At 64.5% G+C, this 57,671-nt stretch carries 49 protein-coding genes and 2 pseudogenes; 35 read left to right on the forward strand and 16 right to left on the reverse strand.

From position 1 onward, the window contains the following. Positions 1-320: 320 nt before the first annotated feature. Positions 321-1,382 carry a UDP-glucuronic acid decarboxylase family protein gene (locus CK222_RS08625; RefSeq protein WP_095800323.1) on the forward strand — a complete coding sequence of 354 codons (1,062 nt, stop codon included), beginning with the start codon at positions 321-323 and terminating at the stop codon, positions 1,380-1,382. After that, positions 1,382-2,515 (forward strand): UDP-glucose 4-epimerase GalE, encoded by a 1,134-nt coding sequence (gene galE, locus CK222_RS08630; RefSeq protein WP_095800324.1) that lies wholly within the window; start codon positions 1,382-1,384, stop codon positions 2,513-2,515. Before CK222_RS08625 ends, galE begins: the two co-directional genes overlap by 1 nt. A gap of 192 nt (positions 2,516-2,707) precedes the next feature. Here galE and CK222_RS08635 read toward each other — a convergent pair whose 3' ends face one another. Continuing rightward, positions 2,708-3,199: a DUF995 domain-containing protein gene (locus CK222_RS08635; protein WP_245432980.1), complete on the reverse strand. Its 492-nt coding sequence runs from the start codon at positions 3,197-3,199 to the stop codon at positions 2,708-2,710. Between the two features lie 489 nt (positions 3,200-3,688). Here CK222_RS08635 and CK222_RS08640 point away from each other — a divergent pair, with 489 nt between their 5' ends. The 3 genes from CK222_RS08640 to CK222_RS08650 are packed head-to-tail and all read left to right on the forward strand — an operon-like array spanning position 3,689 to position 6,703. Continuing rightward, the gene (locus CK222_RS08640; protein ID WP_095800064.1) at positions 3,689-4,606 is read left to right on the forward strand and encodes a lysylphosphatidylglycerol synthase domain-containing protein; all 918 of its coding nucleotides are present in this window, start codon (positions 3,689-3,691) and stop codon (positions 4,604-4,606) included. Positions 4,607-4,611: 5 nt separating this feature from the next. After that, the gene (locus CK222_RS08645) at positions 4,612-5,688 is read left to right on the forward strand and encodes a glycosyltransferase family 2 protein (RefSeq protein WP_095800065.1); all 1,077 of its coding nucleotides are present in this window, start codon (positions 4,612-4,614) and stop codon (positions 5,686-5,688) included. Between the two features lie 31 nt (positions 5,689-5,719). Then, complete coding sequence (locus CK222_RS08650; RefSeq protein WP_095800066.1) at positions 5,720-6,703, forward strand: NAD-dependent epimerase/dehydratase family protein; 984 nt, start codon at positions 5,720-5,722, stop codon at positions 6,701-6,703. A 188-nt stretch (positions 6,704-6,891) separates the two neighbouring features. Here CK222_RS08650 and CK222_RS08655 read toward each other — a convergent pair whose 3' ends face one another. Next, a complete protein-coding gene (locus tag CK222_RS08655; protein WP_127335067.1) occupies positions 6,892-7,632 on the reverse strand; it encodes a sulfotransferase domain-containing protein in 741 nt (246 codons plus the stop codon). Between the two features lie 138 nt (positions 7,633-7,770). Beyond that, positions 7,771-8,286 (reverse strand): hypothetical protein, encoded by a 516-nt coding sequence (locus tag CK222_RS08660; protein WP_245307730.1) that lies wholly within the window; start codon positions 8,284-8,286, stop codon positions 7,771-7,773. Positions 8,287-8,517: 231 nt separating this feature from the next. On the opposite strand from CK222_RS08660, the gene CK222_RS08665 reads away from it, so the two are divergent. After that, the gene (locus CK222_RS08665; protein ID WP_095800067.1) at positions 8,518-11,193 is read left to right on the forward strand and encodes a DUF6212 domain-containing protein; all 2,676 of its coding nucleotides are present in this window, start codon (positions 8,518-8,520) and stop codon (positions 11,191-11,193) included. 225 nt (positions 11,194-11,418) lie between these two features. Beyond that, positions 11,419-11,709 carry a hypothetical protein gene (locus CK222_RS08670; protein ID WP_141247041.1) on the forward strand — a complete coding sequence of 97 codons (291 nt, stop codon included), beginning with the start codon at positions 11,419-11,421 and terminating at the stop codon, positions 11,707-11,709. Between the two features lie 34 nt (positions 11,710-11,743). Here CK222_RS08670 and CK222_RS08675 read toward each other — a convergent pair whose 3' ends face one another. Next, a complete protein-coding gene (locus tag CK222_RS08675) occupies positions 11,744-12,697 on the reverse strand; it encodes a glycosyltransferase family 2 protein (RefSeq protein WP_176477597.1) in 954 nt (317 codons plus the stop codon). 257 nt (positions 12,698-12,954) lie between these two features. On the opposite strand from CK222_RS08675, the gene CK222_RS08680 reads away from it, so the two are divergent. Then, the gene (locus CK222_RS08680) at positions 12,955-16,194 is read left to right on the forward strand and encodes a DUF6212 domain-containing protein (RefSeq protein ID WP_095800070.1); all 3,240 of its coding nucleotides are present in this window, start codon (positions 12,955-12,957) and stop codon (positions 16,192-16,194) included. An 85-nt stretch (positions 16,195-16,279) separates the two neighbouring features. Continuing rightward, complete coding sequence (locus CK222_RS08685; protein WP_141247043.1) at positions 16,280-17,077, forward strand: OmpA family protein; 798 nt, start codon at positions 16,280-16,282, stop codon at positions 17,075-17,077. Positions 17,078-17,270: 193 nt separating this feature from the next. Here the strand turns inward: CK222_RS08685 and CK222_RS08690 are convergent, their stop codons facing one another. Then, positions 17,271-17,720, reverse strand: a complete 450-nt coding sequence (locus CK222_RS08690; RefSeq protein WP_095800072.1) for a DNA polymerase III subunit chi — start codon at positions 17,718-17,720, stop codon at positions 17,271-17,273. Positions 17,721-17,727: 7 nt separating this feature from the next. Then, on the reverse strand, positions 17,728-19,254 hold the full coding sequence (locus CK222_RS08695) for a leucyl aminopeptidase (RefSeq protein WP_095800073.1): 1,527 nt from the start codon (positions 19,252-19,254) through the stop codon (positions 17,728-17,730). A gap of 349 nt (positions 19,255-19,603) precedes the next feature. On the opposite strand from CK222_RS08695, the gene lptF reads away from it, so the two are divergent. The 6 genes from lptF to rsmA all read left to right on the forward strand — a co-directional run bounded on the left by lptF (position 19,604) and on the right by rsmA (position 27,405). Continuing rightward, entirely contained in the window at positions 19,604-20,803 is a 1,200-nt protein-coding gene (gene lptF, locus CK222_RS08700; protein ID WP_095800074.1) for an LPS export ABC transporter permease LptF, read from the forward strand. 2 nt (positions 20,804-20,805) lie between these two features. Then, positions 20,806-21,888, forward strand: coding sequence for an LPS export ABC transporter permease LptG (lptG, locus tag CK222_RS08705; protein WP_095800075.1), 1,083 nt, complete (start codon positions 20,806-20,808; stop codon positions 21,886-21,888). Further along, on the forward strand, positions 21,888-24,302 hold the full coding sequence (locus tag CK222_RS08710; RefSeq protein ID WP_176477598.1) for an LPS-assembly protein LptD: 2,415 nt from the start codon (positions 21,888-21,890) through the stop codon (positions 24,300-24,302). Before lptG ends, CK222_RS08710 begins: the two co-directional genes overlap by 1 nt. 206 nt (positions 24,303-24,508) lie before the next feature. After that, complete coding sequence (locus CK222_RS08715) at positions 24,509-25,435, forward strand: peptidylprolyl isomerase (protein WP_066995711.1); 927 nt, start codon at positions 24,509-24,511, stop codon at positions 25,433-25,435. 78 nt (positions 25,436-25,513) lie between these two features. Then, the gene (pdxA, locus tag CK222_RS08720; RefSeq protein WP_095800076.1) at positions 25,514-26,548 is read left to right on the forward strand and encodes a 4-hydroxythreonine-4-phosphate dehydrogenase PdxA; all 1,035 of its coding nucleotides are present in this window, start codon (positions 25,514-25,516) and stop codon (positions 26,546-26,548) included. Then, positions 26,545-27,405 carry a 16S rRNA (adenine(1518)-N(6)/adenine(1519)-N(6))-dimethyltransferase RsmA gene (gene rsmA / locus CK222_RS08725; protein WP_095800077.1) on the forward strand — a complete coding sequence of 287 codons (861 nt, stop codon included), beginning with the start codon at positions 26,545-26,547 and terminating at the stop codon, positions 27,403-27,405. The genes pdxA and rsmA overlap by 4 nt, the downstream gene beginning before the upstream one ends. Before the next feature lie 48 nt (positions 27,406-27,453). Here rsmA and gmk read toward each other — a convergent pair whose 3' ends face one another. From gmk to fabD, 8 genes and pseudogenes are all read right to left on the reverse strand, one after another. Continuing rightward, positions 27,454-28,128 carry a guanylate kinase gene (gmk, locus tag CK222_RS08730; RefSeq protein ID WP_066995702.1) on the reverse strand — a complete coding sequence of 225 codons (675 nt, stop codon included), beginning with the start codon at positions 28,126-28,128 and terminating at the stop codon, positions 27,454-27,456. Between the two features lie 5 nt (positions 28,129-28,133). Beyond that, entirely contained in the window at positions 28,134-29,024 is an 891-nt protein-coding gene (locus CK222_RS08735; RefSeq protein ID WP_095800078.1) for a YicC/YloC family endoribonuclease, read from the reverse strand. A 155-nt stretch (positions 29,025-29,179) separates the two neighbouring features. Beyond that, positions 29,180-30,409 (reverse strand): endolytic transglycosylase MltG, encoded by a 1,230-nt coding sequence (gene mltG, locus CK222_RS08740; protein ID WP_095800079.1) that lies wholly within the window; start codon positions 30,407-30,409, stop codon positions 29,180-29,182. A gap of 103 nt (positions 30,410-30,512) precedes the next feature. Continuing rightward, positions 30,513-31,775, reverse strand: a complete 1,263-nt coding sequence (fabF, locus tag CK222_RS08745; RefSeq protein ID WP_095779177.1) for a beta-ketoacyl-ACP synthase II — start codon at positions 31,773-31,775, stop codon at positions 30,513-30,515. A 34-nt stretch (positions 31,776-31,809) separates the two neighbouring features. Beyond that, entirely contained in the window at positions 31,810-32,046 is a 237-nt protein-coding gene (locus CK222_RS08750; RefSeq protein WP_006203723.1) for an acyl carrier protein, read from the reverse strand. Between the two features lie 314 nt (positions 32,047-32,360). Then, positions 32,361-33,098, reverse strand: a complete 738-nt coding sequence (gene fabG / locus CK222_RS08755; RefSeq protein ID WP_095800080.1) for a 3-oxoacyl-[acyl-carrier-protein] reductase — start codon at positions 33,096-33,098, stop codon at positions 32,361-32,363. A gap of 77 nt (positions 33,099-33,175) precedes the next feature. Next, positions 33,176-33,373, reverse strand: a pseudogene (locus CK222_RS33520) (ribbon-helix-helix protein, CopG family); the annotation flags it as partial. 28 nt (positions 33,374-33,401) lie between these two features. Continuing rightward, positions 33,402-34,343 carry an ACP S-malonyltransferase gene (gene fabD / locus CK222_RS08765; RefSeq protein ID WP_095800081.1) on the reverse strand — a complete coding sequence of 314 codons (942 nt, stop codon included), beginning with the start codon at positions 34,341-34,343 and terminating at the stop codon, positions 33,402-33,404. A gap of 257 nt (positions 34,344-34,600) precedes the next feature. Between fabD and CK222_RS08770 the strand changes: the two genes are divergently transcribed. From CK222_RS08770 to CK222_RS08840, 14 genes are all read left to right on the forward strand, one after another. Continuing rightward, positions 34,601-36,547 carry an LTA synthase family protein gene (locus tag CK222_RS08770; RefSeq protein WP_095800082.1) on the forward strand — a complete coding sequence of 649 codons (1,947 nt, stop codon included), beginning with the start codon at positions 34,601-34,603 and terminating at the stop codon, positions 36,545-36,547. A 358-nt stretch (positions 36,548-36,905) separates the two neighbouring features. Further along, positions 36,906-37,400 (forward strand): 30S ribosomal protein S6, encoded by a 495-nt coding sequence (gene rpsF / locus CK222_RS08775; protein ID WP_066995640.1) that lies wholly within the window; start codon positions 36,906-36,908, stop codon positions 37,398-37,400. Then, positions 37,400-37,648, forward strand: coding sequence for a 30S ribosomal protein S18 (gene rpsR / locus CK222_RS08780; RefSeq protein WP_006203718.1), 249 nt, complete (start codon positions 37,400-37,402; stop codon positions 37,646-37,648). Before rpsF ends, rpsR begins: the two co-directional genes overlap by 1 nt. Positions 37,649-37,855: 207 nt before the next feature. After that, positions 37,856-38,440 carry a 50S ribosomal protein L9 gene (rplI, locus tag CK222_RS08785; protein ID WP_095779181.1) on the forward strand — a complete coding sequence of 195 codons (585 nt, stop codon included), beginning with the start codon at positions 37,856-37,858 and terminating at the stop codon, positions 38,438-38,440. A gap of 230 nt (positions 38,441-38,670) precedes the next feature. Continuing rightward, complete coding sequence (locus CK222_RS08790; protein WP_067330259.1) at positions 38,671-39,954, forward strand: cyclopropane-fatty-acyl-phospholipid synthase family protein; 1,284 nt, start codon at positions 38,671-38,673, stop codon at positions 39,952-39,954. A gap of 71 nt (positions 39,955-40,025) precedes the next feature. Then, positions 40,026-40,349, forward strand: coding sequence for a YnfA family protein (locus CK222_RS08795; RefSeq protein WP_067330256.1), 324 nt, complete (start codon positions 40,026-40,028; stop codon positions 40,347-40,349). 1 nt (position 40,350) lies between these two features. Next, a complete protein-coding gene (locus CK222_RS08800; RefSeq protein WP_095800083.1) occupies positions 40,351-41,316 on the forward strand; it encodes a small ribosomal subunit Rsm22 family protein in 966 nt (321 codons plus the stop codon). A 269-nt stretch (positions 41,317-41,585) separates the two neighbouring features. Continuing rightward, on the forward strand, positions 41,586-43,076 hold the full coding sequence (locus CK222_RS08805; protein ID WP_067330253.1) for a replicative DNA helicase: 1,491 nt from the start codon (positions 41,586-41,588) through the stop codon (positions 43,074-43,076). A 231-nt stretch (positions 43,077-43,307) separates the two neighbouring features. Then, on the forward strand, positions 43,308-44,726 hold the full coding sequence (gene radA / locus CK222_RS08815; RefSeq protein WP_067001377.1) for a DNA repair protein RadA: 1,419 nt from the start codon (positions 43,308-43,310) through the stop codon (positions 44,724-44,726). Positions 44,727-44,753: 27 nt separating this feature from the next. Further along, positions 44,754-45,434, forward strand: a complete 681-nt coding sequence (locus tag CK222_RS08820) for a CvpA family protein (protein WP_095800084.1) — start codon at positions 44,754-44,756, stop codon at positions 45,432-45,434. A 129-nt stretch (positions 45,435-45,563) separates the two neighbouring features. Further along, positions 45,564-47,045: an amidophosphoribosyltransferase gene (gene purF / locus CK222_RS08825; protein ID WP_095800085.1), complete on the forward strand. Its 1,482-nt coding sequence runs from the start codon at positions 45,564-45,566 to the stop codon at positions 47,043-47,045. Between the two features lie 27 nt (positions 47,046-47,072). Next, positions 47,073-47,816 (forward strand): SDR family NAD(P)-dependent oxidoreductase, encoded by a 744-nt coding sequence (locus CK222_RS08830; protein ID WP_067001369.1) that lies wholly within the window; start codon positions 47,073-47,075, stop codon positions 47,814-47,816. 76 nt (positions 47,817-47,892) lie between these two features. Continuing rightward, positions 47,893-48,534, forward strand: coding sequence for a hypothetical protein (locus CK222_RS08835; RefSeq protein WP_067330239.1), 642 nt, complete (start codon positions 47,893-47,895; stop codon positions 48,532-48,534). A 130-nt stretch (positions 48,535-48,664) separates the two neighbouring features. After that, positions 48,665-48,889, forward strand: coding sequence for a hypothetical protein (locus CK222_RS08840; RefSeq protein WP_067001363.1), 225 nt, complete (start codon positions 48,665-48,667; stop codon positions 48,887-48,889). A gap of 88 nt (positions 48,890-48,977) precedes the next feature. Here CK222_RS08840 and CK222_RS32855 read toward each other — a convergent pair. Then, a pseudogene (locus tag CK222_RS32855) lies at positions 48,978-49,076 on the reverse strand (OsmC family peroxiredoxin); the annotation flags it as partial. Positions 49,077-49,315: 239 nt separating this feature from the next. On the opposite strand from CK222_RS32855, the gene CK222_RS08845 reads away from it, so the two are divergent. The 4 genes from CK222_RS08845 to CK222_RS08860 all read left to right on the forward strand — a co-directional run bounded on the left by CK222_RS08845 (position 49,316) and on the right by CK222_RS08860 (position 53,407). Further along, complete coding sequence (locus CK222_RS08845; protein ID WP_095800086.1) at positions 49,316-49,792, forward strand: VOC family protein; 477 nt, start codon at positions 49,316-49,318, stop codon at positions 49,790-49,792. A gap of 119 nt (positions 49,793-49,911) precedes the next feature. After that, positions 49,912-51,414: a peptidase S10 gene (locus CK222_RS08850; RefSeq protein WP_095800087.1), complete on the forward strand. Its 1,503-nt coding sequence runs from the start codon at positions 49,912-49,914 to the stop codon at positions 51,412-51,414. Between the two features lie 141 nt (positions 51,415-51,555). Next, positions 51,556-52,452 (forward strand): DMT family transporter, encoded by an 897-nt coding sequence (locus CK222_RS08855; protein WP_095800088.1) that lies wholly within the window; start codon positions 51,556-51,558, stop codon positions 52,450-52,452. A 55-nt stretch (positions 52,453-52,507) separates the two neighbouring features. Beyond that, complete coding sequence (locus CK222_RS08860) at positions 52,508-53,407, forward strand: DMT family transporter (protein ID WP_082954141.1); 900 nt, start codon at positions 52,508-52,510, stop codon at positions 53,405-53,407. 148 nt (positions 53,408-53,555) lie between these two features. Here the strand turns inward: CK222_RS08860 and CK222_RS08865 are convergent, their stop codons facing one another. Then, a complete protein-coding gene (locus CK222_RS08865) occupies positions 53,556-54,410 on the reverse strand; it encodes a LysR substrate-binding domain-containing protein (protein WP_095800089.1) in 855 nt (284 codons plus the stop codon). Between the two features lie 112 nt (positions 54,411-54,522). Between CK222_RS08865 and CK222_RS08870 the strand changes: the two genes are divergently transcribed. Continuing rightward, the gene (locus CK222_RS08870; RefSeq protein ID WP_067321223.1) at positions 54,523-54,930 is read left to right on the forward strand and encodes a 4-oxalocrotonate tautomerase family protein; all 408 of its coding nucleotides are present in this window, start codon (positions 54,523-54,525) and stop codon (positions 54,928-54,930) included. Between the two features lie 304 nt (positions 54,931-55,234). Then, on the forward strand, positions 55,235-57,457 hold the full coding sequence (locus tag CK222_RS08875; RefSeq protein WP_067321220.1) for an AMP-binding protein: 2,223 nt from the start codon (positions 55,235-55,237) through the stop codon (positions 57,455-57,457). Positions 57,458-57,671: the final 214 nt, after the last annotated feature.

The raw sequence follows: 57,671 nt of genomic DNA on the forward strand, positions 1-57,671 counted from the left end.
CAAAAGAGTAACGTTAACGAATCCCTAAATTAGTTGACTATGCGGCGCACAGGTATATCTTTCTATACGTTGGGTGTGCAATTTGGGCGAGCAGTCCGCGGTGGTGGCAACCATGTTCGTGGATCGCGACTTAGGGGCAAAGGGACGCTGAGCGGCAGCACATAAAGCCGTACGGCAACGACCCCGCTTACTCAGACAAAACACACGTTTCTGGCGAGTCCGCGCATGCGGAGGGATCGCCATGATTTCACCTGGTCGGGCAACGCTGTTGCCCCGGCCCGGAACGATGATGCGTGGGTGTGTGCGAGTATGAGGTCGCCATGGGTAGGGTCATCAAGGTTCTGAAGCTGGACACCAAGCCGGGACGGAGGCGTGCCGATCAAGGACGCGCGCTGGTCGCCGGCGGAGCAGGATTTCTGGGTTCTCATCTGTGCCAAAGGCTGCTTGCCGATGGATATGAAGTCATCGCGCTGGACAATTTCCACACGGGCAAGCGCTACAATCTGTCAGCGATAGCGCGTGACGCGACTTTCACCTGCATCAGGCACGACATCGTCGAGGAACTGCCGACGGACCTGGCTGTCGACGAGATCTACAATCTCGCCTGCCCGGCTTCTCCGCCGCATTATCAGGCCGATCCGATCCACACCTTCAAGACCAGCGTGCTCGGCTCGATCAACCTTCTGGAGCTCGCGCGGCGACACAACGCCAAGATCTTCCAAGCCTCGACTTCGGAGGTCTATGGCGATCCGCTGGTGCATCCGCAGCCCGAAGGTTACTTCGGCAATGTCAACACGCACGGTCCGCGCTCCTGCTACGACGAGGGCAAGCGCTCGGCCGAGACGCTGTTCTTCGATTACTCACGGACATACGGCATCGATGTCCGCGTCGCGCGCATCTTCAACACCTATGGCCCTCGCATGCGGCCCGACGACGGCCGCGTGGTGTCGAACTTCATCGTCCAGGCGCTGCGCGGCGACGACATCACCGTCTACGGCAGCGGCGCGCAGACGCGCTCCTTCTGCTTCGTCGACGACCTGATCGAAGGCTTCGTGCGCCTGATGAACGCCGCCGTGGCCCCCCAGCACCCGGTCAATCTCGGCAACCCCGTCGAGTTCACCGTCATGGAATTGGCCGAGCTGGTCATCGACTATACGAATTCACGCTCGCGCATCGTGCACCGGCCGCTGCCGGTCGACGACCCCAGGCAGCGCAAGCCCGATATCTCGTTTGCCAGGCAGCATCTCGGCTGGGAGCCGCAGGTTGCGCTGAGCGAAGGCCTCGCCCACACCACTGCCTATTTCGACGCCGTCCTGGGCGGACGCCGGTTCATCGCCCCGCGCAGGGTCCAGGCATCAACCGCCAGGGAGGCAACGGCATGATGACCCGCCGCCCCGTTCTGGTGACGGGTGGCGCCGGCTTCATCGGCAGCCATGCCTGCAAGCTGCTGTCGGCGGCGGGCTACTTGCCGGTGGTCTACGACAATTTGAGCCGCGGCAACGAGAAAGCCGTCGCCTGGGGGCCGCTGGTCGTCGGCGACATCCGCGACCGCGAAGCGTTGCGGCGGGCGATCGAGACTCACAGACCACAGGCGATCATCCATTTCGCCGCCCTTGCCTATGTCGGCGAGTCGGTCAGCGCGCCGGCGGATTACTATGCGACCAATGTCGGCGGCACCATTGCCGTACTGGACGCCGCGCGGGCAAGCGGCATCGACAAGGTGATCTTTTCCTCGAGCTGCGCGACCTATGGCGTGCCGGAAGCATTGCCGGTGAGCGAGGCCTCGCCGCAGAAGCCGATCAGCCCCTATGGCCGCAGCAAGCTGATGGGCGAAGAAATCATCAGGGACTATGCCGCTGCCTATGGAACGAGATACGCGATCCTTCGCTACTTCAACGCCTGCGGCGCCGATCCCGAAGGCGAGCTTGGCGAGTGGCATACACCCGAAACCCACCTCATTCCGAGGGTGCTGATGGCGGCGTCCGGCATGATCGAGGCGATCGAGGTCTTCGGCGCCGATTACGAGACGGCGGACGGCACATGCGTGCGCGACTACATCCACGTCAGCGACCTCGCCCGCGCGCATCTCATGGCATTGATGCATCTCGAGGCCGGCGGCGACAGCCTGTCCGTCAATCTCGGCACCGGCCGAGGCATCTCGATAAAGGAGATCCTCGAGGCCGTCGGCCGCGTCACCGGCCGGACGGTCCCGGTCGCCTATAAACCGCGCCGGCCCGGCGACCCGGCCGGGCTGTTCGCCGATCCCAGCCTTGCACAAGAGCAGTTGGGCTTTGTGGCGGAATTTTCCGATCTCGACACCATCGTCAGGACGGCAGCGCCCTTCTTCGGGCTCCGACCGGCCCTGAAGCCGAAGGCTTTCAAAGCGTCCGCCGACGTCTCGCGCGCGAAGCGCGCGCCGCGCGGCATGAACGCCGCGGAAAAACGCCAGCCTGCACGGCTGGCAGTCGTCCCTGTGAGTACTGTGTCGGGGCGTGGGCTCGCTGAGCTGGGTTGAGGGCTTGTCTCAGCGAGCCTCTTAGATTTGATCCGCCGGGACAATTCCGAGCGGAAACTGCTAGAGCAATTCCAGGACGTGTGCAGCGGTTTTCCGTCCGGAAATTGCGTGAGCAAAGAGATAGAGCGGGTCGGCGTTTCCGTGAAACGGCCAGCCGCTCTAGGCATTTTTCTGGACGTGCGCCAGCAGCGACTAACTCTTGGGATCGACCAACTTGCGGGCCTTTTCAAAATCGACGCTCCTGGTATCGCCCGCCTGAATTTTCTTGAACTCGTCGGCCGAATTGTCCGAAGCGTGCCTGAAGCTGTACCACCGGCCATCCGGATCCCTCCGTTGCTGGACGGTCCCGTTCAGGACGCGATGGCTGAAACAGGTGCGGATGGGCTGTGCCGCATAGGCCGTGGACCGCCAGACGAGCTCCATGCACATCTTGCCATCATTGCTGAGATGCCATGTGCCTTCGGCGAAGGACGTTGAACCAGGCTTTGACGTCCAGGCACGCATGCGCCTGTCCTGGGCGAAATAGGCGGCTCCGTCCTCCCAGTTCCAGGTGCGGTCGGCATAGAACAACTGCAACTCAAATGCCGTCGGCGTGGTGCCTGCTTGTGCCGCTGCCGGAGACCCAGCGCCGGCTGCGTGAGCAACGCCGGACAGCGCCACTACACCGCAGAAGAGCAGAAGCATCAGGTCCGTGCGCCGCGCAGAACGACGGCACCTCACGCTCCGCGCTGGTCTGGACGGCAATATTTTTCGAACTGCAGGAATGATGAGCGATAACATTTCGACGACGCCTTTCGATCTGGCGTCACTACCCAGATTGGGTATTCGATCCCAATGCGCAGCTACCGCCCCCACGTGATATTAACTGCCGCTCGAGGAATGGTGTCAACCTTCCCGTCGCAGCGAGCCAGGATCGCCCGCGAACAGTGATTGCGGCCGCGCCAAAGCTTGTGGATGGGCAAGCCGCTGGTTTATAGGATCGGCCGCTTATGATGGAGCAGAAACGTTGAACGGGCCGGCGACCACGGAAGGACTCGGAATCTTGGCGCCTCGCCAGGCCATTGGAAGCCGGCAAGGGAGCCGGCGGCCTGGAGCCGTCCCCGGCCGTGCGCCCGATTTCGAAATCGAAGCAATTACCCGGAGTGCGGCGGTCGGCGCCATTCGGAGAACTGGTTGAAAAAAGCATTCTCGATAATCGTCACCCTGGCGCTGCTGGCCTGGCTTGCGGCAGACTCGCGCTGGAAGATGGTGGGCGACGCCTTCGCCAGCATCACGCCCGGCGCCTTCGCTGCGGTGACGCTGGCGCTGTTCGTCACTTATGTGCTGCGCGCGCTGCGGGTCTGCGACGAGTTCCGCGACGACGTGAACGGCCGCTTCGGCGCCTGCCTGCGCGTCATCCTGATTCACAACGCCATGATCAACGTGGTGCCGTTCCGCGGCGGCGAGACCGCCTTCCCGCTGCTGTTGCGGCAGGTGTTCGGCATCTCGATCGTGCGCGCCGGCGCTTCGCTCCTGTGGTTCAGGCTGCAGGACGCCTTCGTCGTCGGTGTGCTCGCCTGCCTGGTGTGGCCCGGTCTTCACCCGGCCCTCAGGGCTGCGGCCATCGCGGCGCTGATTGCCGCCGCCTGGTATCTGCCGCGCTGGGCGCGCGCGCCGCATGACTGGGCCGGGCGCGGCAGCATCGTGTCGAAGCTCGGCAAGCTGCGCGATATCTTCACCGAGGCCACGGGGCGCTCTCGCTACGGCTGGTGGTGGACGGTCGCCAACTGGACGCTGAAGCTTGCCGTGCAGGGATGGCTGCTCGCCATGCTGCTCGGCACCTCCTTCCAGACTGCCTTTCCCGGCGCCGTCGGCGCCGAGGCCGCCGCCATCCTGCCGGTGCAGGGCGTCGCCGGTTTCGGTACCTATGAGGCGGGCGCGGCAGCGGCGCTGCTTTATTCCGGCATCGCCATGAAGGACGGGCTGCAGGCGGCGCTGGCGCTGCATCTGTTCATCCTCTGCTCGGCCGTTGCCACCGGTGCGATCGCCTGGCTGTTTCCCTCGAAATCGACGCTGCCGGAGACGCCGGCTACGGGACCCGCAAGGAAATGACCGCCATGGACATGCTTCCCATTCCTCAGTCGGGGCTGCCTGCCGGTGCCGTCATGCCCGAGCACCAGCTTTCCATCGTCATCCCGATGTATAACGAGGCCGACAACGTCGAGCCGCTGATCGTGCGTATCCACCAGGCGATGGAGAACTACAGCCAGCCCTGGGAAGTGGTGCTGGTGGACGACGGCAGCACCGACGCCACGCCGAATGAAATTCGCCGCCTGGCGGCCGAATACGGTGCGCATGTGCACGCTGTGGAGCTGGTGCGCAACTTCAAGCAGACGGCGGCCATGCAGGCCGGCCTCGACGCTGCCCGCGGCGATGTCATAGCGACGCTCGACGGCGACCTGCAGAACGATCCGTTCGACATACCGCGCATGGTCTATCGACTGCTGACCGAGGACCTCGACCTCGTCGCCGGCTGGCGCAAGAACCGTCAGGAGGGTTTCTGGATGCGCCGGCTGCCGTCACGCATCGCCAACTCGCTGATCGCGCGCGTCACCGGTGTTCGGCTGAAGGACTATGGCTGCAGCCTCAAAGTGTTCCGCGGCAGCGTCATCCGCAGCGTCAGGCTCTATGGCGAAATGCACCGCTTCATCCCGGCCTGGCTGGCGACGGTGACGACGCCGCGCCGCATCGCCCAGGAGGTGGTGACGCATCACGCCCGCATCCACGGCCAGTCGAAATACGGCATCTCGCGCACCTTCCGCGTGGTGCTCGACCTGGTCTTCATGTTCTTCTTCATGCGCTACCGCACCAGGCCCGGCCATTTCTTCGGCGGCATCGGCATCGTGTTCGGCGTGCTCGGCTCGCTGATCCTTGCCTACCTGTTCAGCTTGAAGGTGTTTTTCGGACAGGACATTGGAACGCGCCCGATGCTGTTCACCGGCTTCTTCCTGGTCATCGCCGGCCTGCAGATGGTAACGTCGGGCGTGCTCGCCGAGATGCTGTCGCGCGTCTATCTCGAGGCCAATGTTTCGCTCGCCTATGTGGCGCGCCCGCAGCCCGCGCCTGGCGAAGGCGATGGCTGGCGTTGGCCGAACCCGCCGGCGCAAGCCAAGAAAGCCCCGAGACGGAAATGATCCCGCCCCTACCCTCATCCGAGGTCCGCGCATGACCATCCTTGTGACCGGAGCCGCCGGCTTCATCGGCAGCCATGTCTGCGAGCGCCTGCTCGCCCGCGGCGACGCCGTTGTCGGCGTCGACAGCATGAACGCCTACTACGACCCGGCATTGAAGGCGGCACGGCTCGCCAGGCTTTCCGGCCGGCACGGATTTTCGTTCCAGCAACTCGACATAGCCGAGTCGGGCGCGCTGGCGGCGAACCTCAAGGGAACGCTGCTTAGCGGCATCGTGCATCTCGGCGCCCAGGCGGGCGTGCGCTATTCGCTCGAAAATCCGCGCGCCTATATCCACGCCAACATCGCCGGCCACCTGGAGGTGCTGGAGCTCTGCCGTGCATCGCCCGAGATCAAGCATCTGGTCTATGCCTCGTCGAGCTCGGTCTATGGCGGCAACACCAAGGTGCCGTTCGTGGAAAGCGACCGCGTCGACAATCCGGTGTCGATCTACGCGGCGACCAAGAAGGCGGACGAGCTGATCAGCTCGACCTATTCGCATCTCTTTGGGCTGCCGCAGACGGGCCTGCGCTTCTTCACCGTCTATGGCCCCTGGGGACGACCGGACATGGCGGCCTGGATCTTCACCGAGGCGATGCTCTCCGGCAAGCCGATCCGCGTCTTCAACCATGGCGAGATGTGGCGCGATTTCACCTATGTCGACGACGTTGTCGAGGGCGTGATTGCGGTTCTCGACAAGCCGCCGGCGGCCGGCCGCGAGCGCCACCGCATCTACAACATCGGCAACAGCCAGCCGGTGCATCTCGGCCGCTTCATCGAGACGCTGGAAGGGCTGCTCGGCGTGAAGGCCATCCGTGAGGATCTGCCCATGCAGCCCGGCGATGTCGAGAAGACCTTTGCCGACACCAGCGCGCTCGAGCGCGACATCGGCTTCAAGCCGAAAGTGCCGATCGAGGAAGGACTGGCGAAATTCGTCGACTGGTACCGGCGGGAATGGCGGCCGGAGGGCAAGCTGTAAAGCGAAGCGCTGCCGCCGATGCCCTGCCCTGATGTCGAAGCGAGGCTGACCCTGGTAGTCGGTGCAGGCCGCGTCGATCTCCAGGCTTGTGGCCGTGCAGGCCCCGCGTCGTTCGCGGCGGCAGCGACCAGCTCGCTTATGCGCCGCAGCAGTCATAGCGCATTCATGGGCTGGCCCATCTTCCGACGTCAGCCGAACGCGTACAGATCGTCCGTCGAGACTGCCCTGAAATAGGTCACGAATTCCCAGTAATTCTCGATGCGGTCGACGAAAGGCCGCTGCGGCGGCTTCAGGATCTCGGTCTCGAAGTGGTCCAGTCGCTGGGAACCGCCGAGATAGGCAATGATTGCATTGCCAACCAGTGGATCGCCGATGTCGCTATAGTGGATCGGGAAATACGGCTGTCGGGTCTCGAACAGCACCGATCTGATCTTTGCGCGAAACAGATTCAGCTCGCGCAGAAACGCGTTGAAACGTTCTATGTCGAAATGCACCTTCTTTCTGGGGCTGTCGGCTGCGAACCGGTCGGTGGCATGGACTGTCCATACTCCGGATGCTTCCGCTTCGAGCAACGAGACGAAGGACGCGATCGGATTCCTGACAAGCCAGAGCTTCTTGACGCTTTCATCTTCCAGCACGGGGAGTATGGCCGCGCGCGTCTGGTCGGGAAATATATGAAAACCGATGAAGCGAGCCGACTGATCGTCGAAGATGCGCGCGATGAACTGCTCCGGCTCGACATCTCGCAAATCGACCCGATCGCGCGGCAGATCGATTTTCTCGTGATAGTCATGGCGCAAGCCGACGAAGCTCGGATTGAAGATTTCGCCGTGCAGCACCATTCCGTCATACTGGTTGAGATGGCGATTGAGCGCTTGAGAACCGGTTCGTGGCGAAGCGATCAGCACGAACTTCTGACAAGACTGCATTCACGCCACACCCGTTGGAGTTTGCCCGAACATACACAAACGACCGCTCCGTTCAAATGTGAGCGGCCGCTTGAAACGGCAACGGCAGGCGCCCTGAAGCACCCGCCGTCGTCGGTGTCCCAGCACTTGCTGCGGGGTTCAACCGCCGCGCAGGCGCGTTGGGCTGAGGCTCGCAATGGTCGAACGCTGTTCGGCGGGACAAGTCGGCAGGAACCGGCTCGCATCCGCATAGGTCATGGTGGTGACGGAGTTCTTCAGGCCGCCGCGCTTGGCGATCCAGCCGCGAACCCAGCCAGGGTAGTTCTTCATCATGAAGTCGGCCGCGACCTGGTTGCCGCGCACCCCGGCGCCATACGGCAGGTGGAAGCCGAACGATGCGTTGCGCGTGACGCAGACCTTGCTCTTGGGCATCGCCAGGTAAAGCGTGCAGGCCGAATCGCACGCACCGTTGAAGCGCACGAAACCGCCGCTGCGGCGCATCTTCAGCATGCGGATGGCATAGTCGATTACATAGCCGCCGCGGTCGCCGCTGATCGTCTTGACGTAGCCCTTGCCGAGATTCATGCGCGGACGCAGCAATTGGTCTGCCGAGCTCGTCGAGATCATCGCGCCCGTCAAGGCGAGCGCAGCGAGAAACTTCAATATCGTTTTCATTCGCGCCTCCTGCTATGCCGTGAACGGTTAGCCGGGACGCGTAAAGATTGGTTATGCCGTGTCGATAAACTTGTAACAATCGCTTGATTGCACAGTCTTTTTAGGGGCCGCTTGATTGCATTGGTTTATCAACGGCGCAGAAGGATGATCACTGAAAAGTAAATCCGGCATGGTCAAAGACCAGAGAAGCGTGGAAGCCTTGCCGGTCGATTTGGGTCAGAGGAACGTTCAATGACCGCTGCAAGCAAGCCGAAGCCGGAAGGCGGTCGTCGCCGCATCTGCGTGGTCACGCCTGCGATCCGGCGCGACGCCGATAAAGACGATGCCTCGGCGCCCGGCGAACTTGCCAGGCTCTTCGCCGAAGACGGAGACGACGTCACGCTGCTGTGGGTTGCCGGCCGGGACGTGCCATCCACGGACGAGGTCGCGGCCCGCCGGGCGGAGTTCGGGGCCGCCTCGGTCAAACTGGAGGTTCTCGACCGGTCCGACCAGCTGCTTCCCTCGCTGGCGACGCCCGAAAGCCGCTCCGCTGCGCTGCTGCATTATCTCGAGCGGTGCAGTTACGATCTGGTCTACGCGCCGCTGGAGGGTGGCCTGCCCTACTTCACCCTGCTCGCGGCTGAGACCGATGCCTTCGCCACGCCGCCGATCGTCCTCCTTGCCCGCGCTCCGCAAGAATGGGCGCATGAAGCCGACAAAACATTCATGGGCAGCACCGAGGCGATCGCCACGGCCTACATGGAAAAGTACTGCGCCGAGATGGCCGACAGGACGGTCTGTGCATCCGCCGCCCTGCGCCAATGGATGCTGTCGAGAGGCTGGAAGGTGCGCAAGGCGACGGTGCTGCCGCCACCGCTTCGGGCCGTCCGGACCGAAGCGCCGCAGCCACCCATCGCGAGCAAGGCGCGTGAGCTTGCCGCCCTGGCCGGATCGCGCTTTCGTGACGGGCTGACGCTGCTCTGCGACGCGCTCGACATCCTCGCGCAATCGGCGCCCGAAGGGCTGACCCTCACCGCGTTCGGTCCATTCGGCAAGATCATGGGCGAGCACAGCGGCGGACTGCTTCTGCGGCGCGCCGAACGTTGGCCGTTCCGGCTCAAGCTGTTGCCGCGCGCGACCCTCGAGGAGAGGCTCGACTACCTCGCACGCAGCGGCGCCTTGGCCGTTGTCCCCAGCCTTGCCGCATCGACCGGCGAGGCCGTTGGCGCATGCACCGCGGCAGGGCTGCCCTTCGTTGCAACCAATGCCGGCGCGAATGCCGAAGCCTGGAAGGCTCAAGCCGGCCAGCCGCCGCTGGTCGAGCCCGACGCGGCGCAATTGGCGGCCGCCATGCTGGCGGCGCTCGAGAAGCCGCCCCGGCCACGGCGGATCGATATGACGGGCCCCTGCCGCAAGGCATGGCTGGATACACGCAATGTGCCCGCTGCCCGGAAGCGCGTTCGCAAGCGGCCCCAACCGGCGCCCCTGGTTTCGGTGGTTATGGCGCATCGCAACCGGCCGCTCTATCTCAAACAAGCCATCGAAGCGGTCGAGGCGCAAACCTACGGCAATCTTGAACTGGTGCTGGTCGACGACGGAAGCGATCTGGAAGAAGCCAGGCAATTGCTGGATACGTTGGAACCAGGCTTCCGTAAGCGCGGATGGAGGATCCTGCGCCGGCCGCACAAGCATCTTGGCGCCGCCCGCAATGCCGGCGTGCGCGCCGCGCGCGGCGAACTGATCCTGTTCGTGGACGACGACAATGCGCTTTTTCCGGAAGCCGTCGAGCATTTCGTCCGTGGCATGGCGGCATCGGGCGCGGACATCTGCACGGCCTTCCAATTGCTCTTCTATGAGGATTTCGTGCCCGAGGACCGGGCCGACGGCCTGATCCAGTATCTGCCGCTTGGCGGCCCCGACGCGCTGGGCCTGATCCACAACGTCTATGGCGACGCCAATGCGATGGTGCGCCGGTCGGTTTTCTCGCAGATCGGATTTTGGCTTGAGGATCCCACCTATGCCATGCACGACTGGGAGTTCTTCGCGCGGGCCTCACTCGCCGGGCTCAAGCTCAGGCCCATTCCAAAGCCGCTCTACTGGTACCGGTCGAAACCGGACGGCATGTTCCGCACGTCGAATTGGTACGACAACCGCTTGCCTGTCCTGGAGGCGTTGCGGACGCTGCGATCCGATGACACCCGGCTGCTCCACCAAATGGCCATCGCGCAGAACACGGCGCGTTCCGAAGTCGACAGCGCGCGCGAGAACCTGAAATATACGCCTGCCGATCGCAAATATCTGGCTCTCAGCGACCTCGAGCCGAACGGCGAGGCAGCGATCGAGACGCTCGCCGGCATCGCCGCTTCGGTCGGCCGCCACGATACTGCCACCGCCTTGCTTGGAGACGGTCTCGCCAGGCCGCAGCCAGACGCATCAGGCAGAGCCGAGGCGGCCAGCGCTTCAGGCGCGCTCGCTTACGACGTGCTGAGGAGCGCAAGGCTGCTTACGCCGCGCACTGCAGCGCTGCCGTTGTTGCTGGTGGCGCCCGACGGCGGCGGCGTGTTCCTGCGCCCGCATGCGGAGGGTGCGGTCGCAGCATCGATCGATCATCAATTCCCGCCCTTCTTTCGCAGAATAGAGGCCGCCATCGAACTCGCCCATGCCGAGGCTCCGGCAATCGCGTTCGGCCTGGCGCTCGCCCGCCCGGACCGGCCTATAGACTGGCAGCAGGATGTCGGCGCGCAGACAATCGGCTTTTCCGGCTGGATGACGGTCCGCGACAGATTCGTGCGCCACGCCTTGGCGGCGACGGTCAATGTCAGGCGCAAGATGCCGCTTTCGATCGTGCTCGCGGTGCGCTTCGTGGAAGGACCGAACGGTGCTCCGAGCAACGCCTTCTTTCGGACGCTGACGGTGTTCAGCGACTAAAGCAGCTGAACTCGACATGCTGCCGGTTCGCCTGTTTTTCGGCGCCGCATTTCTGCGGCCACGACGCGATTCAGCCCCGTCGGCGAGAAATAGCCTTCACAGGCCCAAGCAGCCGCTCAAAGTTAACCATCTCTCAAGCCGATTTCTTCCGATATGGTTGACAAATTGCTAACAAATCAATAGTATCAACAGCCTATGGGGTATGTAGTGGCAAGGGTGGGCGTAATGCGTAAGATACAGTCGCTACTTCTGGGCGGACTCAGTCTGCTCGGGTTGAGCGTCGCGTTTTCGAATGCGGCGCAAGCGCAAATCGAAGTTGCTCCAATCAAGGAAGCCGAGCTCGCCTGCGAGCAGGCCCTCAAGATCGGCACCATCGAGGCGCTAGAGGACTACCTGCATCGTTATCCGAATGCGCCAACGGCCTGCAAAGCGCTTGCTTTGAACAGCTTGTCGCAGTTTGGAACCGGTGGTGGAAACGGCAACGGTGGAGATGGTGGCGGCCGCTACGGCGGATAATTGCCGGCCGCATTTTCGCCAATAGATCGTCAGATCAGCTGGCCGCGGTTTCGTGTAACCGCGGCCAGCCCGTCGTGACGAATTCGGCGTAGCGATCCGAGGTTTTCATCCAGCCGAGTTCCACGAGCTGGGCAGTGTCGCCGCGATAGCGCACGGACCGGTCGTTGCGAAGCGAGAGCTTCGGATTGCGCTCCAAGGCTTCCATATAGGCGGCGCGCTCTTCTAGCGTCTTTTCCTTCAGTTGCGCATTCTCGCCTAGAGAGGATGCCGATTTCTGCTGGAAGCCCCAAACAAATTTGAAGTGCAGCAGCGCGACGCGGAGTTCGCTGAACCGCACCTTGCTGATGGTGTGCTGCGCCGCGTGATAATGTGTGTCCCTGCTCCACCGCACGATCGGCACCTTGGTCAGGCACGGTGGAAAGGTCTGCTTGAAGCGGCCGCGCCAGAAAACACGCTCGCGCACCCCGCCGAACATTTGCTCGGGAGGATAAAGTCCATCCCGAGCGCGCAACCACCCCGGCTCCGGATCGAAATAGGGGGATGCGCCCACCAGAGGGATGCTGCCGTCGTAGCTGCACTCCGCCAACGGTCCGTCCGCGTACATGTCGATCGTGGATCCGATCACTGCTTCGGCCCCGGTCGACTCGAGATAGTTGAAAAGCCGGCGCAGGCTCACGCGCTCGAGATCGGGATAGACGAGAAGCTCGTCGGCATCGACGGACAGACACCAGTGGCCGGAACCGAACACGCGCATCAATGTGTTGATCCATCGCGGCGGGGTGATGTTCTCGGCGAAATGCGACCCCTCCGTGTGGAAACAATGGCTGTCCGGCTGCTCCAGGACTAGTTCTCGCGTCCCGTCCGTCGAGCCGTTGTCCAGGAAGAAGAACCGGTCGACTCCGAGCCTTCGATAATGTTCGAGAAGATGCGGCAGCAACGTCCTCTCGTTGCGCAGTGCAACGAAGCACAGAATCTCGTCCTTGCGCACGTCAAGCGGCCTATGGTCCAGCCGCTCAAGGTGTTTTGGAGGTCGATGGGCAAGCATGCGAACGCCAATCAATACGGTTTGCGCGAGGAGCCTGGACAGGCTTGCGCTGATTATCCCGGTCAGACGATTATCAAAGTGTTATCCACCTGTTGGCAAGACTGCTGCGGCTGAGGATCGAGGGGGACCGATTGAAGGTTGGTTCGAAGACGGGCGCAATCTCTACGCCTAAGCGGCTGTCAAGCCACAAACCCCGCAGGGTGTGCGTCGTTTCCGAAGTCGAGTTCGGCTCGACGGTGACCGCTGATCCAGGGTCGGCGACGTATGCGCTGGCGCAGCACCTGGCGAAAATCGGCGACACGGTCACGCTGCTATGGGTGCCGAGCCCGCTCGGCAGCCAGCCCGACGAGCAGGAAATCGACAGGCTCGCCAGATGGAGCTTCGATAATTTCCTGGTGCGGCTCGAGCTGCTGCCGCGGTCACCCGAATTGCTGCGTGGCCTGGAGTCCAGCGACAAGAATTCCGTAGCCGTCTACCACTACCTCAAACAGAACCCCTTCGATGTCGTCTATTTCGCGCTTGAAGGCGGGCTGGCGCATTTCCCCACCGTCGCCAAGCGCACGGGTGTCTTTGCCGACCCTCCCATCCTCGTGGTGCTCGCGCATGGGCCGCTCATGTGGGATCTGGAGGCTAACGCCAGGGCGATCGAACGCAAGGAGCAGATGACCGTCGCCCATATGGAGAGGACCTCCGCCGAAACCTGCGACCATCTCGTCGTCACAGGCCAGTCCCTGCTCGACTGGATGACCAAGGCGCGGTGGAGACTGCCGGCCAGCCAGCACATCGCGACGCCGTTGCAGCCGGAGGAGTGGCGGTCGAACTTCGCCGTCGATCACTACCGGCCCCGGGAAAAACCGGCCGCCGAGGTGGTTCATTTCTCGGGCACCAAGACGCGAAGCGGACTGACGCTGTTTTGCGACGCACTGGATCGCCTGGCCGAGAATGGCGTGACGGACCTGGCCGTGACCATCGTCGGCGCATTTGGTCATGTGCTCGGCGAGCATTCGGGCGGCATGATCCTGCGGCGCGCCCGGCATTGGCCCTTCAAGCTGAAACTGCTGCCCATCCGGGACGAGCCCGAGATCTTTCGTTACCTGCGGCAAAGCCATGCGCTGGTGGCAATCACGCACTCGGCCGCGCAGCTCCCGCTGGATGTGGTGACTTGCCTTGACGAGAAGATCCCGTTCGTCACGACGGACGTCGGCAGCATGCGCGGGCTGCTTCAGCCGGAGTCCGCCGAGGCGGTCATGGTGGAGGCATCCCCCTCCGCGATCGCGGCCAAGATCCAATCCGTGCTCGAGAGCCGCTCGTTCGGTCCGGCAAAACCGTTGCTTGACCGGGAAGCGCGCGAGAAGGCCTGGAGCAAACTGCACGTCAAATTGTGCCGGCATCCGGCCAGAACCGACGGCCCAAGCCGGAACCGCAGCCGACCGCCGCTGGTATCCATCATCACGGCGCACTACAATCGGGCGCGGCTGTTGCCGCAGGCGATTGCCTCGGTCCGGCGCCAGGACTACCCCAATATCGAACTGATCGTCGTCGATGACGGCAGCACGGATCCGGATGCAATTCGGCTGCTCAATGACATCGAGCCCGAGTTCGAGCAGCGCGGCTGGCGGATCATCCGGCAGAAGAACGGCTTCCTCGGCAAAGCGCGCAACACCGGTATTCGCGCCGCCAAGGGGTCCTTTATCCTGTTCCTGGACGACGACAACGCTCTCTTCCCCAACGCGGTCAGCACGTTCGTGGCCGGCATGCAAAAGTCCGGCGCCGATATCTGCACGACTTTCGCCAAATGGCTCAACGAGCCTTTCGTGCCGCCGGACACCAAGAGCGGCTATATGCTCTACTTTCCGGTCGGCGGTCCGCCGGACATCGCGCTGATTACCAATCCGTATGGCGACGCCAACGCGATGTTCCGGCGCGAGGTGTTCGACAAGGTTGGCTACCTCAACGAGGAGCGCGGCTTTTCGGCGAGCGATTGGGAATTCTTCCTGCGCGCCGATCTCGCGGGTCTGGAAATCGCCACCGTGCCGGAGCCGCTGTACTGGTACCGGTCTTCGCCGGCCGGCATGAACCGCAATGCCGAGTGGCTGAGGAATCGCCGGCCGATCATCGATGTGTTTCGAAAGCACAAGTTCGCGCACACCGACATGTTCGTGCAGCTCGGCATCAGCTCGAACACTGCCGATCATGAGAAGGACCTCAACCTCTGGAACCTTGAACTGCGCGTCAAGGACGAACGGTATCTGCGGCTGAGCGCAGCCTCCCCCAACTCCGCGGACGCAGTGCAGTTGCTGGCCGAGATTGCGGCGCGAGAAGGCAGGGCCGATACGGCCATTTCGCTGCTCGCTCACGCCGGACGGTCCGACTTCACGCTGGGCGTCGTCGAACTGCTCAACGCCGCCGCTGAAGAAACAGTGCCGGAACTCCATTCCTCGCTCTACAGCGAGCGCTACCTCCCGGTCGAAGCCCTGCGCCGCGCCTATGTTGGCTCGCATCCGGCTGCCGATGCGGATCTCTTGAGCTATGTCGAGCAGTCGCCGGACCAGCTGTTTGTGCAGGCCACCGCCGGCACCGTCTCAATGGCGCTGCTGAAGGGCGTCTGTCCGGCGGGGACGATCAGCGCCAGCTGCTGGGTCTATCTCGATGAGGCACTGACCGGACCGGCGCAGTTCCAGATCGCGATCGTGGACGCGGAAAACCAGACCTTTGACCAGCTCGCCCGGCTCCTCGAGGATGGCGACGGGAACGGTTGGGCCGATGTCAGCCGCCCGCACGAACCACGCGAGATCGCAACGGGCGTCCACTCGCCTGCTCCCGGCAGACGCGACCTGCTGCTCGCCGTCAGACGCGGCGGCAATCGGCCGGACGCTCGGGTGCTCGGGGGCTTTTCAAGCATTCAGGTCCGAAATGTGGTTTCGACCGGTGGTAAGCACCCGCGTCTCAACGCGCCGCAAGAACGTCAACGCATGCGGCGGCTGACCGGCGAGGAGCTGAAGCGCGCAGCGCTTGTAACGAACTATCCGTCCGAGTTGCCGGCATTGCTGGTCGCCGGGGACAATGGCGGTATCTTTTTGCGGCCGAGCATCCATGGCCCGGTTGTCGCCGCCCTCAATTCGACTTTCCCGACCTTTGCCCGCAGTGTCATCGCCACGGTGGAGATCGCCCACGAGGATGCCTCGCCGTTCGAATTCGCCATGGCGCTGGGCCGGCCGGAAGAAAAACTGGTCTGGAAAAACGACACGCCGGTCGGCGCGCTGGCATTCTCCGGATGGACGCGGATTTCGAAACCTTTCGAGTTGCACGATTTGAAGGTTTCCGTCCGGGAGATCGACCGCAAATGGCTGACCATCTATCTGGCCATCAAACTGCCGCGCGGTTCGAAGCCGATGCCGTCCAACGCCTTCTGGCGCAAATTGCTGCTCGTCTGGGACTGAAGGCGGGAGCCCGCCAATCGCGCGAACGTGACCTTTCATGGGTGCGAATCAGAGGTGCGAAGTGCGATAAGAACAGATCGGGTCAGTGTGGAAAGGCGCCAAAGAAATGAAAAGTATTATCGGCCTTGTCCTGGGCCTTTTCATCATTCCCGTCAGCACCGCATTTTTCACAGCCGCCGCCCAGGAGCGCGACGTCGGGCCGAAGTGCACCCAGTGGAACTCGTACCGCGTCCTTTTCAAAAAGGGCGACGGCAAGATTTCCGACGAAACCGCGAAAGGGCTGGCGGCATTCGTCAAGGACGCCGGTCGCGATTGCGGCTACCGGGTCTACGCGACGGCCAGCAAGGAAGGCGCGTACGACAAGGCGGACGGCATTGCCGGCCAAAGGCTGAACGCCACACGCGCGTTTTTGAAAGCGCAGGGCGTCAAGCCCGAAATGGTGCTGGCGCTTTCTCATTGGGTCGACGATAGCGCCAGCGATAAGAACCAGGCGCGGAGCGCTATCCTGTATACCTTGCCGAAGCAAGGGATCTCCTGCCGGCAGTATGAAAAGCGAAGCCCTGCCCAGGTCGCCCTCTTCTTCGACAGCGGATCCTCGGTGATTTCACCCCCGGTCAAACGCGACCTCGAGAACTTCGCCAGCAGCATCAAGGATTCGCGTTGCAACGTGGAACTGACGGCATTGGCCGCCAAGGAGATCACGGGCGCCAATGCGGCAAAGACGAACAAGGACCTGGCCAAGCAACGGATCAAGGCGATCATGGACATCATGACCGCGATTGGCATCGACAGCGACCGCCTCATCGATACGAATGTTGAGTATGTCGGCGACAAGAAGCCGAATACCGCCAAAAATCGCATGGCCACCGCATCGCTGATGTAGCGCGCCTGCCGCCGGCGAATGTTACGACTTTTGACGCCACCCGTGCTCGGAGGGGAAATGTCCGTCGAGCAAATCAAGAAGACTTGTCTTCGGGGTTAAAGTGCATATCGCCGGCCAAATCCACCGACAGGTGAAGGACCTTCCGCCCAGCACCAAAATCAACAAGACAACGATGAGCGACCGCTGATCACCCTCACGCCTTGCGCTCCCAGCGACGGTCGGGCGTCTGCTGCCAGTAGGTCACGGCGTGGCCGGCTTCCTTCATCGTCTTCCAGTGGCTGCGCGCGCCCTTGAGCTGCGCTGCGTCGTGGCCGTCGAACAGGAAGACGGCGCGCTCGTAGCCCGAAAGCTCGGGCGGGTGCGCACCATCGACCAGGAAGCGGATCTGGGCAGCGTTGGGGTTGCCCTCCCCCGTGGTGAGCAGGATCGGCTGCTCGGCCGGATAGGCTTCGCGGTCGGTGGCGTGCGCGAGGAAGGAGTCGTCGCGAAACGTCCACAAATGCTGGTCGAGCGCGTCCCGCCGTTCCTCCGTGCCGGTCTGCACGACCGCGCGCCAGCCGCGCTCGACACTGCGCTCGAGCAGGCCCGGCAGGGCTTCCTCAAGCGTCGATTCGGTCAGGTGGTAGAACAGGATGTCGGCCACGACAGCCTTATCCTTCGTAATGGTCGCGCACCAGCCTGTCGAGCAGCCGTACGCCAAAGCCGGAGCCCCAGGACTGGTTGATCTCGCTCGCCGGCGCGCCCATCGCGGTGCCGGCGATGTCGAGATGCGCCCAGGGCGTGTCCTTGACGAAACGCTGCAGGAACTGCGCGGCGATGATGGCGCCGCCATAGCGGCCGCCGATGTTCTTCATGTCGGCGTTCTTGGACTCGATCAGCTTGTCGTATTCGGCACCAAGCGGCATGCGCCACAGCCGCTCCTGCGTGGCTTGGCCGGCGCCGAAAAGCCTGCCGGCCAACTCGTCATTGTTGGAAAACAGGCCGGCATAGTGCTGGCCAAGCGCGACCATGATGGCGCCGGTCAGCGTCGCCAGATTGACCATGAATTTCGGCTTGAAGCGATCGTTGGTGTACCAGAGCGCATCGGCGAGCACCAAGCGGCCTTCTGCGTCGGTGTTCAAGACCTCGATGGTCTGGCCCGACATCGAGGTGACGATGTCGCCCGGGCGTTGCGCATGGCCGTCGACGGCGTTCTCGACCAGGCCGATGACGCCGACGATATTGGCCTTGGCCTTGCGGGCGGCCAACGCACGGATCAGCCCGGTGACCGCGGCGGCTCCGCCCATGTCGCCCTTCATGTCCTCCATGCCGGAGGCCGGCTTCATTGAATTGCCGCCGGTGTCGAAGGTGACGCCCTTGCCGATGAAGGCGATCGGCGCGTCCTTGGCCTTGCCGCCCTTCCATTGCATGACGGCCATGCGGGCGCCGCGCGGCGAGCCCTGCGCGACGCCGAGCAGTGAGCCCATGCCGAGCCTTTTCATCTCCTTCTCGGTGAGGATCTCGACCTCAACGCCGAGCCCTTCCAGTTCCTTCGCGCGAGCGGCGAACTCGACCGGACCGAGCGTATTGGCCGGCTCGTTGACGAGATCGCGCGCAAGCAGCACGCCTTCGATAACGGCCTCTTCCGCGGCGAAGGCCTTCTTGGCGGCGGAAGGGTCGGCGCAGTGGATGGTTATCTTGGCCGGCTTTGCGGTTTCGGCCTTTTTGCTCTCCGCCCCCTTCACGTCGGATTGGCCGTCTTCCTTGTCCTTCCTGGTCTTGTATTTGTCGAAGCCGTAGCTGCGCAGGAGGATGCCGGCGGCAAGGTGCGCCGCCTGCCTGCCGTCCGGCTGGAGGTCCGGAAGATCGAGGATGACAGCGACTTCCACAGCCTTGCGCAGCGCGGCGGCAACCGCGCCGCCGAGCTTCAGCCAGGCGTAGTCGTCGAGGTTTGCGACCTTGCCGGCGCCGACGGCCACCAGCCGGTCGACAGAGGTTCCCTCCGGTGCCAGCACTTCCACCGAGCTCGCGAACTTGCCGGAAAAATCGGCGACCGGAAAGGCGCGCGCCAATGCGCCAGCCGGGTCGCAGGCCTTCGCGGCATCGCCAAGGCCGCCGCCGTCGGCCGCAAGCACGAAGACGCTGCCATTTTTGGGCGCGGCGAATTTGGCAAAGGCAATCGAAGGTCTCGAAGTCATCAGATCCTGCTTCCGGGGTGAGGCGCCGCGAACCGGCTTTCAAGCGTGCGCGACATTTGGTCGTTTTCGGCCATTTGGCAAGACTTTGGCCGAAATCGCTGTCTATATCGGCGCCGAAACCAACCAAGGATTCGTCGCGGCGGAACGCAAGCTTTATGCCGCAACCTGTTGTTAACCATCAATGTTTCGCATTTCTTATTCATTGACGCGGAGACTCCGCCGCGCCGGGCGCGTGGCGTGGAGAGGACAAACCAGATGAGCCGCCTATGGACCCGGTTGTGCAGGCGTCGGCGGATGACTACCTTGTCGGTGGGCATGATGCCGTTCGGCACAATCGAGAAAAGCCTTCATGAAGGTCGTTGAACGCTACATCATGCGTCGCGCTACCGCGATGTTCCTGGCGGCGCTGGCGTGGACACTGGCGATCGTGTGGACGACGCAGGTGCTCGCCAAGATCGACTTGGTCACCGACAGTGGCCAGTCGGCGTTGACCTTCTTCGAAGTCGCGGCCCTGATCATCCCCTCGATCGTCCCGATCGTGGTGCCGTTCGCGCTGGTGGTCGCGGTGGCGCAGACGCTGAGCGCCATGAACACGGATTCGGAGCTGGCGGTGATCAACGCCGCGGGCGCCTCGCGTTGGGCGATCGCGCGGCCGATCCTTCTGCTGGCGCTGGCGGCCAGCGTCTTTTCCTTTGCCGTCGATAACGGCGTCGATCCCTATGCCAGGCAGAAGAACCGGCAGCTGGTGGCGGCCTCGCGCGCCGACCTTCTGTCACTGATCATCCAGGAAGGCACGTTTCGTAAGATCGACGACGGCCTGTTCCTGCAGATCGGAGAACGGCTGCCAGACAACAAGCTCGGCGGCATCTTCGTCGCCGATTCGCGCGAGGAAGGCGCCAACCTCACCTATTACGCAAAGACCGGCAGCATCGTCGAAAAAGGCGACGAGAAGGTGCTGATGATGAATGACGGCGTCATCAACCGCAAATCGGTGACCGGCGACCTTTCCGTCATCCGTTTCACCTCCTACGCCTTCGACCTGTCCGCCTTCATGTCGGCGGCGAACGAGATCACGCTGCTGCCCAAGGACCGGACGACGCCATACCTGCTCGACCCGGATCCCAACGACAAGATGTACCAGCGCAATCCGGGCGGCTATACGGCCGAGGTCAACCAGCGCTTCTCCGAATGGTCTTATTCGCTGGTCTTCGCGCTGATCGCGCTTGCGGTCGCGGGCGACGCGCGCTCGCACCGCGAGGCGCGCATCCATCCGCTGATCACGGCAATCGCTATCGCCCTTTTCGTCCGCTGGCTTGGCTTCTTCGCCGCCGGCAAGGCCGACAAGGTTTGGTACTACGCCTATATGGTCTACGCGGTTCCGATCGTGGCGTCGGCGGTCTCCGCCTGGTTCATCGTCTCGTCGCGGAGCATGGAACTGCCCGCCGCCTGGGCCGACTGGATGACGAATCTCGCCGGCCGCGTGAGCGAGGGCTGGACGGCGCTCAAGCTGTGGCTCGCCCGGCGCGGCACCTCCGGCCAGGGAGCCTGACGATGGGCTGGACGCTGGGCCGTTATTTCTTCTTCCGCTACGTGTCGATCACCATCTGGTTCTTCCTCGGCCTTTTGGCGCTGGTGTTCCTGATCGATTTCACCGAACTTTCGGGGCGCACGACCGGACTGCCGGGCTTCACCTACGGCACCGCCTTCGCCATTTCGGCGCTGAGGATGCCGATGATCATGCTGCAGACGGTGCCTTTCGTCGGGCTGTTTTCGGCGATGGCGACGCTGGTGTCGCTCAACCGCCGCTACGAGCTTGTCATCGCGCGCTCGGCGGGGGTTTCGGCCTGGCAGTTCCTGTTCCCGTGCTGCGTCGGCGCGCTGATGTTCGGGCTGCTGTCGGTCGGCGTGCTCAACCCGATCGCCGCGCACGGATTTTCCTGGTCGGAGCAGATGGAAAACCAGCTGCGCGCCGGCAAGTCGAACGCCGTCGCGGAGGACACGACGCCCTGGCTGAGGCAAAAGACCAACTCCGGCGACACCATCATCGGCGCCCGCGCCATCCTCAACCAGGGGCTGGAGATGGCGGACGCGGTATTCTTCGTGCTCGACCAGCAGGGCAACATCGTCGAGCGCAAGGACGCCGCGCGCGCCTTCCTGCGCGACGGCTACTGGGAATTGCAGGACGTCAAGCTGTTCAAGGACGGCAACATCCGTGCCGAGGCTTCCGACCGCGTGGCCACCAACCTCAAGCCGGAATTCGTGCAGGAACGCCTGGCGCGCCCGGAAACCATTCCGTTCTACGAGCTGCCGGCAAAGATCGAGGTTGCCCGCTCCTTCGGCCTCAAGGCAAATGCCTTCGCCATGCAGTTTGATTCGCTGGTGGCGTTGCCGTTTCTCCTCGTCGCCATGACGCTGATTGCGGCAACAGTTTCAATGCGATTTGCGCGGATGGGGCAGTCGGCGACGATGATTCTGGGTGGCGTCCTGGCCGGCTTTCTGCTTTATGTCGTTTCGGTACTGGTCAAGGCATTCGGGGTCGCCGGATTCGTGCCTACAATGGTGGCTGCATGGGTTCCGGTTGTCGTGGCTATGTTCTTCGGGGTGACTTTTCTGCTATACAAGGAAGACGGCTAGTGAGGGAGGCTGGTTTGCGCAGCCATAGGCAGGCCGGCCTGGCACGCCTTTATGGGGCGACAGCCTTGGCATGTTTGTTCGCTTGCGTGGTACCGACGGTGCCGGCGCTGGCGCAGACCATCACGGCGAAGCCTGTTCCCTCCGGCACACAGATGCTGCTGGCCGCCGATACGCTCGTCTATGACAACGACAAGCACACGGTGACGGCCGTCGGCGGCGTGCAGATCGACTATGGCGGCAACAAGCTCGTCGCCCAGCGCGTCGTGTACAACCGCGATACCAAGCGCCTCGTCGCCAGCGGCGCCGTCGAGCTCATCAACAGCGACGGCACCAAGATCAATTCCGAGCATATCGACATCACCGACGATTTCGCCGACGGCTTCGTCAACGCGCTGCGCGTCGAGACGGTCGAGAAGGCCTATTTCGCCGCCGAAAGCGCCGAACGCATGGGCGGCGCGCTGACGACATTCCACAACGGCATCTACACCGCTTGCGAGCCTTGCGAGGACAAGCCCGACTCGGCGCCGACATGGCGCGTCAAGGCGAGGAAGATCATCTGGAACGGCGAGAAGAAGACGGTTCGCTTCGAGAATGCGAATTTCGAGTTCTTCGGCTATCCGCTTGCCTATTTGCCAGCCTTCGAGATCGCCGACCCGACGGTCAAGCGCAAGAGCGGCTTCCTGATCCCCGGCATCGTCTACAACAACAACCTCGGCGTCGGCCTCAAAGTACCCTACTATTTCGCGCTCTCGCCGACCTATGACCTGACCGTCACCGGCAGCGGCTACACCAAGCAGGGCTTCCTCGGCGAGGCCGAATGGCGGCAGCGCTTCAACAATGGCGAATACAGCCTGAAAATCGCCGGCATCAATCAGCAGGATCCGGACGCCTTCATCGGCACGGGCAATCGCTTTACCGTCGATTCGGGAGAGCCAAACGATCCCAACAAGTTCCGCGGCATGATGGGCACCAAGGGCCAGTTCGCCATCAACGAGCGCTGGAACTTCGGCTGGGACGTGCTGCTGCAGACCGACAAGAATTTTTCGCGCACCTATAACATCGACGGCTACAACGACCTCGTCCACCAGTCGTCGATCTATCTGACGGGCCTGAGCGACCGTAATTATTTCGATGTCAGGGCAATGCGGTTCGAGGTGCAGGAAGACACGCTGTCCAGCGACCCGACGGCGCGCTCCGCCAAGCAGCCCTGGGTGCTGCCGTCGTTCGACTACGCCTATATTCCCGACATGTCGGTGGCGGGCGGGCAGTTGTCGCTCAACGTCAATGCGCGCGTCATCAGCCGCGACCGGCTGGACGCGGTGCTGGCCAATCCGCTCGACGACACTTCCATCAACAACGTGCGCGGCCTCGAGGGCCAGTCCAGCCGGTTGACGGCGGAGGCCGAATGGAAGCGCACCTTCACCACCGATGACGGACTGCAGCTGACGCCGCTGCTCGCCTTCCGTGGCGACGCCGGCTATGTGTCGACCACATCCGAATCGCTGGCGGCGGTCAACCAGATGGCGGCGAATCTCGGCGAGGATGTCGACATGCGCTCCTCGCTCGCCCGCTACATGGCCACGCTCGGCCTGGAGATGCGCTGGCCACTCCTGTTCTCGATGTCGAACTCCAGTCATGTCCTGGAACCGACAGCGCAGATCTTCGTGCGGCCGAACGAGCAATATGTCGGCGGGCTGGCCATTCCGAACGAGGACGCGCAGAGCTTCGTCTTCGACGCCACGACCCTGTTCGAGCGCGACAAGTTCTCCGGCTACGATCGCATCGAAGGCGGCACGCGCGCCAATGTCGGCTTCCGCTACTCCGGCGCCTATGGAAACGGCTGGGGCACCAACGCCATCTTCGGCCAATCCTACCAACTGGGCGGCGAGAACTCCTTCGACGCGCCGGACCTCGTCAATGTTGGCGCCTATTCGGGCCTGCAGACCGCCAAGTCCGACTATGTCGGCCTCATCGGCTTCAACAGCCCGAGCGGCTTCTCCGGCTCGCTCAGCGGCCGGTTCGACGAGCAGACATTCGAGGTCAGGCGCGCGGAGATCAAGGCGGCCTATTCCGGCCTGCCGGTTTCGCTCAGCGCCAAATATGCCTTCATCCAGGCGCAGCCGCTCTACGGCTTCGCCACGGACCGCCACGAGGTCACGCTCGGAGCCTCTACGCACCTGGCCGAGAGCTGGCGGGTCTTCGGCACCGGCACCTACGACCTGGAGACAAGCGTCCTGGTTAAGGACGGCGTCGGCTTCGCCTATAACGATTCCTGCTTCACCTATGTGATGACGTTCTCGCAGACGCGCGATACGGTCACCAAGGAGGTGTCGCAGAATATCGGCTTCAACCTGTCGTTCCGCACGCTCGGCGATTTCGGCTCGTCGACCAGCGGCGTCGACACGATCCAGTAAGCGGAGGCAGCGCCGGTCACGGCGTGCGCCGTCGCTGGCGTGAAGCTTGGTTTGGCGCGTGATCCTTCGAAAGTGGGGCCCATTCTCGGGGTCATGCGCCGGCGACATTGTTTCGCCGCATAGGACGGGCATGGGGTCGACCACATAGCGCATCCGTTCGGAGGACGTGCGGCGCCGTCGTGGCGGATAGGAATTGGGAAGGTGAGATGAGGAAATACCTGTTTTCGGCAGGATTCGCGCTGCTGGTGGCGGCGACCTCGGTTTCGATCGCGGCAATGACGCCGCCGGCATTCGCCAGCCAGATCAAATATGTCGTCAACAACATACCGATCACCACCGGCGACATCGCCCATCGCGCCGCATTCTTCAAGCTGCAGCGCAAGAAAGGCGACGCGGCCAAGGAAATGATCGACCAGACGCTGCGGCTTGCCGAGGCCAAGCGGCTCGGCATCCGCATCACCGACCAGCAGGTCGACGCCGCCTATCAGCGTTTTGCCTCCAACAACAAGATGCCGCTCGCGAAGCTCGACGCCGTCATGGCGCAGTCGGGCGTCACCAAGGAGCATTTCAAGGAGTTCATCCGCGCGCAGATGGCCTGGAACCAGGCGCTTGGCGCGCGCTACCGCTCCGGCGAGGGTGGCTCGGTGACTGAGCAGGATGCGGTCCGCCGCATGCTCGACAAGGGCGGCTCCAAGCCGAGCGCCACGGAATATATGCTGCAGCAGGTCATCTTCGTGGTGCCCGCTTCCGAGCGCTCGGCCACGCTTGCCAAGCGCAAGCGCGAGGCCGACGCCATGCGTGCCCGCTTCAACGGCTGCAACACCACGCGCGAATTCGCCAAAGGGCTGATCGACGTCACGGTGCGCGATCTCGGCCGCGTGCTGGCGCCGCAATTGCCGTCGGACTGGGCCGAACAGATCAAGGCGACCAAGGTCGGAGGGGCGACGCCGACGCGCGAGACCGAACGCGGCGTCGAGTTCATCGGTATCTGTTCCTCGCGCGAGGTTTCCGACGACAAGGCCGCCCAGATGGTGTTCCAGGCCGAAGGCGGCAGCAACGACAAGGACGCCGACGAGCTCAGCAAGAAATATGTCGAGGAACTGCGCAAGAAGGCCACCATCGTCGAGCGATAGGCCGTTGCGGCGCATGACAGAACAAGGCTCGAGCCACCCGCCCTGCTTCGAAGCAGGCATGGCGCCCCACGTTACGCCATGAGCGCAAGTAGGACCGACGCGCCGCTGGCGCTCAGCGTCGGCGATCCATCCGGCATCGGGCCCGAGATCGCCATCACCGCCTGGCAGGCGGGCGACAGCGCCGGCGTGCCGCCCTTCTACCTGCTCGCCGACCCTGCCCTGATCAAGGCGCGGGCGCGTCAGATCGGGGCCAACGTGGCGATCATGGAGACCGTGCCGGGGCAAGCGGCACACCACTTTCCCCGCGCATTGCCCGTCGTGCCACTCTACGCCCGGCATCTGGACAGTCCCGGAAAGCCGAATTCGGCCAATGCCGCGGGCACCATCGAAGCGATCGACCGCGCCGTCGCCGACTGCCTCGCCGGCCGCGCCGCAGCGGTGGTCACCTGTCCCATCGCCAAGAAGCCGCTCTACGACGCCGGCTTTCGCTTTCCCGGCCACACCGAATACCTGGCGCATCTGGCCTCGCGCCACACCGGCGCCGAGGTGACGCCGGTAATGCTGCTTGCCGGGCCCGAATTGCGCACGGTTCCGGTCACCATCCACATCGCGCTTGCCGAGGTGCCGAAGGTTCTGACGAGCGAGCTGATCGTGGCCACAGGACGCATCACCGCGGCCGACCTCGAGAGCCGCTTCGGCATCGCGCGGCCCAGGCTCGCCATCGCCGGGCTCAATCCGCATGCCGGCGAAGGCGGCGCGATGGGCGCGGAGGATCTGTCGATCGTCCTGCCTGCCGTTGAGGCGCTTCAGGCCGAGGGCATCGACGCCGTCGGGCCGCTGCCGGCCGACACGATGTTCCATCCGCAGGCACGCGCCGGCTATGACGCAGCCCTTTGCATGTATCACGACCAGGCGCTGATCCCAGCCAAGACGCTGGGCTTCGACGAGGCCGTCAATGTGACGCTCGGCCTGCCCTTCATCCGCACCTCGCCGGACCACGGCACCGCGTTCGACATCGCCGGCAGGGGCATTGCACGCGCCGACAGCCTGATCGCGGCGCTGAGGCTGGCGCGCCGCCTCGCCGACAGCGGCCGCCGGACTGCGGCGGCATGAGGCTCGATTTGAGCGGGGGGCGCACGACCATCGACGGATTGCCGCCACTGCGCGAGGTGATCGAGCGCCACGGTTTGCAGGCGAAGAAAGCGCTCGGCCAGAACTTCCTGCTCGACCTCAATCTGACGAGCAAGATCGCGCGCGCGGCCGGCGACCTCAGCGAGACGACCGTGATCGAGGTCGGGCCCGGCCCCGGCGGGCTGACGCGGGCGCTGCTCTTCAACGGCGTCAAACGCGTGATCGCCGTCGAGCGCGACGAGCGCTGTCTGGAAGCGTTGGCGGAGGTGTCCGGCCATTATCCCGGCCGGCTCGAGGTCATTCCCGGCGATGCGCTGAAGACGGATTTTGCCGCGCTTGCCGGCACGGCGGGCGGCGGCCCGGTGAAGATCGCCGCCAACCTGCCCTACAACATCGGTACGGAGCTTCTGATCCGCTGGCTGACAACGGCCGATTGGCCGCCCTTCTATCAATCGATGACGCTGATGTTCCAGCGCGAGGTGGCCGAGCGCATCACAGCAAGCCCGGGCAGCGACGCCTATGGCCGGCTCGGCGTGCTTGCCGGCTGGCGCACCGAGGCAAAGATCGCCTTCGACGTGCCGCCGCAGGCTTTCACTCCGCCGCCGAAGGTCACGTCCTCGGTGGTGCATCTGGTGCCGCGTCCATCTCCCCTGCCCACCGACGGCAAGAGGCTGGGCCGCATCACCGAAGCCGCCTTCGGCCAGCGCCGCAAGATGCTGCGGCAAAGCGTGAAGAGCTTGGGCGGAGAAGCCCTGCTCACCCGCGCCGGCATCGACCCGACGCGCCGGGCCGAGACGCTGAGTGTGGAAGAGTTCGTAAGGTTGACGAACGCGCTGTAGCCCGCCGGCCTGCTTCTCCCCTTGTGGGAGAAGGGGAGGCACTCCCTCTCACTCCGTCTTCTCGTCCAGCAAGCCCGAGATGAAATCGAACAGGCCCGGCCGACGGTCGCGGCGCAGGCGCTCGGCTGTAACGATTGCACGCACCTCGGCAAAGGCGCGGTCGAGATCGTCGTTGACGATGACGAAGTCATATTCCTTCCAGTGCTCGATCTCGACGCGGGCATTCTTCAGCCTGGTCTCGATGACCTGCTCCTGGTCCTCGGCGCGGCGCTTCAGGCGCGCCTTCAACTCCTTCATTGAAGGCGGCAGGATGAAGATCGAGACAATGTCGGCGCGCATCTTCTCCTTGAGCTGCTGGGCGCCCTGCCAGTCGATGTCGAACAGCATGTCGCGGCCTTCGGCAAGTGCTGCCTCGGCCGGCTCGCGCGGCGTCGCATAGAAATTGCCGTGCACCTCGGCCCATTCGAGCAGCGCGTCGGAATCGCGCAGCCGTTCGAACTCGCGCATGGTGCGGAAAAGATAATGGACGCCCTCGATCTCCGAGCCGCGACGCGGCCTGGTGGTGACGGAGACCGACAGCTCCAGGCTCGAATCGCTTTCCAGAAGATTGCGCGCGATCGTCGACTTGCCGGCGCCCGACGGCGACGACAGCACCAGCATCAGCCCGCGGCGGCGGATGCGGGACCCCAGATCCCTGGCGGCCGTAGGCTCCTTGGCAACCATCCCCGTCACTCCAGATTCTGAACCTGCTCGCGAAACTGATCGACCACCGCCTTGAGCTCCAGCCCGATCGCGGTGACCGCGGCGGCATTCGACTTGGAACACAAGGTATTCGATTCGCGATTGAATTCCTGCGCCAGAAAATCGAGCTTGCGGCCGACGGCGCCTCCGCTGGAAAGCAGCGTGCGGCCTGATGCGACATGCGTTTTCAGCCGGTCGATCTCCTCGCGGATATCGGCCTTGGTGGCGAGGAAGGCCGCTTCCTGATGCAGACGGACCGCGTCGAGATTGGCCGACGCATCCATCAGCAGGCGGACCTGTTCGGTGATGCGCTCGCGGATCGCCGCCGGCTCGCGCGACGGGTCGGCCTCGGCCTTCAGCGTCAGCGCCTCGATGGCGTCGATATGGCCGGACAACAACTTGCGCAGCGCGGCACCTTCGCTCTGCCTTGCCTGCTGCAATCCGGCCAGCGCCATGTCCAGCGCCGACAGGATCGTCGCGTCGAGGGCGGCGCGCTCCTCCTCGGTCTCGACCGTCTCCAGGATGTCGAGCACGCCGCGCAGCGCCAGCAGACCGTCAGCCGTCGCCGGCGCGGTGCCGAACTGCTCCTGGAGGCGCTTGGCCAGTCCCGCCAAGTCCTTCAGGAACGCCTCGTTGACCACCGGCTGCGCCTGCTGGGCGGCGGCGCGCGCGACAGTCAGCGTTGCCTGGAAATTGCCGCGCGCGAAGCGCTTCTGCACGGTCTGCCTTACAGCGGGCTCCAGCCGGTCGAAACCCTGCGGCAGCCTCAGCCTGACCTCGACGCTCTTGCCGTTGACCGATTTGACTTCCCAGGCGATCGACGTGCCGTCGAGCTCAGCGACGGCTCGCGCGAAACCGGTCATGCTCTGCACGTTCATGATGCGTGTCACCCCTTGACGCAGGCCCGGCGCGATTGCCCGAGCATGCGCCCCTAGCAAGACGCCGGACCTCTGGCCAGCGTCGGATGTCCCCTCAAAACATGAATACGGCCCGGCGTCAAAGGAGGCGGGCCAGATCCGGCAATCACCGCGTCCTACTGGGCCGCGTCGCCATTTTCGCCGCTGGCGCCTGCACTGGCACCGTCGTCGGGAGTGGCCGGCGCCGTCGTCTGGCCGGAGGCCTTGGCCGCCGTATCGGCCTGCTTCTTCTGCACCGCCCGATAGCGGGCGACGTTCTGATTGTGCTCTTCCAGCGTCGCGGCAAAGACATGGCCGCCATTGCCGTCGGCGACGAAATAAAGGTCATCGGTCTTCGAAGGATTGGCCACCGCCTCGAGTGCGGCGCGGCCCGGATTGGCGATCGGCGTCGGCGGCAGACCTTTGATCAGATAGGTGTTATACGGCGTCTGCTTCTCGATGTCGGACTGATAGATCGGCCTGTCGGCCGGTTTGCCCTTGCCGCCGAACAGGCCGTAGATGATGGTCGGATCCGACTGCAGCCGCATGCCCTTGGCGAGCCGGTTGAGGAAGACCGCGGCCACGCGCGAGCGCTCGTCGCCCCTGCCCGTCTCCTTCTCGACGATCGAGGCCAGGATGACGAAGTCCTCCATATTGGCGATCGGCAGGTCGGGCGCGCGATGCGCCCAGACGTCCTCGACCAGCTTCTTTTGGTCGGCGACCAGCTTTTCGACCATCTGCTGCCGGGTGGCGCCGCGCGTGAAGCGCAGCGTGTCGGTCGCGATGCTGCCCTCGGGCGGCATGGCCGCCGGCATGTCGCCGGTCAGCGCCTCCTGCTCGGCCACGCGCTGCAGCGCCTGCTCAACCGTGAGCCCCTCTGGGATGGTCAGCGAATACATTACCGACTTGCCGCTCTTGAACAGCTCCATGATGTCGCGCATCGAGGCACGCGGCTTGATGGCGTATTCGCCGGCCTTCAGCGCGGAATCGTTGCCGGTGGCACGCACCCCCAGCCTGAAGATGCGCGCATCGCTGACCAGGCCGCGCCGCTCCAGCTGGTCGGCGATCTCCTGAACGCCGGTGTTCGGCTTGACCATGAAGGTGTCGCCATTGGCGGACGGGCCCGGCTCAATGAAGGCCTGCATGCCGAAATAGAGTGCGGCACCCGAGGCAAGCACGACCAGGATGACCAACGAAAGGAAGAAATTCAGGAATACGACGACCTGGCTGCGCGACGCGCGCGAGCGTTTTGACGGCGGCGGCGTGCCGGCCTCGGGGCGCAGCGCCTCGGCGGCTGTCTTGGGCACGATCGGTCCTTGCGCCTGACGCTGTCCGAATTCTCCACCGCCGCCCGGATTTGTATTCATGGCGCCCTACCGTCTGATCTTGCAACGAATCCCCTAGCCGAAGTGTAGGGGCAAATTTGGCAAAAATGACGGCAGGCGGCGGACCTGCCGGTAGGCTGAATGTTCAGCCATCGTAACGTTGGAAGACGAGCGAGGCGTTGGTGCCGCCGAAGCCGAAGGAGTTCGACAGCGCCACATCGATCTGGCGCTGGCGCGGCTTGTTCGGCACGAGATCGATCGCCGTCTCGCGTTCCGGATTGTCGAGGTTGATGGTGGCGGGGGCAATGTTGTCGCGGATTGCGAGGATCGAGAAGATCGCTTCCGCGGCGCCCGCAGCGCCCAGCAGATGACCGATCGACGACTTGGTGGACGACATCGAGATCTTGGAAGCGGCATTGCCGACCAGCCGCTCCACGGCGCCGAGCTCGATCGTGTCGGCCATGGTCGAGGTGCCGTGCGCATTGATGTAGTCGATGTCGGCGGGCGAGAGCTTCGCCCGATTCAGCGCCGCCGTCATGCAGCGGAAGGCGCCGTCGCCGTCCTCGGCCGGGGCGGTGATGTGATAGGCATCGCCGGTCAGGCCGTAGCCGGTGACCTCGGCATAGATCTTGGCGCCGCGCGCCTTGGCGTGCTCGAGCTCCTCGAGGACGACGACGCCGGCGCCCTCGCCCATGACGAAGCCGTCGCGGTCGCGGTCATAGGGGCGCGAAGCGATCTCGGGCGCATCGTTGCGCTCGGTGGAGAGCGCGCGGCAGGCGGCGAAACCTGCCATCGAAAGCCGGGTGATCGGCGCCTCGGCGCCGCCGGCCACCATGACGTCGGCATCGCCCCAGATGATCAGCCGCGCGGCATCGCCGATGGCGTGCGCGCCCGTCGAGCAGGCGGTGACGACAGCATGGTTCGGGCCTTTCAGCCCGTGCCGGATGGAAACCTGGCCGGAGACCAGGTTAATGATCTGTCCGGGGATGAAGAACGGGCTGATGCGGCGCGGGCCGCGCTCCTTCAGGATCATCGCGTTCTCGGCGATGCCGTCGATGCCGCCGATGCCCGAACCGATCAGCACGCCGGTGGCGCACTGGTCCTCATGCGTCTCGGGCTTCCAGCCGGAATCGGCCAGCGCCTCGTCGGCCGCCGCGATGCCGTAGAGGATGAAGTCGCCGATCTTGCGCAGTTCCTTCGGCTCGAGCACGGCCTCGGGATTGAAGGTGCCGTTCGAGCCGTCGCCGCGCGGAATGACGTGGGCGATCTTGCAGGCAAGGTCGTCCACCTCGAATTCGGTGATGCGGCAGGCGGCGCTGCGGCCGGAAAGCAGTTCCTTCCAGCTGTGCTCGACACCCATGCCGAACGGCGAAAGCAGGCCAAGGCCCGTGACGACGACTCGCCTCATCGCAGGTCCTCCCCGGCGATACCCGCGGAAAGCCTCAGGCCGAGGCCTTATCGATATACTTCACGGCATCGCCGACAGTCAGGATGGTCTCGGCGGCGTCGTCTGGAATCTCGACGCCGAACTCTTCTTCGAACGCCATCACGAGTTCGACCGTATCGAGGCTGTCCGCGCCCAGATCGTCGATGAAGCTCGCCTGCTCCGTCACTTTGTCGGCATCGACGCCGAGATGCTCGATGACGATCTTCTTGACGCGCTCTGCGGTGTCACTCATTTGGGGCCTCGTCTTACGTTGTGTTGTCTTCGTTAGCGGGCGGAATGCCGCTAATCAAGCTGAAAGATGGTCTTGTGGGAAACGCAACGCCACAGGACCGGTTTTTGCCCGAACCGCCGGGTTGCCGGCCGCATTACACGAAAAACAGCGGGCGTCCAAGCCGAAATGGCTGTTTTCACAGGCGCCCGGGGCTCGGTCGCCCAGGTGTGTGAGATTCAGCTCAAGCCGAGCCGAAAATGGCGGCTTTCGAGGGCCGGAGCGGAAGCGCAGGAAGCCGCCGTTTGCAGGCCGGCATCACCTGAATCTCAAATACCCTAGATCATCGCCATGCCGCCATTCACGTGGATGGTCTGGCCGGTGACATAAGCCGCCTCATTGGACGCGAGATAGGCGACGGCCGAGGCAACCTCGGCGCTGGTGCCCATGCGCCGGGTGGGAATCGCCGCCATGATGGTTTCTTTCTGCTTGTCGTTGAGCTTGTCGGTCATGGCCGATTCGATGAAACCTGGGGCGACGCAGTTGACGGTGATGTTGCGGGTGGCGATCTCCTGTGCCAGCGACTTGGAAAAGCCGATCATGCCGGCCTTGGAGGCGCAGTAATTGGTCTGGCCGGGATTGCCGGTGACGCCGACCACCGAGGTGATGTTGATGATGCGGCCATGGCGGCGGCGCATCATCGGATGGGTGAGCTCACGAGTGAGCCGGAACACGGCGGTCAGGTTCACCTCGAGCACGGAATCCCAGTCGGCGTCCGACATGCGCACGAATAGGCCGTCCTTGGTGATGCCGGCATTGTTGACCAGGATGTCGACGCCTTCGAGATCGGCCTCCGCCTTATGGCCGAGCGCCTTGACCGCGTCGCGGTTGGTCAGATCCGCCGGGAAGAGCTTTACGCGGTCGCCGAGCTCGCCAGCCAGCGTTTCCAGCTTCTCCACGCGGGTGCCGTGCAGGCCGACGATCGCGCCCTGGCTGTGCAGCACCCTGGCGATCGCCTCGCCGATGCCTCCCGATGCGCCGGTGACGAGCGCCTTACGGCCGGTCAGTTCGAACATTGCTTCAACCTCATTCTTCCGGACGCCCCGCGAGCGACTCGTTCCGCATTTGTCATGTTGTCCAGGCCATACCAGAAGTTCTCGGCGCTCACGACCGATTCTTCACAAAGCCTGATCTGCTCCAGCACTTCCGCAGCCAGGTAATAGTCCTCGAGATCTTCGAGTCCACGCTCAACGAAGTCACGCAGGTATTCGGCTTTGCTTCGACCAGTCATCGCCACGAGATCGTCGAGGCGATGCTCGACTTCGGGAGAAAGACGGATGGAAGTAGGAATGCCGCACCTGCCAGCAAGAGTTCCCTGTTTATCCTGAAGTTGCCAGCGCCGCCTCGACTTCCGCCGCCGTGCCGATGGCGCCGGTCGCGATATCGCGGTTGATGCGTCGCGCCAAGCCCGACAGCACCTTGCCGGCGCCAACTTCGTAAAGCGTCGCGACACCTTTGGCGCCGAACCATTCCACCGTCTCGCGCCAGCGCACGCGGGCAACGACCTGCTCGACCAAGCGGCGGGCGATCTCGTCCGGGTCGCTGGTCGGCGTGACCGAAACATTTGAGACGATGGGAACCACTGGCGCGCTTTTCGCGACCCCGGCCAGCGCCTCGCGCATGATATCGGCGGCCGGCGTCATCAATGCCGAGTGAAAAGGTGCCGAGACCTGCAGCATCAACGCCCGCTTGGCACCCCTTTCGGTGCAGAGCTTCGCCGCCAGTTCGACGGCCGCCTTGGCGCCGGAAATCACCAGTTGGCCACCGCCATTGTCGTTGGCGATCTGACAGACAGAGCCTTGTGCCGCTTGGGCGCAGGCGGCTTCCACATCAGCCTGCTCCAGCCCGATGATGGCAGCCATGGCGCCCTCGCCCGCCGGCACCGCCGCCTGCATGGCGTTGCCGCGGGTGCGCAGCAGTCGCGCGGCATCGGCCACCGAAACGAAGCCGGCTGCGGCAAGCGCGGAATATTCGCCGAGGGAATGGCCTGCGACATAAGCCACCTTGTCCTTCAGCGAAAAACCGCGCGATTCCAGCGCCCTTACCGCCGCCAGCGACACCGCCATCAGCGCCGGCTGGGCATTGGCCGTCAGCGTCAGGGTTTCCTCCGGCCCCTCCCAGATCAGCTTCGACAGTTTTTCGCCGAGCGCCTCATCGACTTCCTCGAAGACATGGCGCGCCTCGGGAAAGGCATCGGCGAGGTCCTTGCCCATTCCGACGCCCTGGCTGCCCTGTCCCGGAAAGGTGAATGCGACGGCCATGTTAGCGTCTCCAGCGGCTGGTTTTTCCCTGCCTCTGGCGCAAGGCGGACGGCCAAGTCAAGCCCGCAAGCACCAGTTCAGCGGCTGTTCCAGCCGGGAGAACGGCCGAGTTCCCTGTTCTGAAAGGCTTTTTGGCGATCACACCTGATGAAAACCGCTCACGAATCGTTTGCTGGCTCTTCTTATTTCCGCCACAGGCGCTAGCTTTGTGTGACATTTCGATGACAGTGGCGTGACGCGAGTGGAAGACGCGTGACATGGGCCGGGGAAGCAAAGTGGCTAGGATCAGGAAAGGCGCGGCCAAACCCGCGCCGCAATTTTTGGAAGACGATCCGTCCACGGGCTATCTGCCGGGGCGCAGATGGCCGATTGTCCGCTATGGCCTGGCGACGCTGCTTGCCTCCGCCCTTCTGGTGTTCGCCATCGAATGGATCGTGCGCGGCGACTTCTTCGGCACAGTCGATTTCTTCCTGCAGCCCTTCAAGCCCGGCTGGACCACCATCATCGTTTTTTCGCTGGTGCTGATCGGGCTCGACGCCATTCTCGGCCGCAGCCATCAAAGCCTGATGATCGTCGCGCCGGTGACATTGGCATTGGCCTTTGTCGGTCACCAGAAATCGCACTATCTGGGCGATCCGCTCTACCCGACCGATTTCCTCTATGCCCGCCAGATCATGGCGCTGATGCCGCTTCTGGTGCGCGAGCGCCCCTGGACGGCCGTGCTGCTTGCGGCAGCGATCGTCGCCAGCCTCGCGCTGCTCGTCTATGGCTGGCGGCTCTGGCGCCGGCGTGTGCCGATCCTCAGCCGCAAGGGACGGCTGGCGCGCTTGACGCTTGCCGTGCCGCTGCTCGCCTTCTTCGTCTCGATCATGGACTACGCCACCTTCTCGTGGACGCGCGACAGGCTGCAGATCATCCCGATCATGTGGGACCAGAAGGAGAACTATGCCTCCAACGGCTTCGCGCTCGCCTTCGCGCTCAACGTGCCGATGGCGCATGTTTCGGCCCCGCCCGGCTATTCCGAGAAGACGATGGATGCGATCGCGCGTCCCGGGGTTGCCGCCTCGGTGCCCGACCAGAAGCCCGATATCATCGTGGTGATGAGCGAATCCTTCTGGGATCCGACGGAGCTCCCCGGCGTCAGCATCAAGCCCGACCCGATCCCGACGGTGCGCGCGCTGCGCTCAGGCTCGATGTTCTCGCCGGAATTCGGCGGCATGACCGCCAATATCGAGTTCGAGGCGCTGACCGGCTTCTCCAACGCCTTCCTGCCGGCGGGCTCGATTCCCTATCAGCAATATGTGCGCACGCCGACGCCGTCGCTGGCGACTTTCCTGAAGAGCGAAGGCTATAGGGCGCGCGCCATCCACCCGGGCACCAACTGGTTCTGGAACCGGGGCGCCGTCTACGCCGATTTCGGCTTCAGCGACTTCCGCTCGGAAGAGACGCTGCCGCCGATGGAGAAGCGCGGGCCGCTGGCCTCCGACGCGGCCATGACCGACGAGATCATGCGCGAGGCCGAGGCCAGCCAAGAGCCGGTATTCCTGTTCGCGGTCAGCCTGCAGAACCACGGGCCCTACGAGCCCTACCGCTATTACAATCCGACCCATAGCGTCGACGCGCCGATCAGCACGTGGGCGCGGGAATCGCTGCTCTCCTACGCCGAAGGCTCGGCCGACGCCGATCGCGGCCTGCAGCGCCTGATCGACTGGGCGAAGAAGCGCGAGCGGCCGACCATCATCGCCTTCTTCGGCGACCACTTGCCGCCGCTCGGCCCGGTGTATGTCGAGACCGGCTTCCTCAAGGACAATGTCGCGCCGCGCAAGGAGCCGACGCCCGAGGCGGCGCTCGAGCATCACGACACGCCGCTGATCATCTGGTCGAACCGCTCCGGTCCGGTCGAGAATCTGGGCTCGGTGAGCCCCGCCTTCCTGCCCTATCATATCCTGACTACGGCCGGGATCACCCACCCCTATTACACCGGCTTCCTCGGCGCGCTGCGCGAGCACTACCGGGTGGTTGACCGCAACCTTTTGCTGTCGCCCTCCGGCGAGGCGACGCCCGACTGGGCGCGGCAGAAGAAGATCGATCCGAAGATCAACGATTTCCGGCTGATCCAGTACGACATGATGTTCGGCAAGCGCCGGGTCGCGCCCGACTTCTTCCCCGAGACGGTAGTCCCGCTCGTCGCGCATATGAGCTGAGTAGATCGCCTTCCGACGAAATGACCGACCTGCGGCCGGCGGGTCAGCCAATTCCCGCAAGCGCCGCCAGTCCTGCGACACTGCGGAGCCGCCGGCCCTCTCTCCCGCCCTTGCCTTCCTCACGAATTGCTGTATAGACGCCGGCAATCTGCCGGTCCTTGCTGGGGGCTGAACGGAGGGCCGTGGCCTTAGAGGGCCACGTCATGAAGCCAGAAGCGCTTTGGGCCTCCCGTGTCTCCGCTCTCGACCGTCTCGTGATGCTCCTTTCTTCCCCGCTCCTTCGCGACCGGGTCAGACAAGTTGCAGAGGCTTAGCCGCGAGGGCCGGTGAGAGAAACGAAGAAAGGCAGAAAAACATAATGGCTCTTTACGAACATGTGTTTCTTGCCCGGCAGGACCTGTCGCAGCAGCAGGTTGATGCGCTTGTCGAACAGTACAAGGGCGTCATCGCCGCCAATGGCGGATCGGTCGGCCGGATCGAGAACTGGGGACTGAAGTCCCTCACCTACCGGGTCAAGAAGAACCGGAAGGCTTACTACACGCTGATGGACATCAACTGCCCGCCAGCCGCGCTCAACGAAATGGAGCGCCAGATGGGCCTGTCGGAAGACGTGCTGCGCTTCCTCACCATCAAGGTCGAGGCGCACGAGGAAGGCCCCTCGGCGATGATGCAGAAGCGCGAAGAGCGCTCCGAGCGCGGCGGCTTCGGCGACCGCGACCGTGGCGACCGTGGCCCGCGTTCGTTCGGCGACCGCGACCGCGGCGACCGTGGCCCGCGCTCGTTCGGCGACCGTGATGGCGGCGACCGTGGTCCGCGCCGCCCGCGCGAAAACGTTGAAGGGGGTGCAGAATAATGGTCGACATCAACCAGATCCCGACCCGGCGTCCGTTCCATCGCCGCCGCAAGACCTGCCCGTTCTCCGGCGCCAACGCTCCGAAGATCGACTACAAGGACGTGCGTCTGCTGCAGCGCTACATTTCTGAGCGCGGCAAGATCGTGCCGTCGCGCATCACCGCCGTCAGCCAGAAGAAGCAGCGCGAGCTCGCCAAGGCGATCAAGCGCGCCCGCTTCCTCGGCCTGCTGCCCTACGTGGTTCGCTAAGGTATTGATGCGGGCGGCTTGCCGCCCGCTTCGGCCCACGGCGACGGGCGCCGCGACGGGCAGGCTCAAATCCCGAGTTGAGGCCATAAACCTCTAACTGCCGAAACAGGCAGGACAGCGACACCGGCGAAGACGCCATTTGCTTCCTGACCTGTTCCCAAAGAATCCGCCGTCATCCGCGATGGCGCCAACCAAAGGAACGAAACCATGGAAGTCATTCTCCTCGAGCGCATTTCCCGCCTCGGCCAGATGGGCGAAACCGTCAAGGTCAAGGATGGGTTCGCCCGCAACTTCCTGCTGCCGCAGGGCAAGGCGCTGCGCGCCAACGAAGCCAACAAGAAGAAGTTCGAGGGCCAGCGCGCCCAGCTCGAAGCCCGCAACCTCGAGCGCAAGTCGGAGGCTGCGCAGATCGCCGAGAAGCTCGACGGCAAGAGCTTCATCGTCGTGCGCTCGGCAGGCGAGACCGGCCAGCTCTACGGCTCGGTGTCGACCCGCGACATCGCCGAACTGCTGACCGCCGAGGGCTTCTCCGTCAGCCGCAACCAGATCGAGCTCAACCAGCCGATCAAGACCATCGGCCTCTCCAACGTGGCGATCGCGCTGCATCCTGAAGTCGAGGTCACGGTGACGCTCAACGTCGCCCGCTCGGCCGATGAGGCGGAGCGCCAGGCCAAGGGCGAGACGCTGACGACGGCCGAAGCCATCTATGGCGAAGACATCAACGACAACGCCCGGCCGGAAAACTTCTTCGATCCGAACGCCGAATTCGAAGGCGGCGAGGACAACGCCTGATCGACAAGGCAGGAGCCGCGCTCCGGCTCCTCCTGCGTCCAGCGCCGACTGGACCAACGCCCGGGTCTTCGACCCGGGCTTTTTTGTGCCAATAGGAACTTTTCTAATCCCTATATCTTGTTGCAGATTACGGCGTGGCGCGTCGATTGGACGCGGGCGATGCGCTGTGGCACTTTCGATTTGGCATTCGGTCCGACTGCCGGATGGTCCGTCTGAGGGGACATTTGGTCATGAACATCCTGTTGAAACACGTTCTCGAACGGCTGGTGCGGACCGGCGACCTCAAAGTGACCGGGCCGAAAGGCACGACGCATAAGTTCGGCGACGGCAGCGGCGAACCGGTACACATCCACATCAAGACCATGCATGCCGAGCGCGCGATCACCTTCGATCCGATGCTGGCCGTGCCCGAAGCCTATATGGATGGCGAACTGGACATCCCCGAGGGCGGCGTCCTCGGGGTGATGCGGATCGCTTTCCAGAACATGGGCAGCGGCGGCATCGACGTGACCTGGTCGAAGGCCATCGAAGGTCTGCGCCATGCCTTCCGCCGCCTGCAGCAGATCAACACGGCGTCGAGATCTCGCCGCAACGTGCAGCGCCACTACGACCTCTCCGGCGAACTCTACAAGCTCTTCCTCGACGAGGACATGCAGTATTCCTGCGCCTATTTCGAACAGCCCGACATGACGCTGGACGAAGCGCAGGTCGCCAAGAAGCGCCACATCGCCGCCAAGCTGAGACTCAAGGCCGGCCAGACGGTGCTCGATATCGGCTCCGGCTGGGGCGGCCTCGGGCTTTATCTCGCCAAGGCCTTCGACGTCGACGTGCAGGGCGTGACGCTATCCACCGAGCAGCAGAGCGTCTCCACCGACCGCGCACATGCACTGGGCCTGCAGGACCGCGCGCATTTCGACCTCAAGGATTATCGCGCGCTCAACGAACGCTTCGACCGCATCGTCTCGGTCGGCATGTTCGAGCATGTCGGCGTCAACCACTACCGGACTTTCTTCGACAAGGCGGCGACGCTGCTCAAGCCCGACGGCGTGATGCTGCTCCACACCATCGGCCGGTCCGGCGTGCCGTGGGCGACCAGCGCCTTCATCCGCAAATACATCTTCCCAGGCGGCTACGTCCCGTCGATGTCGGAAGTGCTGCCCGCGATTGAGAAATCAGGCCTTATCGTCACGGACATCGAGATTCTCAGGCTTCACTACGCCGACACGCTGAAGCATTGGGGCCAGCGCTTTGCCGCCAACCGCGACAAGGCGAAGGCTATCTATGACGAGCGCTTCTGCCGCATGTGGGAGTTCTACCTCGCGGCCTCGGAAGCCGCCTTCCGCTGGCAGGACCTGGTGATCTTCCAGTTCCAGATCGCCAAGAAGAACGACACGCTGCCGATGACGCGCGACTATATGGCCAAATGCGAGAAGGCGCTGGAATTGCGCGACCTCGGCCATCAGGAGCCGGCGACGCCCGCCGTCAAGCCGACCCGCCGCAAGAAGGTGGAATAGAACGGCGGCGATTGCCGCTTGCCATTGCGGCCTGACGCCACGAAAAAGGTCTCGTTCGCGAGGCCTTTTTCATGAACTACCTAATCTACATCGCGGCGGCACTTGCCGAGATCGCCGGCTGCTTTTGCTTCTGGGCCTGGTGGCGGCTGGGGAAGTCGCCGCTTTGGCTGGTGCCAGGTCTGGCGTCGCTGGCATTGTTCGGCTTCCTTTTGGCGCTGGTCGACACGAGCGCCGCCGGTCGCGCTTACGCCGCCTATGGCGGCATCTACATTGCCGCTTCGCTCGGCTGGCTTTGGCTAGCCGAAGGCGTGCGCCCCGACCGTTTCGACCTCGCCGGCGCCGCGCTCTCGATCGTCGGCGCCTCGGTGATCCTGCTCGCGCCAAGAGGAGCCTGAATTGGAACTGCCCACCGCGCTCCGGCAAGGCGTCGACAGCCTGCTCGAAAAAGTACCGCTGCCGGCGCTGAAACAGGCCGCGAGAACGCTTTCGGAACGCTATCGCGCCGAGTTGCGTGACGGCCGCCTGCATATGGGCGAAGACATGGCGGTGAAGGCTTACCTGGCGACCAGGCTGCCCGCCACCTATGCCGCCGTTCGCGCTTGCCTGGACGCGCTGGCGGACGCTCGTCCGGACTTCCAGCCGAAAAGCCTGCTCGATATCGGCGCCGGTCCTGGCACCATGCTTTGGGCCACGGCCGATACCTGGCCGGAGCTCGAACGGGCGGTTCTGGTCGAGGCAAGCGCCGCGGTGCGCAAGGTCGGCCAGTCGCTGGCCGCCGGCGCGATCGCTGCCCGCGCGAGCTGGGTAGCCGGCGACGCCACCATCGATCTCGACGGTCTCGACCCTGCGGACTTGATCAGCGTCGCCTATGTGCTCGACGAGATCGCGCCGGCCTCGCTGCCAAAACTCGTCGACCGGCTCTGGCGATTGACGGCCGACACGCTGCTGATCGTCGAGCCGGGCACGCCGGCCGGCTGGCAGCGTATCCTTGCCGCGCGCCGGCAGCTCATCGAAGCCGGCGCGCATGTCTCGGCGCCCTGCCCGCACGAGGCGCCCTGCCCGCTCGCTCCGCCAGACTGGTGCCATTTCTCGCGCCGCGTCGCGCGTTCGCGGCTGCATCGGCTCGCCAAGGACGCCGACGTGCCGTGGGAGGACGAGAAGTTCATCTACCTCGCCGCCTCGCGACTGCCGGCGCCGGCGCGCGCGTCACGAGTGATCGCGCCGCCAAAGGGCGGTTCGGGCAAAGTCATGCTCAAGCTCTGCCAGCCCAACGGCCATGCCGGGGAGCGCCTCTCCAGCAAGCGCGACGGCGATGTCTTCAAGGCGGCGAGGCGGGCGGACTGGGGCGATACGCTTGGCTGAGCCGCTTGTGATTCAGGGGCGAGGCGACACGGCGCAGACAAGCTTGCCACGACTGACATAGCCGGCATCGCATTTTCCTGTTTTGTTCTCGTTCGAGGCCCGCTAGGGTTGCGCACTTCGATTCGAGTCAATGACGATTCTTTCCACGGAAAAATTTCGGTTGTGAATCGCGAGCATCGAAGTCGGTTGGAACCTCACTGTTGCAGATAAGTCAGCACCGATTTTTCCAGTTCTGATATCGAGGAAGCGGGATCGAAATCGGGGACATCATGGCTGAAGCAGCGCGCAAGCTCGGCGTGGCGGAGCAACCGCTCTACCGCGAGGCACCGAACAACATCGAGGCCGAGCAGGCGCTGCTTGGCGCAATTCTGGTCAACAACGACGCCTTCTACCGCGTCTCGGATTTCCTCAAGCCCGCGCATTTCTATGAGCCGCTGCACCGCAAGATCTTCGAGGTCGCGGCCGAGCTCATCCGCATGGGCAAGATCGCAACGCCGATCACGCTGAAGACCTTCCTGCCGGCGGAAGAGAAGGTCGGCGACATGACCGTGGCGCAGTATGTCGTGCGGCTCGCCGTCGAGGCGGTCACCGTCGTCAACGCCGCCGATTACGGACGCGCCATCTACGACCTCGCCACCCGCCGGGCGCTGATCACCGTCGGCGAAGACATGGTCAACATCGCCTATGACGCGCCGGTCGACATGTCGCCCTCGGAGCAGATCGAGGACGCCGAGCGGCGCCTGTTCGAGCTCGCGGAGACCGGCCGCTACGACGGCGGCTTCGAGAGCTTCAACGACGCGGTCAAAACCGCCGTCGACATGGCCAACGCCGCCTATATGCGCGACGGCCATCTGTCAGGCATCGCCACGGGGCTGCGCGACCTCGACCGCCGCATGGGCGGCCTGCAGCCTTCCGACCTGATCGTGCTTGCCGGGCGCCCCGGCATGGGCAAGACCTCTCTGGCCACCAACATCGCCTTCAATATCGCCGAGGCCTATCAACCGGCGCAGCAGGCCGACGGCACCTTCAAGGCGGCCAATGGCGGCGTGGTCGGCTTCTTCTCGCTCGAAATGTCGTCGGAACAGCTCGCCACCCGCATCATCTCCGAGCAGACCGAAATCTCGTCATCGAAGATCCGCCGCGGCGAGATCTCCGAGATGGATTTCGAGAAGCTGGTCGCCTGCTCGCAGACGATGCAGAAGATCCCGCTGTTCATCGACCAGACCGGCGGCATCTCGATCGCGCAGCTCTCCGCGCGGGCGCGGCGGCTGAAACGCCAGCGCGGCCTCGACCTCATCGTCATCGATTATATCCAGCTGATGCAGGGCTCAAGCGCGCGCGCCTCGCAGAACCGCGTGCAGGAAATCACCGAAATCACCACGGGCCTGAAGGCTCTAGCCAAGGAGCTCGGCGTGCCGATCATCGCGCTGTCGCAGCTGTCGCGTCAGGTCGAAAGCCGCGACGACAAGCGCCCGCAGCTCTCGGACCTGCGTGAATCCGGTTCGATCGAGCAGGACGCCGACGTGGTGCTGTTCGTCTACCGCGAGGAATACTACCTCAAGAACCGCGAGCCGAAGCTCGGCACCGACGAATACATCAAGTGGGAAAACGAGATGAACGAGGCGCGCGGCAAGGCCGAGTGCATCGTGGCCAAGCAGCGTCACGGACCGACCGGCACCGTCAGCCTCGCCTTCCATGGCGAATTCACGCGGTTCTCGGACCTGGCCGAGGAGCATCATTTGCCGGAGAGGTTTGAGTAGTTTTTTGGCCCACGTCAGCGCTCCGTCACACCCCCCTCTGTCCTGCCGGACATCTCCCCCGCAAGGGGGGAGATTGGCTGTCGCCACAACCTTCGCCAATCGCCGCCGTTGCAAGAAGAGCGCCGGCGGCCAAGCTGCTGATCTCCCCCCTTGCGGGGGAGATGGCCGGCAGGCCAGAGGGGGGTGGGCGGGAACGCCGGCCTTCGAAAATTTGCGATCGGCCCGACGCTAATGGCCAAATCGCGCGTTCAGTTCATCTGTCAGAATTGCGGCTCGGTGCATCAGCGCTGGGCCGGCAAATGCGACGCCTGCGGCGAGTGGAACACGCTGGTCGAGGAAGGCACCGCGGGCGGCATCGGCTCGGGGCCGGCCAACACCCGCAATGCCCGCAAGGGCCGCGCCGTGGTGCTCACCAGCCTCTCCGGCGACATCGAGGACGCGCCGCGCATCGTCTCCGGCATCGGCGAGCTCGACCGCGCCACCGGCGGCGGCTTCGTGCGCGGCTCCGCCCTTCTGGTCGGCGGCGATCCCGGCATCGGCAAGTCGACGCTGCTGACGCAGGCCGCAGCCGCTTTGGCCTCGAAAGGCCACCGCATCGTCTATGTTTCGGGTGAGGAAGCTGTCGCGCAGATCAGGCTGCGTGCTCAGCGCCTCGGTGTCGCCTCGACGCCGGTCGAACTCGCCGCCGAGACCAATGTCGAGGACATCCTCGCGACAATCGCCGACGGCAAGCGGCCGGACCTGGTGATCCTCGATTCCATCCAGACGCTGTGGACCGATCTTGCCGATTCGGCGCCCGGCACGGTCACCCAGGTGCGCGCGGCCGCCCAGGCGATGATCCGCTATGCGAAATCCACCGGCGCCGCGATCGTGCTCGTCGGCCATGTCACCAAGGAAGGCCAGATCGCCGGCCCGCGCGTCGTCGAGCACATGGTCGACGGCGTGCTCTATTTCGAGGGCGAAGGCAACCACCACTTCCGCATCCTGCGCACGGTGAAGAACCGCTTTGGGCCGACCGACGAGATCGGCGTCTTCGAGATGTCGGACAAGGGCCTGCGCGAGGTCGCCAATCCATCCGAGCTGTTCCTCGGCGAGCGGCATGCGAAGTCGCCCGGCGCCGCCGTCTTCGCCGGCATGGAAGGCACAAGGCCGGTGCTGGTCGAGATCCAGGCGCTGGTGGCGCCCTCTTCGCTCGGAACGCCGCGCCGCGCCGTCGTCGGCTGGGACGGCGCGCGGCTCTCCATGGTGCTGGCGGTGCTGGAAGCGCATTGCGGCGTCCGTTTCGGCCAGCACGACGTCTATCTCAATGTCGCCGGCGGCTACCGCATCTCGGAACCGGCGGCCGATCTCGCGGTCGCCGCAGCATTGGTTTCGTCGCTCACCGGTCTTGCCCTTCCCGCCGATTGCGTCTATTTCGGCGAAATCAGCCTTTCGGGCGCGGTAAGGCCGGTTGCGCATGCGCAGCAGCGCCTTAAAGAGGCCGAAAAGCTGGGTTTCGGAAGCGCGGTGCTGCCGCTCGGCAGCGAGGAAGTCGTTGGCGGTAATGGGGCCGGGGGAATCGCGGCCGGCGCTTTCCAACCCACCGAGCTTGCCGACCTGGTGGCGCGCATAGCCGGCTCACGGCGCAGTCGCGCCGACGAGGGGGAGTGATGCAGCTCATGATGTGGGGCGAAAGACATGCCGATTACGCTGCTTGACGGAATTCTCGTCGGCTTCACCCTGGTCTCAGCGATGCTTGCCATGGTGCGCGGCTTTTCCCGCGAAGTATTGTCGGTGGTGTCGTGGGCAGCGGCGGCGGCGGCGGCCTTCTTCTTCTACAAGCCGGTCCTGCCCTACGTTCAGCCCTATGTCGACAACGACAAGATCGCCATGGCCGCGGCGGCCGGCATCGTCTTTGTCATCGCGCTGATCGTCGTCTCGGTGATCACCATGAAGATCGCCGACTGGATTATCGATTCGCGCATCGGCGCGCTCGATCGCACGCTCGGTTTCCTCTACGGCGCGGCGCGCGGCATCCTCGTCGTCGCGGTGGCGCTATTGTTCTTCAACTGGCTGGCCGGCGCCAAGGCGCCCGCCTGGGTTGCCAACGCCAAGTCGCGGCCGCTGCTCGAGACGATCGGCGCCAAGCTCGAAAGCGTGCTGCCCGAGAACACGGAAGAGCTGGTCAACAAATACACGCGTAAGGGCACGCCCCAGGCCGGCGCGCCGGCGACCACCGACCAGCCCGCGGCCGAACCGCCGGCGACCGGCGACGACAGCGCGACGGCGCCCGACGACAGCGAAGGCGCAGCGCCGGCCGACAATGAGCCGGCTCCAGCCCCCGCCCCGGCTCCCGCCACCCCGGCGCCGGCAAACTGAGGCGCCGGCAAACTGAAACCAGGCCAGTTCCGGCACTGGCCTGGGGCATGTTATGGATGCGGCATCGCATGCGTTGCGTTCGATGAGCGATCGCCTTATATGGCGGTTTTAGCGGAGCTTGAGCCCCAGATGGCAGACTCAACGGCAGACGCAGGCAAAGTCCTTTCCGCCGAGGCCGATGACCATTTCCATGACGAATGCGGCGTGTTCGGCATTTTCGGCCGGCAGGACGCGGCAGCCATCGTCACACTCGGGCTTCACGCGCTCCAGCATCGCGGTCAGGAAGCCGCCGGCATCGTTTCCTATGACGGCACCCAGTTCCATGTCGAGCGTCATGTCGGGCTGATCGGCGACACCTTCACCAAACAGAACGTCATCGATCGCCTGCAGGGCAACCGCGCCATCGGCCACACCCGCTACGCCACCACCGGCGGCGCGGGCCTGCGCAACATCCAGCCCTTCTTCGCCGAGTTGGCCGAAGGCGGCCTTGCCGTCGCCCATAACGGCAACCTCACCAATGCGCTCACCGTCCAGCGCGCATTGCAGAAACAGGGCTCGATCTTCTCCTCCACCTCCGACACCGAGACGCTGCTGCATCTGGTCGCCACCAGCAAGGAGCGCGATTTGAACTCGCGTTTCATCGACGCCGTTCGTCAGGTCGAGGGCGCCTTCTCGCTGGTCGCGATGACGGCCAAGAAGATGATCGGCTGCCGCGATCCGCTCGGCATCCGTCCGCTGGTGCTCGGCGACCTCGACGGCGCTTGGATACTCGCTTCGGAAACCTGCGCCCTCGACATCATCGGCGCTCGTTTCGTGCGCGACATCAAGCCGGGCGAGATGGTGGTCATCACCTCCAAGGGCATCGAAAGCCTGTTCCCATTCGAGCCGCAGAAGACTCGCTTCTGCATCTTCGAATATGTCTATTTCGCGCGGCCGGATTCCTCGGTCGAGGGCCGCAACGTCTATGAGGTCCGCAAGCGCATCGGCGCCGAGCTTGCGCAGGAAAACCCGGTCGAGGCCGACATCGTCGTGCCGGTGCCGGATTCCGGTACGCCGGCCGCGATCGGCTTCAGCCAGGCCGCGGGCATTCCCTTCGAGCTTGGCATCATCCGCAACCACTATGTCGGCCGCACCTTCATCCAGCCGGGCGATTCCATCCGCCACATGGGCGTGAAGCTCAAGCACAACGCCAACCGCCGCATGATCGAGGGCAAGCGCGTGGTGCTGGTCGACGATTCCATCGTGCGCGGCACCACCAGCCAAAAGATCGTGCAGATGGTGCGTGACGCCGGCGCGAAGGAAGTGCATATGCGCATCGCATCGCCGCCGACCAGCGCATCGTGCTTCTACGGCGTCGACACGCCGGAGAAATCGAAGCTTCTGGCATCGCGCATGTCGGTCGAGGAGATGGCCGAGTTCATCCGCGTCGATTCGCTCGGGTTTTTGTCGATCGACGGGCTCTACCGCGCCGTCGGCGAGGCGCGCCGCGACAACGACCAGCCGCAATTCTGCGACGCCTGCTTCACCGGCCAGTACCCTACCCGCCTGCTCGACTTCGAAGGCCACGACAACGTGCGCACGCTGTCGCTGCTGGCGAGCGGCGGGTCGTAAGCCGGTCCACCCCACGGAATCCCTCACATGACCCTCGACCTTTCCGGCCGCGTCGCGGTCGTCACAGGCGCCTCGCGCGGCATCGGTTACTTCATCGCCAGGGAACTGGCTGCCGCCGGCGCGCATGTCGTCGCGGTCGCCCGCACCGTCGGCGGGCTGGAAGAGCTTGACGATGCGATCAAGGCCGACGGCCGCGGACAGGCCACGCTGGTGCCGCTCGACCTCGCCGACATGGCGGGCATCGACCGGCTCGGCGGCGCGATCCACGAGCGCTGGGGAAAGCTCGACATCCTGGTCGCCAATGCCGGTATACTCGGGGTGATCTCGCCGATCGGCCATGTCGAAGCAAAAACCTTCGATAAGGTAATGACCGTCAACGTCACCGCGACCTGGCGCCTGATCCGTTCGGTCGATCCGTTGCTTCGGCTCTCCGACGCCGGACGCGCGATCATCATGTCCTCCAACGCGGCGCACTCGGCGCGCGCCTTCTGGGCGCCCTACGCGGCTTCCAAGGCCGCGGTGGAGACGATGATGCGCTCCTGGGCGCATGAGACCGAGAGCCTGCCGCTTCGGGTCAACGCCGCCGATCCGGGCGCCACCCGCACCGCAATGCGCGCTCAGGCCATGCCGGGCGAGGATCCCGAGACGCTGCCGCATCCGTCCGAGATCGCCAAACGCATCGTGCCGCTGGCAAGCCCGGACTTGAAGGAAACCGGGCTGATCTTCCAGGCCAGGCACAACCGTTTCGTCGCCTATCGGCAACCGGAATAAACCTGCCTCAAGGCGGATGAAACAGGCCTCCCGCTACGTTCTTCGAATGTAGAACATTCGAAACCGGAGGACCGACATGCGCAGACTTCTTCTCGTTGCCGCCACCGCCATTACCGCCGCACTCGCCGCCACGGCAGGCGCGGCCCTGTCGCAAGACGCCAAGATGAGCTTCTTCGTCACCAGCGTCGGCTCCGGCAAGGGCGCCGATCTCGGCGGCCTCAAGGGTGCGGACGCGCATTGCGCCTCGCTGGCAGAAGCGGCCGGCGTCACCGGCAAGACCTGGCACGCCTATCTCTCCTCCAGCGCCGAGGATGCGCGCGACCGCATCGGCAAGGGTCCCTGGTTCAATGCCAAGGGCGAGAAGATCGCCGACGACGTCGCCTCGCTGCACAGCGACGCCAACGCCATCAGCAAGCAGACGGCGCTTACCGAGAAGGGCGAAGTCGTCAACGGCCGCGGCGACAAGCCCAACCGCCACGACGTGCTGACCGGCTCCAAGCCCGATGGCACCAAGATCGCCGACCAGACCTGCGGCGACTGGACGATGAGCGGCGCGGAAGGGGCAGCCATGACGGGCCATCACGACCGAGTCGGCCTCGACGAATCGGCCGCGGCGAAGTCGTGGAATTCCTCACATGCTTCGCGCGGCGGCTGCAGCCAGGAGGCGCTGAGAGGCACGGGCGGCGACGGCCTGTTCTACTGCTTCGCTGTCGAATAAGCGTCCGGCCAGCGGTCGTTCACGGGTCTGTGACCAGGGCGGGGGAGCGTATGCCGCCGCCCTGCTTTCGCCATTTGCTGGGAGTTGCTAGCATCGACCCGACTCCGACATCCAGCAAAGAGGAATTCCCATGGCTGCCACCCCCAGCGTAGCGTTGGTCTGGTATCTTGTGATCGCCGGCCCGCAGGGCGGCATGGCGGTGCTGCCCAGCACCTTCGACACCCGCGAACAGTGCACCAACGCGATTGCCGAATATCAGAAGCAACCGACGCCGCAGGGTTGGGCCGTGCAGTGCGTGCCGAGCGCCTCGCCTTTCACCGACGAAGGGGATGCGGAAGTGCCATCGGCACAGTAGCGCCAGCTGATCTCCCCCTCGTGAGCCCTTGTGAGGAGGAAGTGGCCGGGAAGCGGCCGGAAGGGGTCGTCGCGCGTGGCGCGCCGGCTCCTGTCGCCGAATGGAGTTCCGCCACCGCAAGCGCCTCCACCTTGCAGGCGATCAACTGACCGTCGAGCCTGCCTCTGGCCCCGAGTGTGATCAGCGCCTTGACCTGGTCGAGCCTCCTTCAGCGGTGCCTGCAGATGCGGTGGCGTCCATTTGCATCCCTTCCGCAGTTTTCGGTGCCTTGACAGCACGGAGATGCTGGCGGGACAGCGCGCCTCTGCCCCGCCGGGCATCGGACGACACCGTCGCCGATTTCCAAACTCGAAAGCGAGATACCCTGTCGGGTCGAGCGAAACTCGATCGTCCTTGGGCCGTTGCCAGACAGGAAGGAGATCCAGCATGGCCAAGGTGACCTCGCATCTGTGGTTCGAAAAGGACGCGCGGCAAGCGGTGGAATTCTATGTCGCCACCATTCCCAATTCAGCGATCGGCCGCACGACCGATGTGCCGGCGGACAATCCGAGCGGCCCCGCCGGCAGCGTCAAGATCATCGAATTCGTGCTCGACGACCAGAATTTCGTCGCGCTCGAAGCCGGTCCGCTCGATCCGTTCAACCATTCCTTCTCGATCCTCGTCGAGCTCGATAACCAGGCCGAGATCGACCGCATCTGGAACGCCTTTCTCGGCAATGGCGGCAAGCCCGAGCAATGCGGCTGGCTGAAGGACCGCTGGGGCCTGTCCTGGCAGATCGTGCCAAAAATCCTCGGCGACATGGCCGCACATCCCGACCGCGAACGCGCCAAACGCGCCACCGAGGCGATGCTGGGCATGGTGAAGATCGATGTCGCGGCGCTGGAGCGAGCGTTTGGGGGGTGAAGCTGCCAATCTCCCCCGCGACGGGAGAGATCGAAGTTCCAACGCAGCGCCAAGCCTATCCCCTTTGACTTCGGCCGCCCCGGCCATACCTTTGCGGGGGTCATTCCCGCGGAGGTCGCATGCGGTCCAAGTTGAAGCTCCTGCCCTTCATCCTCCTGGCGCTCACAGCCTTTGCGCAGCCAGTCGGCGCCGAAACACCTGAACGGCCGGCGCCGGCCGGCGGCGTGTTGTCGCTTTTGCCGCCGCCGCAGGTCACCGAGCATTCGATCACCCTTGGCGGGCGCAAGCTCGACTACCAGGCCAAGGCCGGCACGCTGTCGCTGCTTTCCGGCAAGGGCGAGGTCACGGCCGAGATCTTCTACGTCGCCTACACGCAGCAGTCGCCTGCCCCGGCCAAAGAGCGGCCGATCACCTTCGTCTTCAACGGCGGGCCGGGCGCGGCCTCCGCCTACCTGCATCTCGGCGCGATTGGCCCGCGCATCGTTGCGACCGCTGCCGACGGCCAATTCCTGCCGCCGCCACAAAGGCTCATCGACAATCCGGACAGTTGGCTCGACATGACCGATCTCGTCTTCGTCGATCCGGTCGGCACCGGCTACAGCCGCGAAGCGCCGGGCCAGGACACGAAAGGGTTCTGGGGCGTCGACCAGGACGCCAGCTCGGTCGGCGCTTTCATACGGCTCTATCTGGCGCAGAACGGCCGCACCGCTTCACCGCTCTTCCTCGCCGGCGAAAGCTATGGCGGCTTTCGCGCCGCGCTGCTCGCCAGGACGCTGCAGGAGGATGTCGGCTTGAGCCCCTCCGGCATCGTGCTGATCTCGCCGGCGCTGGAGTTCATGCTGGTGCGGCCGGACCAATTCGATCAATTGCACTGGGCGCTCGAACTGCCTTCGCTGGCGGCGGTGCGGCTTCGCGCCGACGGCGTCAGCGGCGAGGCGCTGCGCGACAGACTGGCCGAGGTCGAACGCTATGCGCTTGGCGACTATCTGACGGCTCTCGCCAGCGGGCTGGAGCAAGGCGGCAAGCTCGCCAGCGGGCGCGTGGCGGAAATCACCGGCCTGCCGCTCGATCTCGTCGAGCGCAATTTCGCCCGTGTCCCTACCGGCCTGTTCACCCGCGAGTTCCAGCGCGCCAAGGGCAAGGTGCTCAGCCCTTACGATGCCACGATCAGCACCGCCGATATCTCGCCGGGCAGCGCCCGCATAGAAGGCCCGGACCCGGTGCTTGACCGCAGTGTGCCGGTGCTGACCTCGGCCTTTGTCGCTTACGCCCGTAACGAACTGAATTATCGCACGGATGTCAGCTACCGGCTGCTCAACGGCGAGATCAGTCGCAATTGGGAGTACGGCACCTCGGGGCAAGGCTATGCCGGGGCGATGAACGACCTGCAGCGGGCGCGTTCGCTCAACCCCTCGCTCGGCGTGGTCATCGTCAACGGCTATACCGACTTGGTGACGCCCTATCTCGCTTCGCGCTATCTGGTGAACCAGCTTCCCTCGCTCGCCGACGCCAAACCGATCCGGCTCGATGTCGTGGAGGGCGGCCACATGATGTACCTCAGGCCCGACGGAAGGCGCGCGCTGAAGGAGGCAGCCTCCGAGCTCTACCAGGCGACGCAGTAAGCGCTTCTCGATCGGCCACGAGGGCTCTGCCCCAACGCAAGCGCCGCGCTGGAACAGCGCCGTAGAAGCTTTCGCCCGTATAGCTGGCAGAAGTGGATCCGATGGGGCGGAGCCGCCTCCACGCTGGCAAATCGATACCGCATGGCCGATGTCGTCGTCCTCGAAAGCCGCGAAAGGGTGCTGGCCGGCATCCTGTTCACCGCGGCCGCCTATTTCCTGTTTTCGGCGCAGGATGCCTCGATCAAGCTGTTGGTGGCCGGCATGACGGTGTGGCAGATCATGTTCTTCCGCTCGGTCACCGTTCTTGCCGCCTGCGGCGCGATCGGCAGACGGACGCTGTTCGCCGACACCGCAAACTCGCCCATCGTGCGGCCGATGCTGGTGCGCAGCGCGTTCACGCTCGCGGCCTGGCTCTGCTACTACAACGCGGCACGCTCGCTGCAGCTCGCCGAGCTCACCACCATCTACTACGCCGCGCCGATCATCGTCACCGTGCTTTCAGTGGTGATGCTGGGCGAGACCGTGCCGCTCTTGCGCTGGGCGGCGGTGTTCGTCGGATTCGTTGGCGTCTTCATCGCCTGCGACCCGGCGCGTCTCGGCTTCTCCGTGCCGGTGCTGCTTGTGCTGGCGGCAGCGCTTTTGTGGGGCATCGCCGTGGTGCTCTTGCGCAAGACCGCGATGCAGGAGCGCACGACGATCCAGCTGGTGCTCAACAATTTCTACTTCCTGCTTTTTTCGGCAGTGCCGGCGCTGATCTGGTGGCGCATGCCCGACGCGCCGCAACTCATGCTTCTCATGAGCGTTGGCGCGCTCGGCGGCGTCGCGCAATACATGCTGTTCGAGGGCATGAAACGGGCGCCGGTGTCGATCGTGGCGCCATTCGAATACACCTCGCTGGTCTGGGCGTTTGCGCTGGGCTTCGCCATCTGGGGCGACGTGCCGAGAACCGAAGTTTTCACGGGCGCGGCTTTGATCATCGGCGCCGGCCTGCTGATCGTCGGCAACGAGCATTTCCGCAAACGGGTCGAGGACTCATGACAGAAGGCTGTCAGCAGGAGCGGCATAGTCTGGTACCATGACGGATACGGTCGACATGCCTGAAAAGCTTGCCAAGGGCACCGCCGACGCCACAGCCGAGCGCATGCTGGGCGTGGTGCTAGTCTCGGCCTCGGCCGTCGCCTTCGCGCTCACCGGCGTGCTGACCAAGTCGATCCATGCCGATCCGCTGACCATCACCTGCTGGCGCGGCTTCTTCGGCTCGATCCTGATTGCTCTTTACGTGCTGTGGCGCCGCCGCCGCTCGGGCGGGCGCGAGAGCCTCAGGCTCGGCTGGCGCGGCTGGCTGCTTGCGGTCGAGGGGGCTGCCGCCAGCATCGCCTTCATCGCGGCGTTCAAATACACCTATGTCGCCAATGTCGCGGTGATCTACGCCACCTCACCCTTCATAGCCGCACTGCTTGCCTTGCTGCTGGTGCGGGAAAAATTCCGGCTGCAGACGATGCTGGCGGCGGCCGTGTCGCTATGCGGCGTCGCCGTCATGGTGGGCGGCGGCTTTGGCAGCGGCCACCTGTTCGGCGACGGGCTGGCGCTTTTGATGACCACCGGCAGCGCGCTCTACATGATCATGGTGCGCGCCTTTCGCGACTCGCCCGTCGTCTGGGCCGGCGCGGTGTCGGCCTTCCTGCTCTTCGTCCTCGGCTGGTTCGTCACCGACCCGGTTGCCGTTTCGACCCGCGATATGGTGCTGCTTGCCACCTTCGGCTGCTCCTTCGCGCTGGCCTCGATCCTGTGGACCGAAGGTTCGCGGCTTATCCCCGCCGCCGAATCCGGCCTGCTCGGCTCGGCCGAAGTGCCGTTCGCCATCCTGTTCGCCTTGCTGTTCCTCGGCGAATTCCCACCGCTGGCCAGCATCGTCGGCGGCGCGATCGTGCTTTGCGCGGTTTTCGCGCACGCCGCACGCGACTGGTCGAGAGCCAAATCGACGCGTTCGTAAATTTTTTTCGCGGTCACGGAACCATCACCCGACTCAGGCATTGTTAGATCGACGGGTCACCCCCCAAGTCCCCCCAAACCCCTCGACCCGTCCGACTAGAAGCCGACCCGCAAAAAGGTCGGCTTTTTCTTTGGGCGTTCCTTGCCGTTCAGGGCGGCAGCGCCAGGCCGTTGCCCAGAAGCTCCGCGAGATCCCGCGGCGGACGAGCCGCCTCGCGGCCGAGCCGGATGGCGAAGCCGGCCATTGGCAGCGGCGGCAGGTCGAGATCGGGGGACGCTTCCACGATACCGGAATGGGCAAGACGCCGGGTGCGCGGCGTCAGCGCGATGCCGGCATTGACCGCGCTGCGCAGGCCGGCAAGGCTGGAGCTGCCGGCAGCGATGCGGTAGCGGCGGCCGGCGGCGTCGAGTGCATTGAGCGCAGCCTCCCTGAAGCCGCAATATGGATCGAGCAGCGCCACCGGCACCACGTCCTGCCGCGTCGCCAGCCCTTTTTCCGAGCAGAGCCACAGCATCGGCTCGCTGATCAGGAACGCTTCATCCGGGGATGGCGCATGGCGCATGGTGATCGCGAGATCGAGCTGGCCCGCCTGCAGCGCGGACCCGAGCTCCAGGGAGCGGCCGACGCGCAGCTCGATCCTGACGCGCGGATGGCTGGCGGCGAAGGCGCGCAACAGCTCCGGCAGGCCATGATCGGCAAAGTCCTGCGTGGTTCCGATGGCGATGCGACCGCCGACGCGCGCGCCTTTCAGCGCCAGCCAGGCCTCGGTGTGGACGGCAAGGATGCGCCTGGCATGGCCGACAAGGTCCTCGCCGGCAGGCGTCAGCCCGCGCCCACGTCCCTGGGGCGCAAGCAGCGGCTCGCCGACGACCTCCTCCAGCCGCTGCATCTGCGCCGTGACGGCGGATGGGGAGCGGCCAACAGCAGACGCCGCCCTGGCCAAGGAGCCGCCATCGACGAAGGCCAGGAAGGTTTTGAGCAGGTCGGGATCGAGAGTTTCCATAATTCGATAATATCGAAGTAATTGTCAAAAACAATTCGATTTTTTTGACGCATGGCTAGTGGCATGGTCCCTTCATCGGCGGCGCGAAGCCGTCAGAGCGAAGGAGAGAAAAATGCCGATCATCAATGTCAGCGTCACCGGCGAGCCCGACGCAAAGGGTTCCGCCGCGATCGCGAAGGAGATCACCGAGATTACGGCCACGCAACTGCGCAAGGACCCGACCATCACCGCGGTTGCGATCAGCTACGTCGATCCGCAGCACTGGTTCGCCGGCGGCAAGTCGCTGGCCGAGCATGGCACGAGCACCTTCTGGCTCGACATCAAGGTGGTGGACGGCACCAACACCAAGCTCGAGCTCGAAGCGTATCTCAAGGCGATTTTCGACGCCTTCGGCCGCCTGCTCGGCGGCGTCCATGAGGAAAGCTACGCGCTGGTGCATGAGGTTCCGGCGGCGGCCTACGGCTTTGGCGGCAAGAGCCAGGAGTTCCGCTTCATCAGCGGGAGACTGAAGGTGGCGTAGCGGCACGCCTTTCCCCGCTCCCCTGTGCGAGACGGTGGGTCGGCGCGCAGCGTCGAGACGGATGAGAGGTTTTGGAAGAAGCACGGCCTGGAAGAATCGATTGCTTTCAGGCACTTACATATCCAGCGAAGCGATCCGTCCAATACCCTCATCCGTCCGGGCTTCGCTCGGCCACCTTCTCCCGCAAGGGGAGAAGGGAGCGCCCTACCAGCCCCACATTGACCTTGCCCCCACTTCCGCTACCTTCTGCCACCGAAGCGGCCGCGCAAGAGCCGCACCGTGGAGGACGTTGGGAGAGAGCGGCATGATCCTGACATTGGCGCTGCTTGCCGGTCTTGTCTTTGCCTGGCTGCTGATTGGCGTGATCGAAAGGTTCCGGCTCGATCTGCGCTTTACCCAGGCGTTGCTCTACGTGCCGTTCAAGCTCGCCTACCGTATTGCCGACGACCGCATCCGCATTGCCCGCAATGCCCGCACGCCGGTGATCTATGTCGTTTCGCACCAATCGCGCATCGAGCCGGCGCTGATGCTGTCGCTCTTGCCTGACGACACGCTGCACATTCTGGACGAGGCCTCGGCCCGCTCGCCCTGGCTGGAGCCGTGGCGCGAGCTTGCCCGCACCATCGCCTTCAATGCCGAACATCTCTTCGTCAGCCGGCGGCTGGTGCGCGTGCTGAAGGGCAAGGGCCGGCTTGCGGTCTATCTGCCCGACGACGTCGAGCCGGACGTCAAGTCGTTCCGGCTGTTCCGCGCCATCACCCGCATCGCCATGCAGGCCGACGCCCGCATCGTGCCGATCTTCGTCGCCGGTGCGCGCGACCTGCCGATGTCGCTGACGCCGGCCGACAAGGCGCCGCGTCACTGGTTCCCGCGCCTGTCGCTCAGCGTGCTGGAACCGATGACCGTGGCCGAGCTGGTGGCTCGCAACCCCGACATGGCGTCGAACACCAACGCCCTGTTCGACCGGTTTGCCGAGGCGCGGCTCTACGGCAGCAATCTCGACCGCGGCCTGTTCCTGGCCATGCGCGACGCGGCGGATCGCGTCGGTGCCTCGCATCCGATCATCGAGGACGTGATTTCGGGCGCGCTCAGCTATCGCAAGATGTTCATCGGCGCGCGCGTGCTCGGCCGCCGCTTCGAGGCGGTGACGGCGCCCGGCGAAGCGGTCGGCCTGCTCCTGCCCAATGCCAATGGCATTGTGCTCTCCTTTGTCGGGCTTATCTCGGCGGCCCGCATCGCGGCGATGATCAACTACACCGCCGGCCCGGCGAGCGTCACCGCCGCGATCCGCACGGCGGTCATTCGCACAGTGGTCTCTTCTCGCGCGTTCATCGAGAAGGCCGCCATCGACGACATCGTCACCGCCGTCGAGGCGGGCGGCGCCAAGATGCTATGGCTGGAGGATGTGCGCGAGAGCGTGACCTTGCTCGACAAGGTCGCGGCGGCGCTTTTCTGGCGTTTTCCGCTGCAGCGGCAGCAGGCGTCGAAACCAGCGGTGATCCTGTTCACCTCGGGCTCGGAAGGAACGCCGAAGGCGGTGGTGCTGTCGCACCGCAACCTTCTCGCCAACGCCATGCAGGCCGAGGCGCGCATCACGATCTCGCCGGCCGATATCCTGCTCAACGTGCTGCCCGTCTTCCATTCGTTCGGGCTGACCGGCGGCACTATCCTGCCGCTGGTAACCGGCGTGAAACTGTTCCTCTATCCCTCGCCGCTGCACTACAAGATCATTCCGGAGATCGCGCGCAAGGTGAAGCCGACCGTCATGTTCGGCACCGACACTTTCCTCGCCAACTATGCCCGCACTGCCAAGGACGGCGATTTCTCCAGCCTGCGTTTCGTTGTTGCCGGCGCTGAAGCGGTAAAGCCCGAGACAAGGCGCACCTACCGCGACCGTTTCCAGGCATCGATCATCGAAGGTTTTGGGCTGACCGAGGCGGCGCCAGTGGTGGCGGTGAACACCGCCATCCACAATCGCGACGGCACGGTCGGCCGGCTGCTGCCGGCGATCCGCATGAAGCTTGAGCCGGTCGAGGGCATCAGCGAGGGCGGCCGGCTGTGGCTCGACGGGCCGAACATGATGATGGGCTACATGACCGCCGACCGCCCCGGCGAGTTGCAGCCGCTCGAGGGCTGGCACGACACCGGCGACATCGTCTCGGTCGACCGCGACGGCTTCATCACCATCCGCGGGCGGGCAAAACGCTTTGCCAAGATCGCCGGCGAGATGGTGTCGCTGGGTGCGGTCGAGATGCTGGTGCAGTCACTGTGGCCGGAACAGCGCCATGCCGCGGTGGCGGTGCCCGACAAAAGGCGCGGCGAGCGCATCGTGCTGGTCACCACGGCCGACGATGCCAATGCCGAAGAGCTGCGCCAGTTCGGCAAGAAGGCCGGCGCGGCCGAGTTGATGGTGCCCAATGACATCATCAAGGTGGAAGAAATCCCGGTGCTGGGTTCCGGCAAGACGGATTACGTGTCGGCGCGGAAGCTGGCGATCGACCGGCTGGGATTGGGGGTAGCGGCTTAGGCCGTATCGCAAGCGCTGGCGGGACAGCGCCCCCCTCTGTCCTGCCGGACATCTCCCCCACACGGGGGGAGATCAGATGCCCTCTCGGCTTTCGCCAATCAGCATCGTTGCAGGATACGCGGCTTGAACGAAGCTGCCAATTTCTCCCCCAAGTGGGGAGATGTTCGCCAGGACAGAGGGAGGCGCGAAGGAACTCGGCGGCTCGAAGTCGCGC

It is taken from the genome of Mesorhizobium sp. WSM3866 (assembly GCF_002294795.1).
GTDB lineage: Bacteria > Pseudomonadota > Alphaproteobacteria > Rhizobiales > Rhizobiaceae > Mesorhizobium.

Coding starts and splice junctions, on each gene's coding strand:
- galE (WP_095800324.1), top strand. CDS start 1,382: ATGACCCGCCGCCCCGTTCTGGTGACGGGTGGCGCCGGCTTCATCGGC.
- CK222_RS08670 (WP_141247041.1), top strand. CDS start 11,419: ATGCGTAAGATACAGTCGCTACTTCTGGGCGGACTCAGTCTGCTCGGG.
- CK222_RS08665 (WP_095800067.1), top strand. CDS start 8,518: ATGACCGCTGCAAGCAAGCCGAAGCCGGAAGGCGGTCGTCGCCGCATC.
- lptG (WP_095800075.1), top strand. CDS start 20,806: ATGGGCTGGACGCTGGGCCGTTATTTCTTCTTCCGCTACGTGTCGATC.
- rpsF (WP_066995640.1), top strand. CDS start 36,906: ATGGCTCTTTACGAACATGTGTTTCTTGCCCGGCAGGACCTGTCGCAG.
- purF (WP_095800085.1), top strand. CDS start 45,564: ATGGCAGACTCAACGGCAGACGCAGGCAAAGTCCTTTCCGCCGAGGCC.
- mltG (WP_095800079.1), bottom strand. CDS start 30,409: ATGAATACAAATCCGGGCGGCGGTGGAGAATTCGGACAGCGTCAGGCG.
- CK222_RS08635 (WP_245432980.1), bottom strand. CDS start 3,199: ATGCTTCTGCTCTTCTGCGGTGTAGTGGCGCTGTCCGGCGTTGCTCAC.
- radA (WP_067001377.1), top strand. CDS start 43,308: ATGGCCAAATCGCGCGTTCAGTTCATCTGTCAGAATTGCGGCTCGGTG.
- CK222_RS08715 (WP_066995711.1), top strand. CDS start 24,509: ATGAGGAAATACCTGTTTTCGGCAGGATTCGCGCTGCTGGTGGCGGCG.
- CK222_RS08770 (WP_095800082.1), top strand. CDS start 34,601: ATGGGCCGGGGAAGCAAAGTGGCTAGGATCAGGAAAGGCGCGGCCAAA.
- CK222_RS08790 (WP_067330259.1), top strand. CDS start 38,671: ATGAACATCCTGTTGAAACACGTTCTCGAACGGCTGGTGCGGACCGGC.
- CK222_RS08735 (WP_095800078.1), bottom strand. CDS start 29,024: ATGAACGTGCAGAGCATGACCGGTTTCGCGCGAGCCGTCGCTGAGCTC.
- rplI (WP_095779181.1), top strand. CDS start 37,856: ATGGAAGTCATTCTCCTCGAGCGCATTTCCCGCCTCGGCCAGATGGGC.
- CK222_RS08820 (WP_095800084.1), top strand. CDS start 44,754: ATGCCGATTACGCTGCTTGACGGAATTCTCGTCGGCTTCACCCTGGTC.
- CK222_RS08870 (WP_067321223.1), top strand. CDS start 54,523: ATGCCGATCATCAATGTCAGCGTCACCGGCGAGCCCGACGCAAAGGGT.
- pdxA (WP_095800076.1), top strand. CDS start 25,514: ATGAGCGCAAGTAGGACCGACGCGCCGCTGGCGCTCAGCGTCGGCGAT.
- fabF (WP_095779177.1), bottom strand. CDS start 31,775: ATGAGGCGAGTCGTCGTCACGGGCCTTGGCCTGCTTTCGCCGTTCGGC.
- fabG (WP_095800080.1), bottom strand. CDS start 33,098: ATGTTCGAACTGACCGGCCGTAAGGCGCTCGTCACCGGCGCATCGGGA.
- CK222_RS08750 (WP_006203723.1), bottom strand. CDS start 32,046: ATGAGTGACACCGCAGAGCGCGTCAAGAAGATCGTCATCGAGCATCTC.
- CK222_RS08655 (WP_127335067.1), bottom strand. CDS start 7,632: ATGCAGTCTTGTCAGAAGTTCGTGCTGATCGCTTCGCCACGAACCGGT.
- CK222_RS08835 (WP_067330239.1), top strand. CDS start 47,893: ATGCGCAGACTTCTTCTCGTTGCCGCCACCGCCATTACCGCCGCACTC.
- CK222_RS08830 (WP_067001369.1), top strand. CDS start 47,073: ATGACCCTCGACCTTTCCGGCCGCGTCGCGGTCGTCACAGGCGCCTCG.
- rpsR (WP_006203718.1), top strand. CDS start 37,400: ATGGTCGACATCAACCAGATCCCGACCCGGCGTCCGTTCCATCGCCGC.
- CK222_RS08795 (WP_067330256.1), top strand. CDS start 40,026: ATGAACTACCTAATCTACATCGCGGCGGCACTTGCCGAGATCGCCGGC.
- CK222_RS08650 (WP_095800066.1), top strand. CDS start 5,720: ATGACCATCCTTGTGACCGGAGCCGCCGGCTTCATCGGCAGCCATGTC.
- fabD (WP_095800081.1), bottom strand. CDS start 34,343: ATGGCCGTCGCATTCACCTTTCCGGGACAGGGCAGCCAGGGCGTCGGA.
- CK222_RS08850 (WP_095800087.1), top strand. CDS start 49,912: ATGCGGTCCAAGTTGAAGCTCCTGCCCTTCATCCTCCTGGCGCTCACA.
- CK222_RS08845 (WP_095800086.1), top strand. CDS start 49,316: ATGGCCAAGGTGACCTCGCATCTGTGGTTCGAAAAGGACGCGCGGCAA.
- CK222_RS08875 (WP_067321220.1), top strand. CDS start 55,235: ATGATCCTGACATTGGCGCTGCTTGCCGGTCTTGTCTTTGCCTGGCTG.
- CK222_RS08645 (WP_095800065.1), top strand. CDS start 4,612: ATGGACATGCTTCCCATTCCTCAGTCGGGGCTGCCTGCCGGTGCCGTC.
- CK222_RS08840 (WP_067001363.1), top strand. CDS start 48,665: ATGGCTGCCACCCCCAGCGTAGCGTTGGTCTGGTATCTTGTGATCGCC.
- gmk (WP_066995702.1), bottom strand. CDS start 28,128: ATGGTTGCCAAGGAGCCTACGGCCGCCAGGGATCTGGGGTCCCGCATC.
- CK222_RS08865 (WP_095800089.1), bottom strand. CDS start 54,410: ATGGAAACTCTCGATCCCGACCTGCTCAAAACCTTCCTGGCCTTCGTC.
- CK222_RS08855 (WP_095800088.1), top strand. CDS start 51,556: ATGGCCGATGTCGTCGTCCTCGAAAGCCGCGAAAGGGTGCTGGCCGGC.
- lptF (WP_095800074.1), top strand. CDS start 19,604: ATGAAGGTCGTTGAACGCTACATCATGCGTCGCGCTACCGCGATGTTC.
- CK222_RS08625 (WP_095800323.1), top strand. CDS start 321: ATGGGTAGGGTCATCAAGGTTCTGAAGCTGGACACCAAGCCGGGACGG.
- rsmA (WP_095800077.1), top strand. CDS start 26,545: ATGAGGCTCGATTTGAGCGGGGGGCGCACGACCATCGACGGATTGCCG.
- CK222_RS08660 (WP_245307730.1), bottom strand. CDS start 8,286: ATGAAAACGATATTGAAGTTTCTCGCTGCGCTCGCCTTGACGGGCGCG.
- CK222_RS08860 (WP_082954141.1), top strand. CDS start 52,508: ATGCCTGAAAAGCTTGCCAAGGGCACCGCCGACGCCACAGCCGAGCGC.
- CK222_RS08695 (WP_095800073.1), bottom strand. CDS start 19,254: ATGACTTCGAGACCTTCGATTGCCTTTGCCAAATTCGCCGCGCCCAAA.
- CK222_RS08805 (WP_067330253.1), top strand. CDS start 41,586: ATGGCTGAAGCAGCGCGCAAGCTCGGCGTGGCGGAGCAACCGCTCTAC.